The organism is Nonomuraea sp. NPDC003804 (assembly GCF_040610675.1).
Taxonomy (GTDB): domain Bacteria; phylum Actinomycetota; class Actinomycetes; order Streptosporangiales; family Streptosporangiaceae; genus Nonomuraea.
Genome location: NZ_JBEXMT010000006.1, coordinates 112,579 through 169,431, shown reverse-complemented (window position 1 = coordinate 169,431; position 56,853 = coordinate 112,579). Strand labels below are relative to the sequence as shown.

The window sequence follows — 56,853 nt, the reverse complement described above, 5'->3', positions numbered from 1 at the left end:
GGCGAACAGCCGCGGCACGAACTCCTCGCCGGAGGCCACCGCGAACGTCACCGCGCCCTCGTGGACGGCCGCCTCGATGCCGAACCTCTCGCTGAGCGCGGTGATCGCCGTGTCGTCGTCGCCGGTGTGGATCTGCACCCTGTCCTTGCCGACACTGGCCTTCAGCGCCTCGGGGGAGTCGATGACGACGATCTCGCCGTGGTCGATGATGGCGATCCGGTCGCAGTACTCGGCCTCGTCCATGTAGTGCGTCGTCATGAAGATCGTGATGTCCTCCCTGTGACGCAGCTTGTTGATGTAGCCCCAGATGGCGGCCCGGGTCTGCGGGTCGAGGCCGACGGTCGGCTCGTCGAGGAAGAGCACGCGCGGCGAGTGCAGCAGGCCGCGGGCGATCTCCAGCCGGCGCTTCATGCCGCCGGAGAAGGTCATCACCTTGGCGTCCTTGCGGTCCCACAGCGCCACCATCTCCATGACCTGCTGGATGCGCCCGGCCACCAGCGGCTTGGGCACGCCGTACAGCTCGGCGTGGAAGCGGAGGTTCTGCTCGGCGGTCAGGTAGCCGTCCAGGGTGGGGTCCTGGAAGACCAGCCCGATGTTCTGGCGGACCTGGTCGCGCTCGCGCACCACGTCGTGGCCCGCCACCGTGGCGCTGCCGCCCGTCGGATTGACCAGCGTGCACAGCATGCTGATCGTGGTGGTCTTGCCGGCGCCGTTGGGGCCGAGGAAGCCGAACACCTCCCCGGACCGCACCTCGAAGTCGATGCCCTTGACGGCCTCGACCTTGCCGTAGGTCTTGGTCAGGTCTTTCACCGTGACCGCACTCATTCGCCCTCCGCCAGAATCTTGAAGATCGACCTGCGGGTCTGCCGGAGCAACTGCGAGGCCGCGGCGACCTGGCGGTCGTCGGCGGTCTGCGCCAGGTGCCCGAACGCCTCGCTGACCTGCGCCCACAGCAGCCGCAGCTGGTGCCGGTCCTCGGGCACCGAGCCCGCCACCTGCTCCCACGGCGCGAGCGTCGCCTCCCGCTCGCGCAGATGCCTGCGCCCCTGCTCGGTGAGCCGGTAGGTACGGCTGCCGCCCGCGTCCTCGCCGGCCAGCAGCCCCTCGTCCTCCAGTTGCTGGAGCGCGGGGTAGACCGAGCCGGGGCTCGGCCGCCACACGCCCCTGCTGCGCTGCTCGATGTCCTGGATCATCTGGTAGCCGTTCTTGGGCTCCTCGCCCAGCAGGCTGAGCAGGGCGGCGCGCACGTCGCCCTTGCGCACCCTCGGTGCGAAATCCGGCATGGTCGCACTCCAACTATCGAGATACCTAAACGATATATCTAGATATTTGGCGCAACAAGCGGTTTTCTGGAAGGGGGAGAGTGTTAATGTCCGCTAACCAAGGGTGTCGAAGGCGGCCAGCGCCATCCCGCGCAGCAGCGCGCGCATCGCCTCGGCGGGCAGCTCGCCGGCGCTGTGCGGCGTCGAGTTGAGCAAGCCGAACACGGCGTGGGTCGCCGCCCGCAGCCGCGGGGGCGGGCAGGCGGGGTGCAGCTCGGCCAGCACGGTCACCCACTCCTCGACGTAGAGCCGCTGCAGCCGCCTGATCTGGCGCCGGTGCGGTTCGGGCACGTTGCCCAGCTCCCTGTCGTGCACCGTGATGAGCGCGGGCTGCTCGAGCGCGAACGTGATCTGCACGTCCAGCAGCGCCTCAAGGGCGGTTCGCGGGTCGTGGGCGGTGGTGACCACGGCGGTCGCCGCCTCGCGCAGGCGCGTGCTGACGCCGGTGAGCATCTCCACCAGCAGCGCTTCCTTCCCGCTGAAGTGGCGGTAGAGCGCGGGACCCGACACGCCGACCGCGCCGCCGAGCTCCTCGATGGACACGCCGTGGTAGCCGCGGGCGGCGAACAGGGTCGCGGCGGCCTCCAGGATCTCGCCGCGGCGATTGCGGGTAGGAGTGCTCACATCTCGCATTCTAGACACAGACGTTAATGATGATTAACCTACGTGGCATGTTCAAGCGCAACGCCGAGGTCAACGAGCGGCTGGCGGCCGAGCTGCGCGAGCGCCTGGCCGAGGCCGCGAAGGGCGGGCCCGAGCGGTCGAGGCAGCGCCACGTCGAGCGCGGCAAGCTGCTACCACGCGACCGGGTCGACGGGCTGCTCGACCCCGGATCCCGCTTCCTGGAGCTGTCGCCGCTGGCCGCCAACGGCCTCTACGACGACCAGGCGCCCGCCGCGGGGATCATCACCGGCGTGGGCAGGGTGTCGGGACGCGAGTGCGTGATCGTGGCCAACGACGCCACCGTCAAGGGCGGCACGTACTACCCGATGACCGTCAAGAAGCACCTGCGCGCCCAGGAGGTGGCGCTGCAGAACCACCTGCCCTGCCTCTACCTGGTCGACTCCGGCGGCGCGTTCCTGCCCAGGCAGGACGAGGTCTTCCCCGACCGCGAGCACTTCGGGCGCATCTTCTACAACCAGGCCACCATGTCCGCGCGCGGCATCCCGCAGATCGCCGCCGTCCTCGGCTCCTGCACGGCGGGCGGCGCCTACGTGCCCGCCATGAGCGACGAGGCGGTCATCGTGCGCAACCAGGGCACGATCTTCCTCGGCGGGCCCCCGCTGGTGAAGGCCGCCACCGGCGAGGAGGTCACCGCCGAGGAACTGGGCGGCGGCGACCTGCACGCGCGCGTCAGCGGCGTCACCGACCACCTGGCCGAGGACGACGCCCACGCGCTGGCGATCGTCCGCGACATCGTCGCCACGCTCGCGCCCAAGGCCGCCCCGCCGTGGGAGCGCCGGGCGGCCGAGGAGCCGCACCTCGACCCGCAGGAGCTGTACGGCATCGTGCCCCCCGACACCCGCACGCCGTACGACGTGCGCGAGGTGGTGCGCAGGATCGTCGACGGCTCGCGCTTCCTGGAGTTCAAGGCCGAGTACGGCACGACACTGGTCACCGGCTTCGCCCACATCCACGGCCACCCCGTCGGGATCATCGCCAACAACGGCATCCTGTTCGCCGAGTCGGCGCTGAAGGGCGCCCACTTCATCGAGCTGTGCGACCGGCGGCGCGTCCCGCTGGTCTTCCTGCAGAACATCAGCGGCTTCATGGTCGGCAAGGCCTACGAGGCCGGCGGCATCGCCAAGCACGGCGCCAAGATGGTCACCGCGGTGGCCTGTGCCCGCGTGCCCAAGTTCACGGTGGTGATCGGCGGCTCGTTCGGCGCGGGCAACTACGCGATGGCGGGCAGGGCCTACTCGCCGCGCTTCCTGTGGATGTGGCCCAACGCCCGCATCTCGGTCATGGGCGGCGAGCAGGCCGCCAACGTGCTGACCACCGTCGGCACCGCGGACGCCGACGCCATCAGGGCCCAGTACGAGCACCAGGGCAACCCCTACTACTCCACGGCCAGGCTGTGGGACGACGGCGTGATCGACCCGATCGACACCCGTACTGTCCTGGGGCTGGGCCTGTCCGCGGCGGCCAACGCGCCGCTCGAACCCGTCGGCTACGGCGTCTTCCGGATGTGATGATGTTCAGCACCGTACTGATCGCCAACCGGGGCGAGATCGCCGTCCGGATCATCAGGACGCTCCGCGCCATGGGGGTCACCTCCGTGGCGGTCTACACCGAGTCCGACGCGTCGGCGCTCCATGTGCGCATGGCCGACCACGCCCTCCAGATCCCGAAATATCTGGACATGGAGGCGTTGGTGGCGGCGGCCAGGGCCACCGGCGCGCAGGCCGTCCACCCCGGCTACGGCTTCCTCGCCGAGAACGCCGCCTTCGCCCGCAGGTGCGCGGCCGAGGGGCTGGTCTTCATCGGGCCGCCCGCCGAGGCGATCGAGGCCATGGGCGACAAGATCCGCGCCAAGCGGACGGTGGCGGCGGCCGGGGTGCCGGTCGTGCCCGGCGGCACCGGCGCCGACCTCGAGACGTGGAGCGCCTTCCCCGCGCTGATCAAGCCGTCCGCGGGCGGCGGTGGCAAGGGCATGGTGCTGGTGCGCTCGGCGGCCGAGCTGCCCGACGCGCTCGCCTCGGCCCGCCGTACGGCCGAGGCCGCCTTCGGCGACGGCACCCTGCTGATCGAGCGCTACATCGAAAACCCCCGGCACATCGAGATCCAGGTGCTCGCCGACGCCCACGGAGGCACCGTCCACCTGGGCGAGCGCGAGTGCAGCCTGCAGCGCAGGCACCAGAAGATCATCGAGGAGGCGCCCTCGCCCTTCGTCACCGAGGCGATGCGCGAGGGCATGGGGGCGGCGGCCGTCGAGGCGGCCCGCGCGGTCGGCTACACCGGCGCGGGCACCGTCGAGTTCATCGTCGACGGCGTCTCCGGCGACTACCACTTCATGGAGATGAACACCCGCCTGCAGGTCGAGCACCCCGTCACCGAGCTGGTCACCGGCCTTGACCTGGTGGAGCTGCAGGTGCGGGTGGCCGCGGGCGAGCCGCTGCCGTTCGGCCAGGAGTCGGTACGGCTGCGCGGCCACGCCGTGGAGGCGCGCGTCTACGCCGAGGACCCCGCCCGCGGCTTCCTGCCGACCGGCGGCAGGGTCCTGGCGCTGCGCGAGCCCTCGACCGCGAGGGTCGACTCCAGCCTGGCCGAAGGCGTGGTCGTCGGCAGCGACTTCGACCCGATGCTGTCGAAGGTGGTCGCCTGGGGTGAGGACCGCAAGGCCGCCCTGCGGTCGCTGGACAGGGCGCTGGCCGAGACGTGCGTGCTGGGCGTGACGACCAACATCCCCTTCCTGCGGGCGCTGGCCGCCCACCCGGACGTCGTGGCGGGAAGGCTCGACACCGGCCTGGTCGAAAGGGTGCTGCCCGAGCTGGCGCTGAGCGCGGACGTGCCCGCCGACGCGCTGGCCGCCGCCGCGCTCGCCTTCCACACCACGCCGCCCGCCACCGACCCGTGGGAGATCGCCGACGGCTGGCGGATCGGCGATCCTGCCTGGACGACCTGGCGGCTGGAGTCGCGCGACGGGGTTCACCAGGTGGAGGTCCGCGGCCTGCCCGCCTCCGGCGCCGAGGTGCGCCTTTCGGACACCGGCGCCGGAGTGCGCCTTTCGGACACCGGCGCCGGAGTGCGCCTTTCGGACACCGGCGCCGGAGTGCGCCTTTCGGACACCGGCGCTGGAGCGCGCCTCTCGGGCACCGGCGCCGAGGCGCTCCTTCCGGGTGACGGCGTCGTGGCCGCCAGGGCGGTGACCGAGGGCGGGGAGCTGGCCGTCACGCTCGGCGGCCGCGCCCTCCGGTTCGTGATGGTCCGCGACGGCGACACCCTCTGGCTCGGGCGCGACGGCGCGGCCTGGACACTCACCAGGCACCGCATCGGCGACCCCGGCGACCGGCCGGGCGGCGCGGGCGGCGGCGACGGGGTCGTCCGCAGCCCCATGCCGGGCACCGTCCTGCTGGTCAAGGTGGCGCCGGGCGAGCAGGTCAGCGAGGGACAGCCGCTGGTCGTCGTCGAGGCCATGAAGATGGAGCACACCGTCACCGCCCCTGTCCAGGGCACCGTCACCGAGCTGCCGGTCAGGGCGGGCCAGCCCGTCGACATGGACGCGGTGCTGGCCGTCGTCTCTTCCGAGGAGTGAGCCGCATGCCGTATCGGCTGGACGGCCTGCCCGAGCGGGTCACCGTCTACGAGGTCGGGCCGCGCGACGGCCTGCAGAACGAGAAGGCCGTCATCCCCGTCGAGGTGAAGGCCGCCTTCATCGACAGGCTGGCCGACGCCGGCCACACCGTGATCGAGGCGACCAGCTTCGTCCACCCCAGGTGGGTGCCGCAGCTGGCCGACTCCGGCGAGCTGCTGGCCACGCTGCGGCGGCGGCCGGGCATCCGCTACCCGGTGCTGGTCCCCAACGAGCGCGGCCTTGACCGGGCGCTGGAGTGCGGCGTCGACGAGGTGGCCGTCTTCGCCAGTGCCACCGAGACCTTCGCCAACAAGAACCTCAACCGCGGCCTGGACAGCCAGTTCGAGATGTTCGAACCGGTTGTCGCCCGCGCCCTGGAGTCGGGGGTCAAGGTGCGCGCCTACGTCTCCATGGTCTTCGGCGACCCGTGGGAGGGGCCGACGCCGATCGAGCAGGTCGTGCGCGTCGGCACCAGGCTGCTCGACCTCGGCTGCCACGAGCTGTCCCTCGGCGACACCATCGGCGTGGGCACCCCCGGCCACGCCACCGCGCTCATCGAGGCCTTCCCCTCACCCGAACGGCTCGCCGTCCACTTCCACGACACCTACGGCCAGGCGCTGGCCAACACGCTCGCCGCGCTCAGGGCCGGCGTCACCGTCGTCGACGCCTCCACCGGAGGCATCGGCGGCTGCCCCTACGCCGAGTCCGCCACCGGCAACCTCGCCACCGAGGACCTGGTGTGGATGCTCAACGGGCTCGGCGTCGACACGGGACTCGACCTCGGCAAGCTCGTCGCCACCAGCGTCTGGCTCGCCGAACGGCTCGGCCGTCCCAGTCCGTCCCGGGTCGTCCAGGCCCTCTCGAAAGGCTGAAGAACCATGCTCACCGACGAGTACGAAGAGCTGCGCAAGACCGTCGAGGCCTTCGCGCGCGACGTGGTCGCCCCCGTGATCGGCGACTTCTACGAGCGCGAGGAGTTCCCCTACGACATCGTCCGCCAGATGGGCGCCATGGGCCTGTTCGGGCTGCCCATCCCTGAGGAGCACGGCGGCATGGGCGGCGACTACTTCGCGCTGTGCCTGACCCTGGAGGAGCTCGCCCGGGTCGACTCCAGCGTCGCCATCACACTGGAGGCCGCCGTCTCCCTCGGCGCCATGCCCATCTACCGCTTCGGCACGGCCGAGCAGAAGGCCCGGTGGCTGCCCGAGCTGACCTCGGGACGCGTGCTGGGCGCCTTCGGCCTGACCGAGCCGGGCGGCGGCAGCGACGTACCCGGCGGCATGCGGACCACGGCCGTGCTCGACGGCGACGAATGGGTGATCAACGGCACCAAGGCGTTCATCACCAACTCCGGCACCGACATCACCGGCGTCGTGGCCGTCGCCGCGCTGACCGGCGAGCGGGAGATCTCCACGATCCTGGTGCCGTCCGGCACCCCCGGGTTCACCGTCTCGAAGAAGTACTCCAAGGTCGGATGGAACGCCTCCGACACCCGCGAGCTGTCCTTCGCCGACTGCCGCGTGCCCGCCGCCAACCTGCTCGGCCAGCGGGGCAGGGGCTACGCGCAGTTCCTGCAGACCCTCGACGAGGGGCGCGTCGCCATCGCCGCGCTCAGCGTCGGCCTCGCGCAGGGCTGCGTGGACGAGTCGCTGCGCTACGTGCGCGACCGGCGCGCCTTCGGCCACCCGATCGGCCACTACCAGGCCATCCAGTTCAAGGTCGCCGACATGGAGGCACGCGCCCACACCGCCAGGCTGGCCTACTACCACGCCGCGTCGCTCATGGAGGCGGGCAGGTCGTTCAAGAAGGAGGCGGCCATCGCCAAGCTGGTCTCCTCCAACGCGGCCATGGACAACGCCCGCGACGCGACCCAGATCTTCGGCGGCTACGGCTTCATGAACGAGTTCCCCGTGGGCCGCTTCTACCGCGACGCGAAGATCCTGGAGATCGGCGAGGGCACCAGCGAGGTGCAGCGCATGCTGATCGCCAGGCAGCTCGGCCTGGCGGATCTCTGAGGTCCGATAGAGGACATATGCTCGTGTTCCCGGAGTTCCGGATTGGACGACCCAGCGGGAACGATCTATGGTCCACCTCATGACCTCAGACGATCTGCACATACGGAGGGCGGAGCCGAGCGACGCTGACGAGATCTTCGCGCTGGCCCGCGAGTTCGGGCTGACCTTCAGGCCCGAACGCGCGGCCTTCGACAAGGCCTTCCCGCAACTGCTCGCCAACCAGGACGCGCTGGTGCTCACCGCCGTCGTCGAGGGCCGCGTCCACGGCTACCTGCTCGGCTTCGTGCACCTCACCCTGTTCGCCAACGGGCCGGTCGCCTGGGTCGAGGAGGCGATGGTGCAGACCGGCTTCCGACGGCAGGGCATCGGGCGCGGCCTGCTGGAGGAGTTCGAGGTCTGGGCGCGCGAGCGCGAGGCGGGCTACGTCGCGCTCGCCACCCGCCGCGCCCCCGAGTTCTACCGGGCGCTGGGGTACGAGCAGTCGGCCAGCTTCTACCGCAAGGTGCTGCGCTGAGTTCCGTCTGCGGCTGATGGCATCCTGTTGGGCGTGAGCATCAACACGGTGAGCCCCCTGTTCGTCGGCCGCGCCGACGAACTGGCCGCGCTGCAGGCGGCGCTGGGCCGGGCCCGCGCCGGCATGTCGTCGACCGTCCTGATCGGTGGCGAGGCCGGCGTCGGCAAGACCAGGCTGATCAGGGAGTTCACCGAGCGTGTCACCGAGGCGCGGGTGCTGGTCGGCGGCTGCCTCGAGCTCGGCACCGACGGCCTGCCGTTCGCCCCCTTCACCGCCGTGCTGCGCAAGCTGGTGCGCGACCTCGGCCGCGACGCGATCGCCGCCATGGTGCCCGGCGGCTCCACCCGGGGCCTCGGCAGGCTGCTGCCCGAGTTCGGCGAGCCGGAGGGCGACGGGCCCGAGGCGCGCGCCAGGCTCTTCGAGCAGGTCCTCGGGCTGCTCGAGGGGCTGGCCGAGCGGGAGCCCACCGTGCTCATCGTGGAGGACACCCACTGGGCCGACCGCTCCACCCGCGACCTGCTGTCCTTCCTCGTCCGCTACCAGCGCTCCGACCTGCCCCTGCTGATCGTCGTCACCTACCGGGCCGACGACCTGCACCGCACCCACCCGCTGCGGCCGCTGCTGGCCGAGCTGGGCAGGGTCGAGTGGGTCGGCCGCCTCGAACTGCGCAGGCTGAGCCGCCGCGAGGTGATCGAGCAGGCCGTCGGCATCCTCGGCGGGCTGCCCGGCCGGCTCGACATCGACGACGTCTACTCCCGCAGCGAGGGCAACCCGCTGTTCGTCGAGGCGCTGCTGGCGGGCGACGGCCACGACAGCGTCCCCGACTCGCTGCGCGACCTGCTGCTGGCCAGCGTCGAACGGCTGCCCGACGACACCCAGGAGCTGCTGCGGGTGGCCAGCGCGGGCGGCGCGCGGATCGACCACGCGCTGCTGACCGCGGTCGCGGGGCTCGACGACGGGGCGCTGTCCAGGGCGCTGCGCCCGGCCGTCGCCGGAAACGTGCTGGTCGTCGACGGCGAGGGCTACGCCTTCAGACACGCGCTGATCCGCGAAGCCGTCCACGACGACCTGCTGCCGGGCGAGCGCACCCGCCTGCACACCCGCTACGCCAGGACCCTGGAGGACCACCCGGCGCTGCTGCCCGCCACCAGGGCGGCGATCGAGCTGGCCCACCACTGGCACGCCGCCCACGAGGTCAGGCCCGCGCTGCTCAGCGCATGGCGGGCGGCGGCCGCGGCGCGGAAGGCCACCGCCTACGACGAACAGCTCAGGATGCTCAGCAGGGTCATCGACCTGTGGGAGCAGGTGCCCGACGCCGCCGAACTCATCCAGACCTCCTACATCGACGTGCTGCGCGCCAAGATCATGGTCTCCCACCTGGCGGGCGAGTTCGAACGGGCCATCTCGCTGTCACGGGCGGCCCTGCGCCTCGTCGACGCCGAGACCGACCCGATCACCACCGCCAGACTGCTGCGCCACCGCGGCCTGGCCCGCTACGACCTCGGCCGCCGCGGATACGTCGACGACCTGCGCGAGGCGGCACGCCTGGTGCCCGCCTCGCCGCCGACGGCGTTGCGCGCCAAGATCCTCGAGGCGCTGGCCCGCATGCTCAACACGCCCGACCTGTGGGCGGAGAAGGTCGCCCACGCGGAGGAGGCGCTGCGCATCGCCCGCCAGATCGGCGACGCCACCACCGAGGCCCACGCGCTCATCACGCTGACCTGGGCCGACAGCCACAACGCCGAGGCCGACCAGCAGCTCGACGGCTACACCGAGGCCAGGCGGGTGGCCGGCACGGCCGGCGCCTACAACGCGCTGATGAGAGCCGCCATCTCCGAGTCCGACACGCTGGAGGGCTGGGGCCGGCACGAGGCGGCCACCGTGGTGGCCAGGCGGGGCATCGCCGGCGCCGAGGACTACGGCCTGGCCCGCACCTCGGGCGCATTCCTGGCGATCAACCTGGCCGAGCCGCTGGTCTCCCTGGGCCGCTGGGACGAAGCGCTGGAGGTCATCGAGCACGCGCTCGACCTGGCGCCGCCGCCGCCGTACCGGGCCAGCCTGCTGGGATTCACCCTCGACATCACACTCGCCCGCGGCGACACCGCACGGGCGCGGGCCCTGTTCGAGGAGGCCGCCGGGCTGCTGTCGGTGGGCTTCTACCGCGACCAGACCGTGCTGCCCAACCTCGGCAGGGAACTGGCGATCCAGCTGGCCGAGGGGCGGCAGGAGGCCGCGCTCGAGGTGATCGCGCGGGCGCTGCGCACCCAGGACCTGCCGGGCAACCCCCGCTACGCGTGGCCGTTCATGCTCACCGCCATCCAGGCCCTCACCACCCCACCACCCCACGGCCTGTCCGGCCACACCGGCTCGACCGGTGCCCCGGGGTCCGGCGTCCGGTACGGCGGTGCGGGGTCGGGCGGTGCTCCTGAGTCTGCGGCGCGGTATGGCGGTTTCGGGTCGGGCGGTGCTGTGGAGGGTGGCTCGCGGTACGGCGGCGCCGGGTCGGATGGCGCTTCTGAGTCGGCGGCGCGCTATGGTGCCGGGGCCAGTGGCGCGCCTGAGTCCGGTGCGCGCATCAGCGGTGGCAGGGCCGGCGAGGTACCGCACGCGGGGGAGCGGTATGGCGCCGCCGGGCGTGCTCCTGAGTTCGGGGCGGGGGTCGGCGGTACCGAGGCGGCCGGCTCTGGGGGGCGGTATGGCGGTGAGGTTGCCGAGGGGCCTGTGCCGTCCGCCGACGAGTTGCTGGCGTCGTTGCTGGAGATCGCGGCCGAGGTCGACGCGAAGGGCGACCTCCAGCGGGCCTGGCGGCTGACCTTCGAGGCGTCGCTGACGCGTGAGCTGACGGTGTGGGACGCGGCGGCGCAGGTGTGGGGGGCGCTGGGCCAGCCGTACCGGCAGGCCATGGCGCTGCTCGGCGCGGCGCGCGCCGCCGTCGCCGACCCCGCCACCAACCCGGCGGGTGCCACGGGCACCCGTGCGGGCGGATTCGTGGGTGGCCACTCAAGCGGCCTGTCAGGCGGCCACGCGGGTGGTCTCTCAGGCAGCCACGCCGGCGGTCCGGCGGGGGGCCAGGCGGGAGGTCTCTCGGACGGCCACGCCGCCGGTCCGGCGAGCAGTCTCGCAGGTGATCGCCCGGGCGATCTTTCGGGTGGCCACGCCGGCGGTCCGGCGGGCGGCCACGTGGGTGGTCATGCGGGAGGCCTCGCGGGCGCGAGGGAGGCGGCGGCCGAGCGGCTGTCGGCGGCCCGGCCGCTGGCCGAACGCCTGCTCGCCGCACCGCTGGTGGCCGAGATCGACTCGCTGGCCAGACGCGCCCGCGTCTCGCTGACAGGGGAGGAACCGGTCGAGGACAACCGGCTGGGGCTGACCGCCAGGGAGTTCGAGGTGCTGAAGCTGGTCACGGACGGGCAGAGCAACAAGGAGATCGCCGGCGAGCTGTTCATCTCGGTGAAGACGGTCAGCGTCCACGTCTCCAACATCCTGGCGAAGCTGGGCGCCTCGTCCCGCGGGGAGGCGGCGGCCACCGCGCACCGCCTCCACCTGTTCGACACCCTCGCCTCCTGACCGCTCCCTGCCAGGCGTCGCCGTTTCCCGGTCTGTGTCCTGCTGCGGGAGCGGGGACGGTTCTATCGGTCTCCGGACCGTGTCGAAGGGCGTCCTCGTTCGGTGTTCGCGAAGGTGGGTGACGCCATGGGTTTCTGGCTCGGCTCTTCGGGCGTGGAGGTTCTCTCGTTCCTCGGTGTCGTGCCGGGGGAGGCGCTCGTACGTGGCCAGTATCCGCGACGGCGCCCTCGTCGCGGCGTCGCCTCAGGCAAGGGGAGAGCCGGTTTGTCCTTCTGGTCGTGTTTCTGGCAGACAGCAGCACCGCTCTCCAAAAGCGGGTGTCGCATGGTCGAATCATGCCGGGGGCACTCTTCTCCACCAGGCGTTTTCAGCCTCCGACCTGATTTCTCGACCGCAGGCCTTTGCTTGGTGGGCCTTGATATAGCAACCGAGGGCGCCCCGTATCAGCCATAGGACCATGATCAGGGGACATATTCGGCATGATCTTGATGGTATTCCCCAGGTCGCCCAAGGATTTGCCAGCATCCCTGTAGCAACTGAGCGATCGCCCTGACGGGCAAGATCGTATACCACCCCTGGCCATCTTGACCTCGACAGAACGCTCATGGGGCCGATGTCGGCTACCTACGGCAAGCCATGGAGTCGCTATACAGCGACGGTTGGGACCCGGAGGAAGTCACCGCAGGTTCGTCGTTTTGGGGTTTGCCTGGGGGTGGTAGTCGCGGGGTGGGGTCGATGGTCAGCTCGCGCAGGAGCTCCCAAGTTACGGCGTTGGCGATGCGGACGTGCAGGTCATCGGCCAGGAGGATGATGTGGGTTCGGGCGCGGGTTCGTCCGCCGACGTGGTGCCTCCGACCGTTCACACGCAGGGTGACCGCTCCCAGAAGGGTCGGTACGGTCTTTACGCACTCGGGCGTGGATATCGCTTCGCGACTGCGGGGCGGAACCCTTCACGCTTGCCAGCTGGCTCCGGACTGAACAGCGCCGGTAACACGGGACAGGCCCCGATGGATTTCTGTGGGGAGGGAATGTCCATGGGGTTTTATGTACGAACGAGTCTCAAGGCTGGACCGTTCCGGTTCACCTTGTCCTCAGCCGGCTTCGGGGTGTCAGCAGGCGTCCCAGGGTTCAGGGTTGGCATGGGCCCGCGCGGCAACTACGTGCGCATGGGCGCGGGCACCATCTCCTACCGCACCACCCTGCCCCGCCCGGCCGCTCACCAGGCCATCCCACAGCCTCACCTGCCGCCCGCTCCCCCCGGACCCGGCATCACTATGCATGACGTCACCGGCGCTGCGATCCAGAACCTTGTAGCCACTGATGCCAGCGACATCGTCCGGCAACTCCAGGCCGCCGCCCGCCGCTGGCCTCTCTGGCCCTTCGCCTTGGCCGTGTTCGTCCTCATCGGCCTCACAATCGGCGGCTGGGGACTGCTCATCATCCTGATCAGCGCACCCGCCGTCATCTGGCTTGCCTTCCGCGACCGCGCGGCCAGATCGGTGGTCGTGATGTACGACGTCAATGACGAGGCGGCCCAGCGCTTCGCCCACATCGTTCAGGCCATCACCGCGCTCCAGAATGCCCGCCGTCTCTGGCACATCGCGGCGGCAGGCGCGGTCACCACGACCTATCAGTACAAGGTCAACAGCGGCGCCTCCAAGTTGCTGCAACGCCACCCGGCCGCCCTGACGCTGACCGGCCCCCGCTGCCTGGTCACCAACGTTGCGGTCCCGACGCTCACCGCCGGGCGGCGCTCCGTCCACTTCCTCCCCGACCGGGTGCTGCTTCAAGAGGGCAAGCACTTCGCCGACATCCCCTATCAGCACCTCCACGTCACCACCTCCACCACCCGCTTCATCGAGACAGGCCCCCTGCCAGCGGACGGGCATGTCGTCGACAGCACATGGCGATACGTCAACGTGAAAGGCGGTCCCGACCGGCGCTTCAAGAACAATGCCCAGCTCCCGGTCCTGCTCTACGGCAGGCTGGTCCTACAGAGCACGACCGGCCTCAACCTTGTCTGGGACGCCTCCCAGCACCCACCGATCGCCGCCGTGGGACGAGCGCTCAGGCTCGCCGCCGCAGCCCAGGCACCGGGCATACGTCCGTGACACCGATGGTGCAGCGAGGTAATCCCAGCGACTTCACGCGATTGTCCCGCGTCAAGAAGGTGGCAGGGTTTCTGGGCGGGGCAAGTTGGGGGGGTCGTCGGGTCGGCCTGACCGAGGTAGACCCCGATCGGCCGGTTCATGGCGATGCCCTCGTACGGGCGCTGGGTGTTGAAGTCGGCGCGGTAGACATGGGCGTGCAGGGCGAGGGTGGGACCGTCGCGGATCTCCTCGCGATAGAGCCGCTCGTATTTGAGCGAGCCGAAGGCGCGTTCCCGCAGGCCGTTGGTGTGCGGAGAACGAGCCCCGCCTCAAGCCGGTCGAGTGCATTCGCCGACACTTCCACGCCGACGTCTCCCCACACCCCGACGAGCTGGAGCCGGTCAAGCCCGTCATGCCGTTCAGCATGGCCGACCCTTGCATCGTCGATCCCGTGGACATCATCTCCGATATCGACAAGCGTCCAAACCTTCTGGACCTCACGCCGAAGGAGTTCGAGGCGTTTATCCAGAACCTGTTCACCAAGATGGGCTTCGACACCAAGCTGTACGAAGCCAGTGGCGACGGCGGTGTCGATTGTGTCGCTTACGCCGCCCGCTCCGTAGCGAGCTCGAAGATCATTGTTCAAGCGAAGCTCTACGCCAAGACCGTACAACCCACGCATGTGCGCGACCTGTACGGGACCATGCAGCATGAGGGCGCCACTAATGGCATCATGATCACAACGTCCGGCTACGGACCTGACAGTTACAAGTTCGCCAGCGGCAAACCCCTTGAACTGATCGACGGTGCCGGACTACTGGCCCTCTGTCATGAACACAGCATTCCCGCTCGCATCCTGTCATGCGGGAAGTAACCCTGACATTCAGGGATATTCTCGATTTATCACTATAACCAGCTGGCGCACCGGCAACGAGAGGCAGCTCACCGATCTGGCGCGCGAGATCGCCTCACTGGTTAGCTCCTCAGACGGTGTTAATCGTGACGTCCGCACGAGAGCTTTCGTCTACCCTGTCGCGAGAGCATGTCTGCGGAAAGGAACCGGAGTGGCGAAAACGTTCGAGAGCGGCGACATTCCGCTGGCGGACCTACTCAATCAGGCACACCAAGGAATACTGCAACTGCCCGATTTCCAGCGTGGGTGGGTCTGGGACGACGACCACATCGTGAGTCTGCTGGCCTCGGTCTCTCGCTCGTTCCCGATCGGCGCCGTGATGACGCTGGAGACCGGAAACGCTGACGTGCGCTTCCAGCCCCGGCTACTCGAGGGAGTCCCGAGTTCTGCGACGGCGGACGAACCAAAGTACCTGCTGCTCGATGGGCAGCAGCGCACGACCTCGCTCTACCTAGCACTCCGGTCCGGAGCGCCGGTCCCGACCCGGGATACACGAAAGAAGGATGTTGAGCGTTGGTACTTCGCCGACATCGATGCGTGCATCGACCCGGACGCCGACCGGAATGACGCAATCCTGTCGCTACCGGCAGATAAGCGACGGGTAAGTGCTCGTGGCGACGTCCTGCTTGACGCCTCCGCGACCGAGATGCAGGTGAGGGCCGGTAAGGCGGGCCTCTTCCCGCTCGACATCGTGCTCAATCCGGCTGCCATCACCGATTGGCAGGTTGCCTTCTTAATGGCGGGACCGCCAGAGGAGCAGGTGAAGATCTGGAAGAGTTTCCAGGAGGCGCTGATCCTGCCGTTCCTGCATTACAGCGTTCCGCGGATCGCGCTTGATCAGAAGACGACCAAGGAGGCCGTCTGCCAGGTCTTCGAGAAGGTGAACACTGGCGGCGTCGAACTGACGGTCTTTGAGCTGCTGACGGCGACGTATGCCGCGGAGAACTTCCGGTTGCGCGACGACTGGAAGAGGCGGCAGGCGATCTGAGCGGACGAGCCGCTCCTCGCAGATCTGGACGCCACAACCTTCTTGCAGATCGTCACGCTGCTCTGGACTCGTAGCCGCTGGGAGGAGCGCACCCGGGACCGTGTTCGCAGTGACCGCGTCCCGGCGGTGTCGGCCAAGCGTCGCGACATGCTGTTGCTACCGCTGAGCGAGTACCGGCGCTGGGCCGATACCGTCACCCAGGCATTGCAGGGGGTAGTTCGGTTCCTGCAGCGTGAGCGCATCTTCCGTGCCCGCGACCTCCCGTACAGCACCCAGCTCGTTCCCTTAACGGCGATTCTCACATTGCTCGGCGAGGCCGCGTTCACGCCGGAGCCGACCGCGAAGTTGCGTCAGTGGTACTGGTGCGGGGTGTTCGGCGAGTTGTACGGCGGCACCACAGAAACCCGCTTCGCCAACGACCTGCAGGACGTGCTCGCGTGGGTTCAGGACGACGGCGAGGAACCGCGCACGGTGCGCGAGTCGCAGTTCCAGGCTGAACGACTGCTGGGCTTGCGCACTCGCAACAGTGCCGCCTACAAGGGTCTCTACGCGCTCGTGATGAAGCGGGGCGGTCGCGATTTCCGCACCGGCGAGACGATCGATGCGAAGGCGTACGCGGCCGACTCGATCGACATCCGTCACATCTTCCCGCAGAAATGGTGCGCAGCGAACGGCATTGACAGCGCGTACGCCAACTGCATCGTCAACAAGACCGCCATCGACGGGCAGACCTGGGGATACATGGGCGCGAGTGCGCCGAGCAAGTACCTGGTCGCGATCGAGACCGGTGTGCCAGTGAGCCCACAGGATCTGGACGCCATCTGCAACAGCCACGACATCGACCCGGTCGCGCTCCGTCAGGACGACTTCGGCGCCGTCTTCGACGCACGCTACGAACGGCTGATCCGTCAGATCGAGGATGCGACCGGCCGACCGGTGAACCGGGGTGACGGCCAGGACAGCCCCTTCTCCGTACAACGCGGCGCGGCCGCGCTGGCACGCGGTATCGAATCGCTTATCAAAGCCGGGGAGAGCAAGGTCGTCGAGTTCAAGTCGACCGGCCGCAAGAACCTAGACACCGGGCAGAAAGATCAGGCAATGGAGTGGGCGGTCATCAAGACGATCGCCGGCTTCATGAACGGTCACGGGGGGACGCTGCTCGTCGGCGTTCAGGACGATGGGTCGGTGCTAGGCCTGGAAGAGGATCTGACTGTCTTCTCCAAGAAGAACACCGACGGCTGGGAGCAATGGCTAACCGGCCTGCTCATTCAGGCCTTCGGCAAGGCTGTGACGGCCAACGTGACCGTCGCGTTCGGCATCATCAACGAACGCACGGTTGCCCGTATCAACGTCGCGCCTGCCTCAGCGCCGGTGTACGCGACACGGATGAAGACGGGGGCGAAGGGAGCGGTCTTCCTCGTCCGGCTCAACAATACGACGCACGAGCTCGACGGGCCCGAGGCCTCCAAGTACCAGCACGACCGGTGGTTCAAATAGTCGCGACCGAAACGATACGTCGGGAGGCGTCGCCGTCCAGGCAGACGAGCGGTCCATCCGCTTCGTCTGGCGTTTGGACCAGTAGCCTCCGACTGACATATTCCACCACGTCAAGGCCGCCGCCAGCTGAGCCGACTGCGACAGCACTACTCTTGCGAAGACACCCGCACCTGAAGAGCGGGAACGCCTTGCGCAGCTCTCACCACGAACATCGCCCTGACCAGGCCAAACGGTAGTCAAATAATGGGCGACGGGAGATTCCGTGTCTTACGTGAGATAACGACCCAACGCCAGGTGTACGGCAAACTGACCTCAGACCCAGCCGCGGACCGACTCCGACTCGACACCTGGGCCAAGAAGCAGACCGGTGGGCTCATCTCCGCCATGCCCCTCCAGATGACCGACCGCGTGCTCCTTGTCCTAGCCATGGCATTGACCGTTTGCACCACGTGGCTACGGCCGTTCACCGACGGGCATCGACGTGTTCGAGACCTGCCCGCGGGCCCGAAGTGAGATCCGTGTCTTACGCCGCAGCACCCGCATACTCGACCGGGCGATGGTCACCGATACCCCCGCCGGCCCGCTGACCTTGCTTCGAGTCACGGGTACAGGTGGAATCGACGTCTATCTCGTTCTGGGTGACTACTCGATGAAACCCGGCCACGTCCTCACCGCCGGTATCGACGTACTGGCCGGGCGCCACCCCGCCACCCCCGGCCAGCCTTCTGTGTGCGGGCAGCCCAGGCCCGGGATGACTGTCCGCCACGTCCGCGACCACGCCCCTGACGACGTACTGAACGTCAGAGTCCGCGCTTCACCGTCAGCGCCACGCACGACCTACTGGATCTGCCCGAGGTCTTCGGCCTGGCAACGGTGACCGACCCGACCCGCGGGCACTTCCCCGGCATCAGCGCCCCACCCCTCGCTGTCACCCAGGCCCAGCAGAACGCCGTCACCACCTTTCAAGCCACCGGCTTCGAGTCCGCCGCGATAGCCGCCTTCGGTGCCGTCGCAGGCGGAATGGCCCCACCGCCCTACTGAGTCGACCTCCTCTTCAGCCATCTCTTCGGATCCTCGCGGCTGACCGCCGAAGCCACCTCATCATGACCGCCGGCTGGGTCGCCGAACCCGGAATCTGGTCCGAGCAAACCGTTGACTGGGCGCCGCACCATGGAGGAAGCCATGACATCCAATGTCGGTACTCCGGTAGGAGGCCCCATGGCCGCGTACTCATGCAGGCGTGCCGATAGCCGCGCGGCTATCCATCTATGCACGCCCGTACGGCCGAAAATCGCTTGCCTGGCATGGCAGGGCTCAGAGAATGTGGTGCCCATGAGGCTCTGACGGACAGCACCCCGCTACCTCGAGATGCCACGGCGCCGACCCATGCCGTGATGCCGCATGCCCAAACCCCTGTTCAGCGAAGAGAGCGTCTTTGTCTCAACAACACTCCCGGCAGGAGTTCCTGTCGCCGTCCACTCCGGCCACGGGGTCGGCCACCGTCACGGTGTTCGCTTCCTCCACAAGCTGGATCGAGTCCGATGCCGTCGCGCAATGCCATCAGGTGGCTGCCCTCGACGGCATGATGCACGTCGCCGCCATGCCGGACCTGCACCCCGGCAAGGGTGCCCCCATCGGCGCCGCCATGGCGTCGGCCATCTTGTACCCGTTCCTGGTGGGCTCCGACATCGGTTGCGGCATCGCCGTGTTCCCCGTCAAGCTCAAGCGCGCCGTACCCGAGAAGCTCGCCGCCCGGTTCCCCGATCTCGATCGCGCGCTGCATCCTGAAGGAGATGCCGACGATCCCGCCTGGGCCGTCGTGAAGGGTGGCATACCCGCTGGTTACGTCGAGGGGCTTGGAACGGTCGGCCGGGGCAACCACTTCGTCGAGCTGGCGCGGATCGGGGCCGTCTTCGAGCCGGGCCATGCGAGCCGTCTCGGCCTCGCCGCCGGTGACCTGGTTCTCATCGTCCACAGCGGTTCCCGGGGGCTCGGCGAACGGATCCTGCGGGAGCACACTGCGTTCCACGGCGCGGGTCCCGCCCCTGATCCCGGCGCCTACCTGGCGATGCATGACGAGGCCGTACGATGGGGGTCGCTCAACCGGCGGCTACTGGCCGCCCGGGTCGCCCACGCGCTGGGGACAGAGCCAACCGAGCCGATCCTCGACCAGTGCCACAACCTTGTCGAGCTCCGCGACGGGATCTACCTGCACCGCAAGGGAGCGGCGCCGGGTGACGGCCGCGACGTGCTCATCGCCGGTACGCGCGGCACCCCGTCCTACCTCGTGGCCGCCCACGCCGGGCCGGACGCCGGCCACTCCGTGGCGCACGGCGCGGGCCGCAAGATGTCGCGCGCGGACGCCCTGCGCCGCGGGCGGGCCAAGCACACGATCGAAGAGCTGCGCCGCACACCGATGGGGTCGCTGGTGGTATGCGGCGACCGCCAGCTCCTGTTCGAGGAGGCACCAACGGCCTACAAGCGCATCGAGCAAGTGATCGCCGATCTTGTCGACCACGAGCTGGCCACGCCTGTGGCCACCACGATTCCTCTGGTCACCTACAAGACACCCGACCTCGGGGCGGCGCCCCAGAGGGACCACCGGGACCATCGCCGCAAGCGAGGCCGGCCGTGAGCGTCCACCTGCTCCTGTCGGCCGGGCGTGGCCCGCAGGAGTGCGCCTGGGCGCTGGCTCAACTGCTGCACCGCCTGGAAGGCGACGCCACCCGGCAGGACCTGGAAACGCATCGGGCCCACACTGTTCCCGGTGACCGGCCCGGCACCTACCGATCGGTTCTCATCCGAATCGCAGGAGACGCCGCCGAGGCGTTCGCCGCCTCGTGGACCGGAACCCTGTGCTGGCAGGCCCCCAGCCCCTACCGGGCCAACACCGGCCGGAAGAACTGGTACGTCATCGCCCAACCATGCCAGGTCGACACCCCACGCACGACGTTCGCGGAAGCAGATGTCGACGTCGTCGCCTGCCGCACCGGCGGCCCCGGCGGCCAACATCGCAACAAAGCCAGCACGGCCGTACGGGCGACCCACCGGCCCACAGGAATCGTCGTCGTGGTCGACACCGAGCGGCAGTTCAGCCTCAACCGCCGCATCGCCATGCGGCTGCTGCGACAGCGCATCGTGCACGGCGACGAGGCGACAGAGCGCGCTGTCACCACCGCCCGCTGGCGCATCCACGATGAGCTCGTACGCGGCAACCCCACCCGCATCGAACGTCCGGAAACGTCGAATCAGGACCTGGCGCCGTAGAAGCAGACGCGCCGACGACGGCGGCAGCCCACCCCGACCACGCCCACCGGCGAAAGAGAATCGCGTCCGACAACGGTCATGTCCACGGACGTGGTGTATGAGTTGATCTCCGCGTGATCCTGTTTCTGCAGGTTAAGCGGTCAGTGTCTGCGGGAGTGGATTCTGGACCGGTGTGTCGCCGGCGATGACGCGCAGGCGGGCTTTGGCCAGGATGTCCAGGCCCATGTAGCGGCGGGCCTCGGTCCATTCGTCGGTCTGCTCGGCCAGCACCGCGCCGACCAGGCGGATGATCGCGGCCCGGTCGGGGAAGATGCCGACCACGTCGGTGCGGCGGCGGATCTCCTTGTTCAGCCGCTCCTGGGGGTTGTTCGACCAGATCTGCCGCCAGGTCTCGCGGGGGAAGATGGCGAAAGCCAGCAGGTCTTCCCGAGCGGCGTCCAGATGCTCGCACGCGGCCGGATACTTGGCCTCCAGCGCCTCAATCACCCAGGCGTGCTGGGCGCGAACCTGCTCGGCGGTGGGCTGGTCGAAGATGGTGCGCACCAGCGTGGCCACCCACGGCTGCGCGCTCTTGGGCACGGTGGTGAGCAGGTTGCGCAGGCAGTGAAGCCGTGAGGAAATAACACAGCGATTCGATCTTTCGGGTTGGATGTCATGTTATGGCGATCTTGCCCGTTGTTCTCGATCAGCTGGCGTTGAAGTTCGAGGTGGTGTTGCCGCATCTGAACGAGCGGCAGCGGCGGTTGCTGCTGGCAGCCGAGGCCCGGTTACTGGGGCATGGCGGAGTTCGTGCGGTCGCTCGGGTCGCCGGGGTGAGCGAGTCCACCGTGCGGAAGGGGGTGTTCGAACTCGAGGACGGCGGGGATGTGCTGCCGGGCGGGCGGGTGCGTCGCGAGGGCGGTGGGCGCAAGAGTGCCGAGGAGTTGGATCCGCAGGTGTTATCGGCGCTGCTGGCGTTGGTCGAGCCGGATGAGCGGGGTGATCCGGAGTCGCCGCTGCGGTGGACAACCAAGTCGCTGCGGCACCTGGCCGACGAACTGACCCGGCAGGGGCACCGGGTATCGCCGCCGACGGTCGGGCGGCTGCTGCGAGAGGCTGGGTTCAGCCTGCAGGGCAACGCCAAGACCCTGGAAGGGAAGCAGCACCCGGACCGGGATGCGCAGTTCCGCTATATCAGCGAGCAGGTCAAGCAGCATCAGGCTGCGGGCGAGCCGGTGATCAGCGTCGATACCAAGAAACGCGAGCAGCTCGGCCGGCTTCCCAACCCGGGCCGTGAGTGGCGGCCGAAGGGCGACCCGATCGAGGTGGAGGACCACAGCTTCTTCTTCACTGGGCCGGACGTCGAGCAGGCCATCCCGTATGGGATCTACGACATCAGCGCGAACACCGGCTGGGTGAACGTCGGCATCGACCACGACACCTCAACGTTCGCGGTCGCCTCGATCCGCCGCTGGTGGCAGGCCCGCGGCCGCCTGGACTATCCGGACGCCTCCCGGCTATTGATCACCGCGGACGCGGGAGGCTCCAACAGCTACCGGTTCCGGGTCTGGAAGGCCGAGCTCGCCGCCCTGGCCGCGGAGACCGGTCTGGCGATCACTGTGTGTCATTTCCCGCCGGGCACCTCGAAATGGAACAAGATCGAGCACCGGCTGTTCTCCCATATCACGATGAACTGGCGTGGACGGCCGCTGACCAGCCACGAGGTCGTCGTCAACATCATCGCCTCAACGAGGACCCGCACCGGGCTGCGAGTCGAAGCCGAACTCGACACCGCCTCGTATCCGCTGGGCGTCACGGTGAGCAAGGCCCGGTTCGCCGAGCTGCCAATCCACGCCCACCCCACCCACGGCTCCTGGAATTACACGATCCACCCCGCCCTGGTCGCCGCCGACCGGCCACCCGTCGTCGGCACCGACCGCGCGCAGATCCACGCTGCCGCACTACGCGCGCTGGCCGACTCCCGGCTGACCGGCATGACCGAAGCCCAACTGGACGACCTGGCGCGCCGGCTCGCCCCCGCCCAGGCCGCTCGAGCCGAGCAGCGCACCTTCCACCAGCGCGGCGGCGAACGCCGGCGCACCAAGGGCGCCGGGTCCCACAGCCTGCTCTCCAACGCGGACCGGGTGCTGATCACAGTCGTCTACCTCCGCCAGATCTGCTCCCAGAAGGTCCTGTCGGACCTGCTCGAGGTCAGCGACTTCACGATCGGCTATTGGATCGCCGAGACTCGCAAGCTGCTCACCGAGCACCAGGTCACGGTCCCCGCCACCACCATGCGGTTCACCACCGCCGCACAGCTGCGCAGCTTCCTGGACAACGACGATGTCCCCGCCCAGCGGCCCCGGATCTCCGAAACGCTCTCGCACCCCACTCTGACCGGAATGAGCCGCGAAGAACTCCGCCTGATGATCGAGCGACTCACCCCGCTCCAAGCCGCCCGCCTCGAACGCCTCCGCTACCAGCGCCGCGGCGGTGAACGACTTCCCGGAGCCCGAGGCGGCATCTTCCAACAGAAGATCACCGACGCCGAGCGGATTCTCGCCGCCATCCTCTACCAGCGGAAAGCCTGCACACGGCAAGCCCTCAGCGAACTGTTCGAAGTCAGCCCCCGCACGATCGGCAACACCCTCATCGAGACCCGCCCACTCCTGGAACACGACGGCTACAACCCCGCACCCGCCCCAACTCGCCACCGGACCGCAGCCGCGCTCCTTGCCTCCATCTCGCCGTGTTGATTCTTAACGGCTTCAGTGGGTGCGGCAGCGCTGCCAGGCCGCGCCCGGCAGGGCGGCGCCGATCGCCTCCACCAGGCCGCGATGGGCATCGGAGATGACCAACTGCACCCCGGACAGACCGCGGGCGACCAGACCGCGCAGGAAGGCCGGCCAGCCGGCGCCGTCCTCGGCGCTGGTGACCTCCAACCCGAGGATCTCGCGCTGCCCGTTGGCGTTCACGGCGGTGGCCACCAGGGCGTGCACGTTGATCGTGCGCCCACCCTCGCGCACCTTCTGCGTCAACGAGTTGCTCGACCAGCTTGTCGACGCGTCGGGTGGAGACACCGAGCAGGTAGCTGGTGGCGACCACGCTGATCAGGGCCTGCTCGGCCCGCCGCCGGCGTTCCAGCAGCCACTCGGGGAAGTAGGAGCCCGACCGCAGTTTGGGGATCGCCAGCTCGATCGACCCCGCCCGAGTGTCCCACTCACGCCTGCGGTAGCCGTTGCGCGAGTTGACCCGGTCGCTGCTGCGCTCTGCATACGGCGCCCCGCACAGGCTGTCAGCCTCGGCCGACATCAACGCCTCGGCCATGGTCTTCACCATGGATCGCAACAGATCCGGATCACCGGTCTCGATCTGCTGCGCCAGCCAGTCGGCAGGGGTGACACTGTCGTTCGCGGCCATCGCTTGTCTCCTTCGATCTTGATGTCGCAATCACGAAGGATCACGCGATGGCCGTCCCTATTTCACGGCCGCCACGCTTGTGACCAGGTCAAACTCGTACACCACTTCCATGGATGCAACCGGTACTGCCGGCAGGCTCTGCAGCTTCTCGATGAGGCTGGGTTCCGATTGCAGCAGGCGCAGTAGCCGGCTGCGCCATTCGGCCTCGATCGTCGCCACCCGCGCGCTGTCGCCGCTCTCCAGGGCGTGCAGGAGCGTTATGCGGGAGACCTCCCACTCCTGTAGGAAGTCATCCTGCTCGTCGGCCTCCCGGCCGAGTATGTGCGCGATTCTCCCTTTCGCCTGCGCCCATGCATCGGAGATCATCAGAGTGACCAAGGTCGTGGCGCCTAGATGTGGCCAATGCGATCAGTTCGGCTTGCATGGTCTCCTCAGTTCTGCTCGTCACGCCCGTCCTGCCAGTCGCTGTCTTGGTCGTCGTGGAAGGGGGCCGACCCGTTGGTTCTTACCTCCGGAGGCACGTCGTCGTAGGCGGTTGTTGGGTCGGCCAAGCCGAACCTGCGCTCGATCTCCTCAGCCACATCGGGCTGGCCATATTGGCGGACCAGAAGGGCTATCTGGTGGGTGAAGAGATCTCTCTGCTCCCGCAAATCGAGGGCGCGGAGAAAGGTGGCCAGGGAGTCGGCTGGTGAAGCGCCGTTCGTGGACGGCTCCTCACCGTTGTGTCCGAAGAGTGGGCTCGCGTAGGCGGCCTGTTGGGGTATTTCCTTGTTGTTGGCTACCGATGACAGCGTGGCGAGCAGGCCTATGTCGTTCACCGTCTTCTCCACCTGGTCGTCGTTCTTGACGAGCCACCAGACGACGGCGCTGCCGGTGTCCTTGAGCACGTCCTCGCCGAGGTACTCGCGCTTGCTCTGCTCGTACTTGCGGTCGTGTTCCCAGACCACTCGGTCCTTGCGCACCATAGCGAGCTTGTCCAGGCGTTCCTGATCTTGTGTGGAGAGAGTGACCTGAACGGATTTGGCCATGGCCTGGACATATCCGGTGGCGTCGTCCTGCATCGTGCCCAGGACGCCGCCCAGCTCGTGCGCGACGAGCGCGGCACGTCCCGGCTCGCGGCGTTCGGTGATCGCTCTCGCGCGCCTAAGAATCGCGTCCACGGCCAACGCCGCCGGGTTGACGAGTGTGCTGTCCCACGATTGCTTGAGAGGGGACCAGAGAACCGTCGCGGAGAACAGGAAGTCGTAGTCTTCCTCCTGACTTGGCAGCGGAACCTGTTCCACCCGCTGTTCGCGGGGCTCGATCGGAGGCGGCGGCGGAGGCACGTAGAAGGCCTCCGGCTCTACAGGGTCGTGCTTCCCGCTCCGAACCCAGAGCCTGAACAGTAGGACCGCCATGGCCACGACTGTGACCCCGACGGCCGTGAGCCATATCCCCCTCGGAGCAAAAGCGATGAGGCCGGCCAGCAGGATGCCGCCGACGGTGAACGCATAGATCATGACCGTGTTCCGGCCCGAAATCATGGTCTTCTCCACTGATCAAGTGACCTGGATGCCTTGGACCGCGAAGATCTTTTGCAGAATGAGTTCGATGAAGGCGGCGTACTGCTCGCGGCTCTCCGTGATGGAGCGGGGCAGGGCGCGGGCTTCGCTGTAAAGACGTGCCAAGACGTCGCCGCGCTGCTCGCCTCCGGCGACTAGGACGCCGATGAGGACGTCACGGTAACGATCGTCCTGGAAGGCCATTTGGAGCCACTGGCGCAGCCCCGTCTTCCAGTCCATCTCGCCGCGTTCCTGGAAGGCGCGTCTCCATCCCTCGGTGAGCATCTTTCGTACTTCGGCTTCGGCGATCAGTGGCCGGTTGCGAGTGCCAGGAGCGGTGAACGCCGCCGGGTCGGCCAGTCCCAGGAAGAGATCAACGTCGCGCTCCCACTGCTTGCCAACCGTGGGAAGTTTGGTGAGCCGGGCGAGGAGTTGCCGGCGCATCCACGGGTCGCCGTCGACCATTCCCAGCAGCGCGCTACGGGCATCCGTGGTCCGGCTCTCTCGCCTGGCCAGGTGGTGGAGGCGCACGATGGCCTGATCGGGGTGCGTGACGGCGATGACCTCAGTACAAATGATGATGATCACCTGAGCCAACGCCTCAGGGATGTGGCTATCGGTCGCCCAGTCGTAGATCTGCCGGCGGAAGAATCTGCCGTGCTCTTCGACGCTCAGCGCGGATCGAAGGGCTCGGTCAGCTGCCAACTGCCTGTGGTAGGGCTTCGGCCCCTTAGTCCAGTGGGCCACTGAGTCGACCAGTGCCGGTAGGTGCATTGAGTGCAGGCACTGCTCGGCGAAGCGTATGACCAGCTCGTCGCGCTCTTTGGCATCCAGGTCCGGATGGTCGATCATCGTTGCGACCCACCGCTGTATGCCGTCACGCAGCCCCGGCATGTTGTGCCAGAAGTGGGTGCGGACGGCGGCGTCGTACCCCAGGTCCGTGAAACGCACGTGGCGGTCCGCATCCAGTTCGGCACCGATGTCGCGCAGGCTCTCGATGAGATCGGAACGTTCCAGGCTGTGGCGGTCGTCTGCATAGTCGACGGTTTCGAGCAACGCGGTGGCGGCGCTGTAGACATGGTCGACGTGGGCCCGATGCAGCATGGCCGTCGCCAGGAGCAATGCCCGCTGAGGGCCGAAGCGCAGCTTCGATACGACGGTGGCGACTTCAGGGCCACGACCGGTGGACGCGCGCTCTGCGGCCTTGTACCAGTCGGGGTAACCGGTGCCGGTCGCGTTCTCGTACGCCTTCCTGACGAAACCGGCAAACCTGGCGATCTCCAGTATGGGCCTGTCGGTGCTCAGAAAAGCGGGCTGCGGGCTGGTCGCGGCCCCGGGAACCCCTTCCAACCGTAAATGCCGGCGGAGGACCTCTAGGGTCGAGGGGCGGTCGATCCAGGAATGTAATGGCCCAAACTGCGGCCAGAGCGTCTCACTCCCTCTAGCGGGCAGCACGACCACCAGCAGAGCACCGTGCTGGTCAACGCGCTTGCGGAGGGAGGACAGATCGTCCTGGAGGGCCTGCCAGATCCGCTCGTCGGCCCGTGACAGATCTAGCCACACGCGATCGTCGTCGCCGATCAGGTCTGGCTCCACCCGGTACTTTCCGTTCTCGTCATCCCAGGACAGCTCATGGAACCGTTCGCCGCCTGAGGACAACTCGCGCAGCAGTACCTTTGCCGCGGTGCTTCTGCCGCTACCCGGCGCGCCGTCCAGGAGAAGTGTCCGATGTGTCCTCAGGATGTCGTACGCCTGTCCGTAGCCAGGAGGGTGAACAAAGCGCTGCCGGAGCCAATCCAGCTCCTTGATGGAGGCCAAGCGTGCTTTTCGGCTTCGATCTGCCGCGTCGGCGAAGAACGCCATGTAGTTAAGGTCGCCACCCCCCATGTGCATGGCCCCGCGATTGTCCGAGATGTAGGGAGGCACCGGGCCGGTCAACGCTCCTCCTCTTTGCGTCGTGAACCACCGAAGTCATGCCGGATTCCGCCCTGGTTGTCGCCCGCGATGTAGGTCGCTCCCGTCCCCGAGACATGTGGGGAGTTGTGGTAAAGGTTGCCATCGCCCATGTGAATCGACCCTTGATTTCCCTTGATGACGGTGCCGGCGTCGCCGGTGAACTCCCGGGCCTGGACGACGTTCCCGCGGAGCTCGCCAACCGAGTTGCGCACCTCGCCGACCTCCGATTCCTGAGCTGCGGTCCGATCCGCGGCCTTCAGCTCGGGCACTTTCGCGGCGAGAAGGTTCCCGATGCGCATGAGATTGGACTGGAGATCGTGCAGGTCCAACGGGACGGACTGGACGTCGGCGAGCCGCTTCAGCTCTCCGGGCAGGTCAGCCGGATTCAGCCGCTCAGCCTTCCGCCCATCCAGAACCGGAATGACCTCAATACCGCAGGCGAACGCTTCCAAGATCTCCTTGCGTACCCAGTCGTCTTCGTCGCTCAGTTGGGGATGCTTGGACCAGTTCTCACCGATGACAGCCAGCACGACGGAGCTGCGGCGTACCCCTCTGATCAGGTGGTCCTGATACACGGCTCCGGGCGGAATTGACTTGGAGGCGCGAAAGACGTGCGCGTCGCCGAAGCGGTGGGAGAGAGCCTGATCGAGCAGGGCAGCGATCTTCTCGCCATCCCCCGTGCGGTAGTTGATGAACACCTCGTTCGCCATTTGATGCCCCTTCGCTGGGTCCCTTTCTCTGGATCTACGGGTTGATGGTGTGCATGGCCACGCCGAGCTCGGGTGCCAGCTCCCGCACCGCCGGGTTCTTCGGGTGACGAGCCAGCGTTCGCGCGAGCGCGCGCATGTCCTGGGCGATGGTCGCGGAGCTGATTGCGGTGGCGCTGCCGAGTAGCTGTCCCGTCAGATGGCAGGCCTTCTCGATCTCGCCCGCCATCGCATGGGCGAGCGCGTGGCGCATGCCGTAGCGGACTTGTGTGCGCAATGCCTGAGGCGGTATCAGCGCCATCTGTCGGCCGATGGTCTCGGCCGCCGCTTGAGGACGGCCGAGGTCGTACAGGCACCAGCCCTTGATCATGCCGACAGGGTCGGGCAAGTTCGTCGTGCCGATGACGGGTGTATTCGATTGCTGCGGGTGTAGGGCGAGCAATGCTCGGGCCCTGTCGAGGCTGCGCATGCAAGCGTCGTAGTCACCGGCGAGGGCGTGCCCCTGGGCTTCACGCTGCGCCGCCAACCCGCGGATGCGAGGCGGTAGCCTGCTGGCCTGCGCCTGCCTGGCCAGCGCGACTGTCTGTCCGGCATCGTCGCGATAAAGCGTGACCAGAGCGCGGCGGACGTACCCGTACGCGGCCATATCACCATCGCCACCTGCGGCGGCGAGGTCGATCGCTCGCTGCGTCCACCACAATGCGGCCTCATCGTTTCCGACTTCCTGCATCATCCATCCGGTGTACTCCGCATACCGCGAGGCCAGCCGGAGGAGCCCTTCGTGAGTAGGCGGCCTCGTACGTGAGGACAGCTCCTGTAGCGAATGCGTCTGGGCAATGAGAGCCGGTAACAGCAGGCTCGGACCCGCTACCTGTCCGAACTGCCGGTAGTGGTCAAACAGCGCCCGGGACATGCCCAGCAGAGTGGTGTCGGCGGAGACGGTGATGCCAGGAAGGCCGATGCTTATACCGGCGATGGACGCGACGCCCATGGTCAGCATCTGCCGCCTGTCCAACGCCTGGAACGAGCTCTGGCCGTCACCGGACAACTGCATCACCCACACCTCCTCTCCGCTGTCACGTGCCTTGGTGGCCTCCGAATTGGTGGGCCGAATGGGAGCAAGGGCCGCGAGGTCACCCCCGGCGTCCAGCGTCGTGTCACACAGGCGCGCCAGTTCCCGGCTGGGCGCTTTCAGCCCTCGCTCGACCTTGCTCAACTGGCCCTTGCTGTAGTGGACGAGCTTGGACAGGCTTGTGAGCGTGAGACCGACGGCCAACCGTCGCCTGCGAAGCTCCCGGCCGAAGCTGAGTGGCTCCTGAACCACCTGGACCTCCCTCGCAGTCCGCTGCGCAGCCGAGAGTCACTGCTTGTAAGACTGCGTCGCCGATACCGGTCGAACAAGACCCACTGTGGTGTTTCCCGTTTCCACCTGCCGACCCCTACCTGACCGCTGCGGCGGACCTGAGGGCCTGGCATGTAGCACTTCAGACCAATCCGGGCGATTCGGCTGCTGTGGTCCGCGGGGCAAAGTCCAATGAACGAGCTCGTCACTCCGACGATGTGGAGCGCAGGGGTATAGGAATATAGGACGCGCTCTGGCGAGCGCCGGTGAATCCTATGCACGCGAATGCGTCCTGCCGCGCATAACGTTGGAAACCGGTGCGGCCAATGTCCGTGCCCAGAGCTTCTACCAGGCGTTGGGATATGCGGAGGAAGAGGTACGGCTGAGCAAGCTGGTATCGGCTGACGATCGGGCGGTGTCAGCGGTGTCCGGTTCGCTGCCTCCAGGCTCAGCCGGTTGCTCGATGGCGGGAGTTCGTCGTAGGTCTTGTGTTCCTGCAGAGTGGTAGAGGCAGCCGAGCATCCGGTTGAAGTGTTCCGCGCGCTGGAGTGCCGGTCGCCTTCGGCTCGCCGCCTGTCGTAGCAGGCTCTTGGCCTGGGTGCTCGCAGGGAGGAGAAGGCTCGCGAACACCGTGAATGGAAAATATTCGGCTAGGCGTGTGGGCGGATACCTGAAGTGGTCCCGCGGACGCAACCGGTCACCGCCGAAGACAAGATCGCGCTTGAGGGCATGGGCATTCCGTACAAGCATCCCGAGGCGTACTCGATCCGGGAGCAGGGGAGCGGGGCATTCCGGGGGCGTGGCAGGACCTGGCCCCCACGGGAGGCGGGGGTCAGCTCGTCAGTTGGGCCTCGAGGCGGTAGCCGTCGACGGTGACGTAGACCTGGTCGCCCGGCCTGGCGTTCAGGCGCATCAGGACCGGCTGCAGCGAGTCGAACACCGGCTGCTGGTCGCGCCAGACGAGCACGATCGCGTTGTCGCCGGGGCCCGTGACCGACAGCAGGGTGCCGGGCCGCATGCCGAGCTGGGCCGCGTACCCCTCTGGTACGGCCACGGGGCCGCCGCGCAGGTGCTCGGGGGTGACGTCGATGCGCTGCCAGCGCCGCGGGTCGGAGGCGGGGCTCGGCAGCGGAGGCGGGGGAGAGGAAGGCGTGCCCGCCAGCAGCGGGGGTGGTGTGCCGGCGCCGGCCAGCAGCGGCGAGCGTCCGCCCGAGAGCGCCGACAGGGTCGCCAGCGCGGCGCTGGGATCGATCGGGCCCTGCGGCGCGGGCGGGACGGGCTGTCCGCCCCTGTGGTGGTGGCCGTTGGCCCCCGGCGTACGGCGTGGCAGCGGCTGCTGCACGGCGGGCGCGGCCGCGGCCGTCTCGACGAGGGCTTCGGCGGGCAGCGCGTCGAGCCATGCCTTGGCCGAGTGCCGCCTGATGCCGAGTTCGCCGAGCAGTTCCTCCACGTCCGCGTCGGCGGGATGGGCGGCCAGCAGTCGCCTGGTGCGCGCCTGCAACCCGGCCAGGTCGCCGACGACGAGCCAGCCGTCCTGCAGGCGACGGTCGGGCATGAGCGTGACCAGTACCCGCCACAGCGGGCTGCGCAGGGTCGGCACGATGACGGGGTGCGCGGGGTCGGCACCGATCAGCTGGTCCTCGGTGGCGGCGGTGCCGAGCCACTCGGTGAGGCGGAACATGTGGCCCGTGACGGGCGCGGACTCCGAGGAGCGCAGCCAGTGCAACACGCGTTCCTCGGCGGTGCGCTGGGCCTGGGACAGTACTTCCCTGTCGACCAGCAGCTTGTGGGCGAGGGAGCGTAGGGTGTCGGGCTCGGCGGCGAACAGGCGGTTGACGGCGACCGCCAGCTCCAGACGGTCGAAGGAGCGGAACAGGCCGTCGACGACGCGGACCATCGGGTAGTCGTCGTCGGGGCTCCCCGCGGCCGGCGCGGCCAGCGGCGGTTTGGGGTAGGCCGAGCCCTGGGGCTGGGCGGCGAACGGCGAGGTCTGGTTCGGCGCGGCAGGCCGCGCGCCACCGGGCTGGCCGGCGGAGGGAGCGCCGGCGCCCTGCCCCGGAGCGCCGGGCTGGCCCGGGACTCCGCCGGGCCGGTCCGCGACTCCGCCCGGCTGGCCGGCGACTGCGCCGGGCTGGCCGGCGAAACCCGGCGCGCCGTTCGTCGGAGCCGCCGTGGCGCCGGGCTGGCCCGGGGCAGCACCCGGTTGACCGGCGGGACCCTGCGCGGCCGCGGCGCCACTTGGGGACGCGGCTCCTGGCTGGCCCTGAACAGCACCCGGCTGGCCCGCGAAACCCGGCGCGCCGCCTGCCGGGGCTGCCGCGCCAGGCTGACCCGGGGCAGCACCGGGTTGACCCGGGGCAGCGCCAGCCTGACCGGGAGCGTTCGGGGCCGCCGCACCGGGCTGGCCCGGCGCCCCTGGAGCGCCCGCCGTGCCCGGGGCACCGGCGACGGGTTGGGCGGGGAAGGAGCCGGGGGAAGGGTGTCCCGTGCCGGATTGGGCGGGGAAGGAACCGCTCGACGGAGGTCCCGCGACGGGCTGGGCGGGGAAGGTACCGCTCGACGGAGGTCCCGCGACGGGCTGGGCAGGAAAGGAGCCCGTGGAAGGGTGTCCGGTGCCGGGTTGAGCGGGGAAGGAGCCGCTCGACGGAGGTCCCGCGACCGGCTGGGCGGGGAAGGAGCCGGTGGAAGGGTGTCCCGTGCCGGGTTGGGCGGCGAACGAGCCGGTGGAGGTCTGGCCGGGCACGGCAGGGAAGGAGCCGGTCGACACGCCGCCGGCCGTCGGCCCGGAACCACCCGGACGCTGCGCCGCGGCGGCGGGATCCTGCGCGCCGGCCCCGTGCTGAAGCCCCTGCCCCTGCCCCTGCCCCTGAGCCTGACCCTGTCCATGCCCCTGACCCTGGGCGCCAGGCCGCTGGGGCAGCGGTGCGCCCGCGCCCCTGTCCTGCGGGGCGGCCTGGTGCGGTGCGAAGAAGCCGCCTTCAGGCGGCTGCGAGAGGCCCTGGGCGGGTTCGGCGCCGGGGCGTTGCGGGAGCGCTCCCGCGGGCCGTACGGCCGTGGCGTCGGAGGTCGCGGGGATCCTGCCGAGCACTTCCCTGAACACCGACTCCACCACGACCTCGGTCGAGGCGGACGAGGGTGGCGAGCCCAGGTCTCCCGTGCTCAGCCGGCGCAGCACGCGCCATCCGCCCAGGTCGGTGATGACCGTGCGGGCGGGCTCCGGCCAGCCGGGCAGGGTGGGGTCCACGTGATGCACGTGCAGCGCGGGAAGCACGTCGGCCAGCGGCAGATGGTCCCACCGGGAGGCGGCCAGGCGCGCCAGCCGTTCGCACATCCACTCGATGCCGGTGGTGCCGAGGGCCCGTGACAGCGAGAGCGAACCCCACCAGCCCGCGGGGAGGCGAGGGTCGGCCAGGGCTTCGGCGACCTGCTGAGGACGGCTCCAGCGCAGCGCTGGGACCAGGTCGCTCAGGCAGATCGATGACTCGACGTCCATCGGCGGACCGCATCCTCCCCAGAGAGTTGTGACGCGTGTGGCTAATGGTGCAGCCTACGCCGCAAGCTATCAATCGGTGTGAATAGGGTAAAGCTGGTTGGAACCCAAACCGTACCGGGGCCGACCCCCCACGATGGCCACGGCGTCGGCCCCGGCATCGCATCCCGCCTCGAGAGATGCCAGGTCACCGGCGCCGGCGAGCTTCGCCGTGAGGAATCCCGCGGCGAAGGCGTCTCCCGCTCCGGTGGAGTCGACCACGGCGCGTTCCCTGCCCTCGGTCGTGGCGGTCACACGTCCGTTCCTGGCGAGGATCGCGCCGCTCGCGCCGAGCTTGACCACCGCCGTGCCGTAGCGGTCGCTGAGCTGTTCGGCGGCGGGCTCGGGGGAGCCGGCGCCGGTCAGCAGGAGCGCCTCGTCCCTGTTGGGGATGACCAGCCCGGCCCGCGCGGTCTCGGCGAGGAAGCGTTCGACGCCGAACTCGCGCAGGAACCCGGTCGAGGCGGGGTCGACGCTGATGGACAGGCCCAGCGCCGCGGCTGACGTCATGGCGAGCCTGGCCAGTTCGAGTCCCGGCTCGGCGAACAGCGTGTAGCCGGAGATGTGCAGGTGGCGCACGCCGTCCAGCAGGTCGGGGGACCAGTCGTCGACGGAGATGTGGCCGCCGGCGCCGCGGTTGGTGAGCATGGAGCGCTCGCCCGTGACGTCGACCATCGCGATCACCACGGCGGTCGGGTGGTCGGGGTCGACGCGCACGTGCGGGCGCACGCCCACCTTGGCCAGCTCGGCCGTGTGCCATTCGCCGGTGTCGAAGCCCACCCTGGTCAGCAGGCGCGAGTCGGCCCCCAGGTGGGCGGCCCACGAGGCGGTGTTGGCGCCCGAGCCGCCGGGGCGCAGCACGATGTCGGCGGCGGTGTCGGTGCCCGTGCTGACCGGGGCGCTGTGGATGGCGACGACGTCGGTGACGACGTCGCCGATCACCAGGAGTCCCGCGCTCATCCCCGCGCCCAGGCGACCGCGATGTCGCCGGCGACGCGGACGTTGCCGCGGACGGCGGCGAGGTTGGCCTCCAGGGACGCGCCGCCGGTGCCGCGCACCAGGTACGACAGCAGGAACGGGGTGATGGCCTGGCCGGTCACGCCCTCACGCTCGGCGGCGGCCAGCGCCTCGGCCAGCACGCGGTCGTGCAGCTCCGGGTCGAGCTGCTCGGCCACCGGCACCGGGTTGGCGATGATCAGCGCGGTCTCGGGGCCGCCAAGAGCGTCCTGGCCGCGCATGATGGCGGCGGCCTGCTCGGCCGACTCGATCCGCCAGTCGACCGGCTCGCCCGAGCTGTGCAGGTAGAAGCCGGGGAAGGTGTCGGTGCGCAGGCCCGCGATGGTGACGCCGCGCGTCTCCAGCCGCTGCAGCGTGGCCGGCACGTCGAGGATCGACTTCACGCCCGCGCAGACGATGGTGATGCGGGTGCGGGCGAGCGTGTCCAGGTCGGCCGACTCGTCCTGGTCCTGCGTCCAGCCGCGGTGCACGCCGCCGAGACCGCCGGTGGCGAAGATCCGCACGCCCGCCCTGGCGGCCAGGAACGAGGTCGCCGACACGGTGGTCGCGCCGCTGGCCCCGAGGGCGGCGGCGACGGGCAGGTCGCGCTGGCCGAGCTTGCGCAGGCCGGGCTCGGTGGCGATGCGGATCAGCTCGTCCTCGTCCAGGCCGACCTTGGCCACCCCGTCCAGCACCGCGATCGTGGCGGGCACGGCGCCCGCCTTGCGGACGATCTCCTCCAGCTCCCTGGCGACCTCGAGGTTGCGCGGCTGGGGCAGGCCGTGGGAGATGATCGTGGACTCCAGGGCCACCACGGGCGCTCCGGCGGCCAGCGCCTCGGCGACCTCGGCGGACGGGCGGAGGATGGGGTCAGTCGTGCTGGGCATGGGGTGGTTCGTGCTCCTTGGACGTGCTGGTGCTGGTGTCTTCTGGAACGGGCCAAAGGCCGGGGATTGTTCCAAAAAGAGCAGGTTACCCCTGGTCAGATGAGCAGCGCCACGCCACCCAGCGAGAGCGTGACGATCATGGTGGTGGCGATGCCGCCGAGCAGCAGCGCCCTGCCGCCCCTGACCAGCCTGCGCACGTCGATGCCGGTGCCCAGGCCGAACAGCGCGGCGGCCAGTAGCAGGGCGCTGAGCCGGGGCGCCGCGCCGGTGACCGCCTCGGGCACCAGACCCGTGGCGCGCACCGCGACCATGGCCAGGAAGCCGAGCACGAACGCCGGGACCAGCGGCGTGGCCCTGCGCGGCGCCTCCGGGTCCGATCCCGTGCCCGTCCGCGTGCCGGGCGCGCCGGTCTCCTCGCGGCGCAGGCGCAGGGAGGTCAGCGCCACCAGCGGCGCGAGCAGCACGACCCTGGCCAGCTTCACCGTCACCGCCACGGTGAGAACGGCGGCGCCGCCGGCCGCGCCGATGGCGGCGACCTGGGCGACCTCGTGCACCGACGCGCCCGCCCACACGCCGAGCTGGTGGGAGTTCAGGCCGAGCCACGAGGCCAGCAGCGGCAGCAGCGCGATGAGCGCCGTGCCGTACAGGACGACCACGCTGAGCGCGCCGGCCACGTCGTCGTCATCGCTGACGCCGCGCTCGCCGCCCGTGGCCTCGTGCATGCCCGCCACCGCGGCGGCGCCGCAGATGGACACGCCGGTGGCGACCAGCAGTGACGTGCCCCGTGACAGCCCGAGCCACCGGCCGGCCAGCGGGGTGACGGTGAAGGTGATGCCGGTCGCCAGTGCGACGACGGCGAGCGGCTGCCAGCCGAGTGCCAGCACGTCCGGCACCGCGATCTGCAGGCCGAGCACCACGATCGCGGCGCGCAGGACGGTCCGCGAGACGAACCTGACGCCCGGCGCGAACACGGCGCCGACTCCCGTGGTGTTGGCCAGCGCCGCGCCGAGCACGACGGCCACGACGGCCGCGCTCACCGCGGGCACCAGGCTGTTCACCACCAGGGCGACGGCGACCGCGCCGGCGGTGAGGCCGAGTCCTGGCAGCAGCCCGCGCACGGCGGCGGAGGTGGCGGGAGCGTTGGCGGTGAGGGTCATGCCTCCAGTCTTCGGGCAGGTCGGGGCGGCCAGTAGACCGATCTTGACTGGGAGCCCATAGCCTGTGGCTATGAGTGAATTGCCCGATCTGGAGTCGTTGCGGCTTTTGGTCGACGCGGGCGAGCTCGGCAGCCTCGGCCAGGCGGCCAGGGCCGCGGGCATCGCGCAGCCCTCGGCCAGCAAGCGGATCGCCAGGCTCGAACGCCGGCTCGGCGTGCCGTTGCTCGAACGCACGCCCCGCGGGTCGGCGCTGACCGCCGAGGGCCGCATGGTCGCCGGCTGGGCGGCGCAGGTGCTGGCCGCCGCGCACGAGCTGATGCGCGCGGTCGAGGCCGTACGGCAGGGCGAGGCCGCGCAGCTGCACGTCGCGGCCAGCATGACGGTGGCGGAGTACCTGGTGCCGCGCTGGCTGGGCGAGCTGCAGAGCCGGGAGCCCGACATCCAGGTGGGGCTCGACGTGATGAACTCGGCCGACGTGGCGGCCAGGGTGCTCGCCGAGAAGGTGGAGCTGGGGTTCGTGGAGGGCCCGACGGTGCCCGACGGCCTGGCCAGCAGGGTCGTGGCCACCGACCGCCTGGTCGTGGTGGTCTCACCTGGGCACCCGTGGGCGCGCCGCCGTACGGTGCTGCGGGTGGCGGAGCTGGCGGCCACCCCGCTGGTGGTGCGCGAGCCCGGCTCGGGCACCAGGGAGACGCTGGACCTGGCCTTCGCCGGGCAGCACGTGGCCAGCCCGCGCCTGGAGCTGGGCTCCAACGCGGCGGTGAAGGGCGCGGCCCAGGCGGGTGCGGCGCCGGCGGTGCTGAGCGGGCACGCGGTCGAGGCCGAGGTGGCCACGGGACGGCTGGTGGAGGTGCCGCTGGCGGGGCTCAACCTGGTGCGCAACCTGCGGGCGGTGTGGCGCAGGGGCAGGTCGCTGACCGGGCCGGCCGCCACCCTGCTGGCCATCGCCTCCCGGCCGTGACACCTTGACGGTTCGCTACATATTCATCGACAAATAGGTCGTATGCCATATGACGTCGTGATCGCCGGCGCCGGCCACAACGGTCTGGTCGCCGCGGCCTACCTGGCCGCCGCGGGCCGCAGCGTGCTCGTCCTCGAACGCCAGGACCACGTGGGCGGCCTGGCCATCTCCACCAGGGCCTTCCCCGGCGTGGACGCCCGCCTGTCGCGCTACTCCTACCTGGTCAGCCTTCTCCCCACGAAGATCGTCAACGACCTGGGGCTCCGCCTCGACCTGCGCCGGCGTCGCTTCGCCTCCTACACGCCCGTCGGAGACGGCGGCCTCCTCGTCGACAACGCCGACGACGAACGCACGGCCGCGTCGTTCCGGCGCGTCACCGGCGGGGAGTCCGACTACCGGGCATGGCGGGAGTTCTACGCCATGACGGCCCGGGTCGCCGAGCGGCTGGCCCCCACCCTGCTCGAACCGCTGCGCCCCGCCGACCGGCTGCGCGAGGTGGTCGGCGACGAGGTGGCCTGGCGCGACCTGTTCGAGCGGCCGATCGGGCAGGTCGTCGACGAGCGCTTCGCCGACGACACCGTGCGCGGGGTGGTGCTGACCGACGCGCTCATCGGCACGTTCGCCGACCCGGCCGAGAACCTGCTGGCCAACAGGTGCTTCCTCTACCACGTCATCGGCGACGGCACGGGCGAGTGGAACGTGCCCGTCGGCGGGATGGGCGCGGTCACCGGCGCGCTGGAGGAGGCGGCGAGGAAGGCCGGCGCCACCATCACGACGGGCGCGGAGATCGTGGGGATCGACCCCTCGGGCGAGGTCACCTTCCGCGACGCCGGGGGCGAGCACACCGTCACCGGCGAACGGTTGCTGGTCAACCTGCCACCCGCCGTCCTCGACCGGCTGATGGGAGGCTCCCCGGCGGCGCCCGAGGGCGCCCAGCTCAAGATCAACATGGTGTTGAGCAGGCTGCCCCGGCTGAAGGACCCGGACGTGGACCCGCGCGAGGCCTTCAGCGGCACCTTCCACATCAACGAGAGCCGCGACCAGCTCGCGCGCGCCTACGCGCAGGCGGCCCGCGGCGAGGTGCCCGACCTGCCGCCCGCCGAGGTCTACTGCCACTCCCTCACCGATCCCTCCATCCTCGGCCCGGGGCTGCGCGCGCAGACGATGACGCAGACGATGACGTTGTTCGGCCTGCACATGCCCGCCAGGCTCTTCCCCCGCCACAAGGACGAGGCGGTCGCCGCGACCCTGCGCTCGATCGACTCGGTCCTCGCCGAGCCGCTGGAGGACTGCCTGCTCACCGGTCCGGACGGCGAGCCGTGCATCGAGGCCAAGACCCCGCACGACCTGGAGGTCGAGGCCGGGCTGCCCGGCGGCCACATCTTCCACCGCGACCTCGCCTGGCCTTACGGCGAGGCCGGCACCTGGGGCGTGGAGACCGAGCATCCGCGCATCCTGCTGTGCGGCGCGGGCGCCCGGCGCGGCGGCGGCGTCAGCGGCATCCCCGGGCACAACGCCGCGATGGCGCTGCTGCGGGGACCTTCATGACGTTCTCATGAAGCGGGTCTACCGTGGGTCACCATGAGTGATGGCGCGCGGTTGCTGGTGGTGGACGACGAGCCCGCCCTGCGGGAGGCGCTGCAGTCGAGCCTGGAGTTCGAGGGGTACCTGGTCGCCGCCGTCGCCGACGGCCAGGCCGCCCTCGACGAGCTGGGCCGGCAGAGCTACGACGCGGTGCTGCTCGACGTGATGATGCCGCGCGTCGACGGGCTGACCGCCTGCCGCAGGCTGCGCGCGGTCGGCAACCACGTGCCCGTGCTCATGCTCACCGCCAGGGACGCCGTCGGCGACCGCGTCTCGGGACTCGACGCGGGCGCCGACGACTACCTGGTCAAGCCCTTCGAGCTGGACGAACTCCTGGCCAGGGTGCGGGCGCTGCTGCGGCGCGGCTCGCTCGGCGGGCGCGGCGCGGGCGGCGCCACGCTGGCCTTCGGCGACCTGCGCATGGACCCGGCCACGCGCGAGGTCACCAGGGGCGGCCGCCGCCTCGACCTGACCAGGACCGAGTACCTGCTGCTCGAGCTGCTGCTCGCACACCCGCGCCAGGTGCTGACCAGGGAGCAGATCCTCACCGAGGTGTGGGGCTTCGACTTCGAGCCGACCTCGAACTCGCTGGACGTCTACGTGATGTACCTGCGCCGCAAGCTGGAGGCCGAGGGCGAGCCCCGGCTGATCCACACCGTCCGCGGGGTGGGCTACGTGCTGCGGGCCGCCGCGTGAGACGGCGCAGCCTGCGCTCGCGACTGACACTGCTGGTGACGCTGGCGGTGGCGGTCGCGGTCGCGGTCTCTGCGGTCGGCTGCTACCTCATCGTCAAGCACGAGCTGTACGTGCAGATGGACCGCACCTTCGACGAGCAGCGCATGAAGCCGCCCGAGGCCAAGCGGTACGACGTCGAGTGGCTGCTCAAGCACTGCCAGCCGACGGCCCAGAGCACCGGGCACTACGGCCGGCCGCCCCAGTCGACCATGGTCGTCTACGCCGACGGGCGGCCCAACTGCTACGTCGGCCCCGGCCTGACCGTCACCCCCACGGTGCGGCGGATCGCGGCCCAGGGCGGCTCGGACATCTACAACGGCACCACCGAGCAGGGCAGGCCGGTCCGCGTCTTCGTCGAGAGCCCCGTGCCAGGAATGGCGATCATGGACAGCCGGCCGCTCGGCGAGCTCCTGGGCACACTGCGCACCCTGACGTTCCTGCTGGCCAGCGTCGCCGCCATCGGCGTGCTCGGGGCGGCCTGCGCCGGCCTGCTCGTCTCCCGTACGGCCCTGCGCCCCGTCGGCCGCCTCACCGAGGCCGTCGAGCACATCGCCAGGACCGAGGACCTCAACACCACCATCCCGGTCAACGGCACCGACGAGATCGCCAGGCTCAGCCGGTCCTTCAACGCCATGACCGGCGCCCTGGCCGGCTCCCGCGAGCGCCAGCAGCAACTGGTCGCCGACGCCGGCCACGAGCTGCGCACCCCGCTCACCAGCCTGCGCACCAACATCGACCTGCTGCTGCGCAGCGAGCACACCGGCAGGGCCATCGACCCCAAGGCCAAGCAGCGCCTGCTGGTCAACCTCAAGGCGCAGTTCGAGGAGCTGACCACACTGGTCGGCGACCTGCTGCAGCTGGCCAGGGGCCAGTCCGACCACGAGCCGCACGTCGAGCACGCCTTCCACGACGTCGTCGGGGCCGCCGCCGCCCGTGCCGGGCTGCGCGGCGCGGACGTCACCACCGACCTCGACCCCTGGTACGTCGTGGGCCACCCCTCCTCGCTCGAACGCGCCGTCATGAACCTGCTCGACAACGCCGCCAAGTTCAGCCCGGGCGGCAAGGTCGAGGTGGAACTGCACGGCGGCGAGCTGACGGTCCGCGACCACGGGCCCGGCATCCCGGCCGAGGAGCTGCCGCACGTCTTCGAACGCTTCTGGCGCTCCCCGTCGGCGCGCGGCCTGCCCGGCTCGGGGCTGGGGCTGGCCATCGTGGCGCAGGCCGTCCAGGAGGCGGGAGGACAGGTACGGCTCGACAACGCCCCCGGCGGCGGCGTGATCGCGCGTGTCGACCTGCCAGGATCGCCGGTTCTCACTCACCCTTAAGAGCGGCCTCAGTCACGTTCAAGACGCTGTCGCGACCGTGGACCCATGAGCACTGCACTCAGGACGCGCCTGGTCGAGGTGGTCGTCCCGGTCCACAACGAGCAGCGGGCGTTGCCGGATTGCGTCGCCAGGCTGCACGAGCACCTCACCACGTCCTTCCCCTACGGCTTCCGCATCACGATCGCCGACAACGCCGGCTCCGACGGCACCTGGCGCATCGCCCAGGAGCTGGCCGCGCGCTACCCGGGGGTGCGGGCCGTACGGGTGGAGGAGAAGGGGCGCGGCAGGGCGCTGCGCGCCGTGTGGGCCGGCAGCGACGCCGACGGATGCCCGGAGGCGGCGGTGGTCCGGGCTGGGAGCTCGGCGACGAGCTGACCGCCTACCTGGAGGCGCACCAGCACGGCGCCACCTGGCTGGTCGCCGTCGGCAGCGCGGGGCAGGCGTCGTGGCTCATCCTGAGGACCGGCAAGCCGGTGATCGCGATGGGCGGCTTCACCGGGACGGCCACCAGGGACTGTACCGGTGCGCCCCGTGACCTCCGGGTGAGCTCGCGCTGCCCCGGCGACCTCGGGCGCCGCCCGCGCCGCGGCATCGGCTAGTCTTGGCCGGTGCGACGTGCGGACGGTGCCCGAGGCAGCAGGGCGGACCAGGCTGACCAGCGCAGGGCCGAGCTGCTGGAGGCCACGCGCAAGGTCGTTCTCGAACGCGGCCTGGCCAACACGAGGGTCGCCGACATCGCCAAGGCGGTCAACGTCAGCGGCGGGCTCATCCACTACCACTTCGCCACCAAGGACGAGCTGATCACCGCCATGCTGCGGGCCACGCTCGACATCGAGAGCGCCCGGCTCGACCAGCTGGTCACCGGTGAGGGCAGCGCCGTCGAACGCCTCGACAGGGTGCTGCGCTTCTACATCCCGCAGTCGCGCTCCGACCAGAGCTGGCTGCTGTGGATCGACGCCTGGAACACCGCGCTCAGGGAGCCGGCCGTCCGCAAGATCGTGCTGGAGCTGGAGACGACGTGGCTGCGCGCCCTGGAGCAGGTGATCTCCGAAGGGGCCGACACGGGCGAGTTCAGCTGCGAGGACCCGGCGGGCGCGGCCGAACGCATCGACGCGATGCTCGACGGGCTGATCATCCGCTACACGCTCCACCCGAACGTCCTGTCGCGGCCCCGGCTGCTGGAGCACGCGCACATGGCCGCCGCCCGCGAGGTCGGCATCTCGCCCGACGCGTTCGCCCGCTCCTCGTGAGCGGCGGGCTCCCGGGGCGACGGGGCCTTCGCGAGCGGTGGCGCCGCTCGTTCAGGTTCGATCACCAGGGGGCGTTGCTGCACCAGCGGGAGCTGAAATAGGTGTCCGGCGAGTCACCGTCCGACCCGCCGTCGTTGTCCGCCCACCAGTCCCATATGTACATCCCGGAGTTGGCGTCCCGCCAGTAGCCGCCGACGTAGTGGTTGCCCGTGTTGTGGGAGTGACCGCGGGCATCGGTCATGGGATCTCCGCCGGGGCTGTCGTTGATCCGGATCCACCTCCACTCGCACCGGGTGTCCGCCTGCGCCGACGTGGTCCCACCCGCGACCATGACGCCGGCCAGCAACACGGCCGCGGAGCCGAGGGCGCTCCATCGTTTGAGTGTCCGCTTCATTTCTCTCCCCTTGGGTGAGGCGTTCAGGAAACGTGCGGTGTCGGGTCCGCCCATGGCGATCGACCCGCTCAGTATCCTGACAAGCTGTTGTGGAAGTCTTTACCGCAGCGTGCAAGATTCCTTGGCGATGAGCGCACGTCGCCCGGACGAAGGGCGACACCGTCGGCGCGGCTTGATCCCACACCGTGGGAGGCCGTCGCTGCTACTCCGGACCGCCGGTACGCGTTGCCGCACCCAGGTCGCCGGCGTGTGCCGCATGACGGTATTCCGAAGGGGACACGCCGTACGCGGAACGGAACGCGCGGCTGAAGTCGGCCGGAGTGGCGAAACCTCCGCGCCGGGCGATGGCGCTGATGGGCAGGACGCGCAGCGAGGCGTCGCCGAGGTCCGCGCGACACCGTTCGAGGCGTCGCCGGCGGATCCGGCCCATGACGGTCTCGCCCTGCTGCTGGAAGAGAAGTTGCAGGTAGCGGACCGATATGTGGTGCTGGGCCGCGATGGCGGCGGGCGTCAGGGCCCGATCGGCGAGGTTGTGCTCGATGAAGGCGTGAATGCGCAGCAGCAGAGACCGCTGGCGCGTCTCCGGCGGGAGGGCGTCGTCGGCGTCCAGGGCTTGGGCGAACAACGCGGACACCAGGTCGACCGCGACCATCCCCAGCCGAGGTCCGTCGGACGGCCGGTACGCGTCGGTTCCTCTCGCCAGCTGTCCGAGGAAATGGGTCAGCAGTGCGCCGAAACCCTCCCTCATCGACAGCTTGCGGACGACCAGGGTGTCGAGCGATTTCCCTGGGAGGTGCAGTAACGCCTTGGGGATCTCCAGCCCTATTCCCGCGTGCCGGCCGGGGACGTCACCGGCCTGGAACTCGGCGGGCCGCGAGGTGTCGAAAATGCATAAATCGTATGGGCCGTATTCGATCTCGTGATGGCTGCGAGTGGTCCTGAGAGGGCCTTTCGTGGGCAGCGACAAGTGCACACCCTCGGGGTCGGACTGGCGGATCAGCCGCGGGGTCCGGCGAAAGCGCATCGGCTTGAAGGCCGTCAGCCAGACGGAGACGGCGCCGAGATCCAGCAGACGCTGAGCGGCCCAGAAGTCCTTCCGGTGATCGCTCTGCATGTCCAGGGGTGCGTGCGTCCGGTTGACGAGGTCGTGCCAGTGATCGAACCGATCCGCCGCGGGCACATCGTCACTCCGGAACACCGTCTCGGACAACATCTCCATCTCCTCCACGTCTGGTCAGGACCGTACCGCCGAACCCCACGCTGCCCGCAGGCTCAGCGCGTCCGGAGCGCCCCACTGATGAGCTCCACCATCACATTTCCGGTAGAGCCGGTCGAGGGTCCCGTCGGCCGGTCCCGGCGCCATGCCGTCCGTAGCAGGGCCGGCGGTGAAGGCGCGGGAATCCGGGAGCGCGACAGCCGGGGGGAATCCGGAGCGGGACAGCCGGGGAGAATCCGGAGCGGGACAGCAGGGGAGAGCGGTCAGGGGCGGCGGCCGGTGAAGCAGAGGAAGGCCGTCTGCGGGTCGGCGCCGGCCGGTGGCTCGATCTCCTCGCGGAAGGCGTCGGTCGCCTGGAGCGCGGCATAGTGCGGGCGCAGCGCCTCATGGGTCCTGACGACGGCCTCGAGGTCCAGCCGCTCGTCCCCGCCGACGGCACGGGCCAGGTCCCAGGTGTGCACCAGCAGTTCGAGCGCGCCCACCACGTCGGCCGCCCGCTCCACGGGGACGGGGCCGATCGGGCTGAACGGCAGCGGCGTGGCGGCCAGCTCAGGGTCGGTCAGTACGGCCCGCAGACCGGCCCTGGCCTCGGCGTACGCGGCGGCGAGATCGGCGTGCGGCTCGACCGGCGGCGCCTCACCCATGCCTGAGACCCGCACCCCGTGAGAGGGCCGGGGCGGAACGCCGCGCACGGCCGCGACGATGCCGCGATGCCCGTTGACGACGTGGGCCACGACGTCGCGGGCGGTCCATCCCGCGCAGGGACTCGCCCGGTCCCATCGGTCGGCCGGGGTCGCCTCGATGCGGGCCAGGAAGCCCGCCGCGAGGCGGTCGACGCGGTCGGCGACATCGGACATGACTGCTCCGTTCATCGGTGTTCGTGAAAGATCCGGCAGAGGGCTTCATCGGTGTTCGTGGGAGATCCGGCAGAGGGCTTCATCGGTGTTCGTGGGAGATCCGGTCGAGGGCGCGGTCGCGCCGTGCGGCGTCCGGGTGCAGGCCGTGCGGCGTCCGGGAGAGGAGCGCGCCCCGGCTCAGAGTGAGTCGAGGAGGTCTTCCAGGCCGCGGATGACCGCCGAACGCCAGCCGCCGCCCATGATCCTGCGGGCCCGCTGCTGGAGCGGGTTGTCCGGGTCGAAGCCGTCGTGGCGCAGGAAGAGCCGGGTGCCCGTGCCCTCCGGCTCCAGCGTCCAGGTGACCGTCCAGTCGGTGTCGTCGGCCGGATCGGCGTCCCGCCATCGGAGGCGGAGCATCCGCTCGGGCTCGAAGGCCAGCACCTCGGCCAGGACCGTGCCCGAGAACCCGGTGGAAGGCATGGGTACGGCCCGCATGACGTAACGGTGGCCGACCTCGAGCCGGAAGTCGCCGGGCATCAGCCACCGGGCCAGCAGGTCCGGTTCGGTCAGCGCCCGCCACACCTTGGCAGGGGGATGCGGCAGGAACTGGTCGAGGTGAAGGGCGGTGAGATCGTCGTCGCTCATGGCTCTTCGTCCTCGAGCCGGTCGAGCAGGTCGCGCAGCCCGGTCAGCTTCTCGCGCCAGAACCTCTCGAAGGGCGTGAGCCACTCCTGCACGTCGAGCAGCGGAACCGCCTCCAGCTGGTACAGCCGTTGCCGCCCTGCTTTCCGCTCGGTGACCAGTCCCGCCTCGCGCAGCACCCGCAGGTGTTCGGAGAAGCTCGGCCGGGACATCTCGAAGCGCCCGGCCAGCGCCTGCACCGGTCGCGGGCCCTCCTCCCTGAGCAGCCGCAGCACCTCGCGGCGCACGGGGCTGGACAGGGCCGCGAAGACCTGGTCCTCGGTGGTCCGTTCGGCGATCACGGCAGGTCGGCGGCCGGAGGGAGCGGCGCGGGGATCGGCGACGCGGTGGCGAGGGTGAACCCGGTCCGGGCCCCCTTCGTGATGTGCATGCGCCCACTATAGGTAGGAAATTTCCTACGTGTCACGTCTTCTGTGACCGGTGATGCGGAGAAGGAGGTTCGGCGAGGTCGCTGCTGCCCGTACGCCCGGATGACGGGCCTGTCCTCCGACGGCCGGGCGAGCGCCGGGAACGCGCCCGGAGCGCGAGGACCACGGCCAGGCCGAGGGCCACGAGGAGGGTCGCGACGGCGAAGGTCCAGTGAGTCCCGCGGGCCACCTTCGCCGACGCCGCCGTCGTGACCTCGCTCGTCCCTGAGGCGAAGGCGAAGATCGCGCCCATGACCGACGCGCCGGTGATGAGGCCCAGGTTCCGGGACAGGTTCACCATGCCCGACACCAGGCCCCGCTGGTGCGGGGAGACGTCCTTCATGACCGCGGTGTTGTTGGCCGCCTGGAACAGCGCGTAGCCGGCGGTGACGGTGACCAGCGGCAGGACGTATCCGAGGACACCGGCGGCCACGGGCATCAAGGAGAGCGCCGCCGTGCCGCCGATGACGCCGCCGAGCCCGACGATCACCATGGCCTCGGGCCCGAAGCGATCGGTGGCGCGGCCCGCCGGGACGCCGGCGAGGGCGGCGACCGCCGGACCGGCCGACATCGCCAGTCCCACGGAGGCCGGGTCCAGCCCGAGCGCCCGGGACAGGTGGAAGGGCCCGACGACGAGGGTGGTCATCATGACGGTCGAGACCAGCGCGCTGGTCGTCAGGCCGGCGGCCAGGACGGGATCGCGGAACATCGAGAGCGTCAGCAGCGGGGAGGCGGCCCTGCGCTCGATGATGACGAACAGGCCGAGGGCCGCCCCGGAGACGGCGAGCAAGCCGATGGCCGGCGGGCCGAACGCCGTGGCTTCGATCGTCATGGCCAGCGCGTAGGCGCCCAGGGCGAGGGCCAGCAACGCCGTACCCGCGGTGTCGAACCGCCCGCGCGCGGCGCCCGTCGCGGGTGCGGAACCGGACGGCAGCCGCAGCGTCAGCGCGAACGCGAGAAGGCCCAGCGGCACGCCGATGAGGAAGACCGCCCGCCAGCCGGACACCGCGATGAGGACGCCACCCAGGGAGGGCCCCAGCGCGGTGCCGACCGCCGACATCGTCCCCAGCAGCCCCATGACGCTGCCGGTGCGTTCCTTGGGCACGCTCTCGCCGACGAAGGCCATCGTCAGCGCCATCATGCACGCGGCGCCGGCTCCTTGGAGCGCCCGGGCGGCGACCAGGAGGGGAAGGTTCGGGGCCAGACCGCACAGCAGCGTCGCGAGCGTGAACACGGCGATGCCGCCGAGCAGGAGACGGCGCCGGCCGGCGATGTCGCCGAGCCGGCCGGCGCCCACGATCAGGGTCGTGACGGCCAGCAGATAGGCGATCACGACCCACTGGACCTCGTTGAAGGCGGCGTCGAAAGCCGCGGCCATGGCCGGCAGGCCGACGTTGGCGATGCTGGTGCTCAGCGAGGGCAGGAGCATGGACAGCGACAGCGCGGCCAGCGTCCAGCCCAGTGGTGGCCGGCGCGCCGGCGATGCCCGCCGCGGTTCGGCGCCCGCGGGTGTCGGTCCTCTCAAGACAAAGCCTCTTCCTGGAGTGGGAGGGGGTCGTCTTGGACGGTAGGCCCCCTCTCGGGCCTGGCGGAAGGCGCACAGATGGAAAGTCATATGTGCATGCGACGCCATATATGGGCGGCCTGTGAGATCGTGTGCGCATGGCACGGCCCGATCTGAACCTCCTGGTCACCCTCGACGTCCTGCTCGAGGAGGGGAGCGTGACGCGAGCGGGAGAACGGCTGGCGCTCAGTCCTTCCGCCATGAGCCGCGCGCTCGCGCGGTTGCGAAGAGCCACCGGTGACCCGCTGCTCGTGCGGGCCGGGCGCGGGCTGGTGCCCACGCCGCGCGCCCTGGAACTGCGTGACCGGGTGCGCGGCCTGGTCCAGGACGCCGAAGAGGTGCTGCGGCCGGCCAGGACGCTCGAACTGGCGACGCTGGAGCGGACTTTCGTGTTGCGCAGCAGCGACGGGTTCGTGGAGCGGTTCGGACCCGCGTTGGTGGCCAAGGTCGGCACCGAGGCTCCTGGCGTGCGGCTGCGGTTCGTGCGGAAGACCGGCAAGGACACCGGTCCCTTGCGGGACGGCGGTGCCGACCTGGAGACGGGCGTCGTCGAACACGATCCGCCCCCGGACGTGCTGACCACGCCCCTGTTCATCGACCGGTTCATCGGGGTGGTGCGGAGCGAGCACCCGCTGCGCGCCGGGAAGGTCACGACGGCCCGGTACGCCTCCGCGCGGCACGTGCACGTCTCGCGGCGTGGCCTGACCGAGGGGCTCGTGGACGAGGCGCTTCGCCCGACAGGCCGTCACCGGCAGGTCGTCACGGTCGTGGACGGCTTCAGCGCCGCCCTGGCGCTGGCGAAGGCCTCGGACCTGGTCGCCACGGTCCCGGCGCGTCACACCGCGAACATGCGGCGCGGGATGTACTCCTTCGAGCTGCCCTTCCAGGCTCCCGAGGTGACGGTGTCGTTGCTGTGGCACGTCCGGCTCGACGCGGACCCGGCGCACCGGTGGCTGCGCACCTGCGTGCTCGAGGTGTGCCGGCACGAGAGCGGACCGGAAGGGCCGGACGAGGAGCCCGGCCACCCGGGTCCTTCCCGACGGCTCCGCACCGACGCGGTGGACTGACCGCGATCAAACGGAGGCGAGGCGGCGGAGCTCCCGGGGGGACACGCACAAGCGCCTCCCCGTCGTGGGAGGCGCTTGGCGGACAGGTCAGTACTCGGTCGTGAGGCGTACGCCGCTGAAGTCGGAGACGCCGTGCAGGCTGATGAAGTTGTCGGTGCCCGGCGCGAGGTCGGTCACCGTCAGCGTCTCGCTGTTGTCAGGGTTCGTGGACCGGCTCTGGTGGGCTTGCGTCGTGGCCCATGCGCTCTTGTTGAAATAGAGGTCGGCGTTGCCGCTGCCGCCACTCGCGGTGATCTTGAGCTGTGTCACCCCTTCGGGGATCCTGATGTAGAAGTAGGCGTAGTCGCCCTTGACCGCCGTGATGTCGGCGCGGGTGCAGTCACGGCCCATGGCTCTGGTGTCGGGGGCGCTACAGGGCGTGGACGGATCCTGCTCGCCGCCGCAGGCGCCCGCGGCGCACTCGGTGAGCCAGGCGTCGAAGCCGGCGTCGTGGTCCAGGGACTTCAGGAACGTGCGGGCGGTGTCCCACTCGCCCTTGCGGTAGTGCCCCAGCAAGGTCGTCACCTCGGCCGGGTTCTTCTCGAACATGTAGCGCACCGCGAGGTAGCCCCACGGGTAGACGCGGGTCTGGCCGTCGCCGTACGCCGTGTCGAACAGCGTGCTCAGCCGGTAGGTGCGCTTGCCCGCCTCGGCGGCGGCGTTGGCGTTGTCGAGCTCGCGGTAGGAGTACGAGACGTACTCCGCCACCCCCTCGACCCACCAGACCGTCGGCGTCTTCATGCCTTCGCCGAAGTCGCCGAACATGTCGAACCGGCCGTCGAGGTAGTGGGTGTACTCGTGGTTGAGGTTCCAGATCTCGAAGTCGGGACGCGCCCACTCGGCCTCGTAGGCGATGAACCTGGGCTGGTTGCCTGCCGCGGCCGGGTCGCCCTCGAGGTACATGCCGCCGTTGTTGGTGTCGATGCCGTAGATCACGCCGGCGTAGGTCTGGTAGTCGGTGGAGGAGTTGAAGACGACCACCTCGAGGCTGGTGTTGTTGTCGTCCGCGACCGGCCCGGAGTCCTTGACGAGGTTGTGGAAGAAGGCGTCCTGGCTCTGGAGGCTGGTGCAGGCTCCGGCGAGCTGTTCGGGGGTGATCTCCTGGCCCAGGATGCGCAACGACGAGCCGCAGGTGTGGGCGACCGGCAGCACTGCTTCCTTCACCCGCTTCTGCAGGTCACAGACTCCGTAGTCGCCGCAGTGGGCCTTGTCGTAGGCGTCGGCCATCTCGGCCAGGCCCACCCACAGCCGCGCGGTCGGCCCCGAGATCGAGGTCCGCCCGAGCAGCGAGATCACCTTCGGCTTGGCCGCGTCCAGCAGCGTGGCGTGCTGGAGGAAGCGGCCGAGTTCCCGGCCCGCGTTCGCGGTGAGGAACGCGGACTCCGTGCCGAGCAGATCCAGGTGCTCGGCGGCGAAGTCGTGCAGGGCGTCCAGCACGCTGGTGTCGGCCTGCACGGCCGTGACGAACTCCGGCACCTGGTGGCCGCGGAACAGCACGGTGAAGACCGAGTTGACCGCGTTGCGCATCCACCACAGCTCGTTGTAGGAGCTGTCGTAGGCCTTGAGGAAGCGCTTCACGACCGGCAGGAAGGCGGCGTTCTGCTGGGCGCTGTCGATCAGGACGATCGACTCGCTGAGCGTCTCGCCGTTGGCTTCGGTGACGTCGCCCGAGTGGCTGTTGGCGAAGAACGCCTCGAGCGCGGGTCTGATCGCGTTCTTGAGCGCGTCGCCGTAGGGGCCGACGTCGTCGGGGTGGTACCACTGCACGAAGTAGCCCGCACGGAGGTAGAGCACGAGCTGCGCGGTCGACGTGCTGTTGTCACCGGGGTAGCCGGTGGCGTTGGCGCGGTAGGCGTTGGCGACCGTGACCATCTGGGACTCGGCGAAGGCGCCGCGCGCGTCGCCGCCGGTCAGGGTGAACAGGGTGTTGACGCACCTGGTGTCCGCCGCTTTGATCGCCGCCACCAGCGCGTCGCCGGTCTTGCCGGTGAACTCCGAGATCACGCACTCGGCGGCGGCTTTCCTGCTCAGCGACGGCCGCTTGTCGGTCTTCAGCGTGTGGGGGGCGTCGTAGTCGCGGCGGGCCTCGTCGACGGACGCGGGCAGCGGGGGCCGCTCGTCGACCGGCAGCGGCTTGGCCTGCCGATGGTCAGGTTCGCCGCCGAAGTCACGTACGGGCGGGGGGTCCGTTCGGTCCGCCGTCGCGACGGCGCGGGCCGGGGTGGGGGTGTGAGTCGCCGCGATCGCGGTGGCCGGCATGCTCTGCGCCGTCAACGTGATCAAGGCAGCGAGGACTAATGGGGTGGCGATCCGCATCACCGCTCCTGGGGGGATTGGGGGTTGGTCCGTAGGGGTGCTGTTCGGGCCAACTTCACGGTGTGATATGTAAAATGTCACATTGGGTATGTCATGGCAAGAGTCAATTTATGAACGTTCATACCCCCAGGTCACAGCGGCCGACCGGCGTCCTGGACCCCGCCGCTCCGCCGCCACCGGAGCGGCGGTCAGCTGAGACCGCTCCGGTAGGCGAAGACGACGGCCTGCACCCTGTCGCGCAGCTCGAGCTTCTGCAGGATCCGGCCCAGATGGGTCTTCACGGTCGCCTCCGCGACGTGGAGCTCCCTGGCGATCTCGGTGTTGGACAGGCCGCGCGCCACTTCGGCGAGCACCTCGCGTTCGCGCCTGGTCAGCAGCCGCAGCCGTTCCTGCCGGGTCGCTTCGGCACCAGTGGGCAGCCGGTGGGCGAACGTCTCCAGCAGGCGGCGGGTCACGCGCGGCGACACCACGGCCTCCCCGGCGGCGACGTCGCGGATGGCGGCCAGCAGCTGTTCCGGCCTGGCGTTCTTGAGCAGGAATCCGGACGCCCCCGCCCGCAGCCCGGCGAAGGCGTACTCGTCGAGGTCGAAGGTGGTCAGGATGAGGACGCGGGCGGGCAGGCGGTCGGCGGCGATCCGGCGGGTGGCCTCGATGCCGTCGCAGCCCGGCATGCGCACGTCCATCAGCACGACGTCGGGCCGCAGCCGCCGCGCCAGCCGTACGGCCTCGGCGCCGTCGGCGGCCTCGCCGATCACCTCCATGTCGTCCTGCGTGCCCAGGACCATGGTGAAGGCCATGCGCAGCAGCGGCTCGTCGTCGGCGAGCAGGACGCGGATCGTCACGGCGCCGCCGTGCCGAGGTCGAGGGTGGCGCGGACCTGCCAGCCACGGCCCGGCAGCGGCCCTGCCGCCACCGTCCCGCCGTAGGCGCAGGCCCGCTCGCGCATGCCGATGATCCCGTGGCCGGCCGCCCGTACGGGAGCACGGCCGGAAGCAGTGCCGGAAGCAGGGCCGGAAGCAGGGCCGGAAGCAGGGCCGGAAGCAGAACTGGAAGTACGGCTGAAAGCACGGCTGGAGGCACGGCCATGAGCGGGGCCGCCGGTGTGGCCGTCGTCGGTGACCTCCACCGTGACGGAGGTGGGCGAGCAGTCCACCACCACCTCGGCGCGCGTGCCCGGCGGCGCGTGTTTGAGCGTGTTGGTCAGCGCCTCCTGGACCAGCCGGAAAACGGTCAGCTGGGCCCCAGGGGAGACGAGAGCCGGGTCGCCGCGCAGGTCGAGCCGGGTGGGCAGCCCGGCGGCGCGCATCTGCCCGGCCAGGTGGTCGAGCTGGGCGATGCCCGGCATCGGGTCAGCGGGCGGCGCCTCCTCGCCTCCGCGGCCGGCCAGGCCTCCGTCGCCGGTCCCGCCTCTGCGGCCGGTCTCGCCTCCGTGGCCCGCCTCGCCTCCGTGGCCGGCCTCGGCGGCGCGCAGGATGCCGAGCGTGCGCCGCATGTCGGTCAGCGCCTGCCGTCCGGTCTCCGCGATCTGGCGTACGGCGGCCGCTGCCGTGGCGGGCGCGCCTTCCTGCGCGTACGCGGCGGCGTCGGCCAGCGCGACCATGACCGACAGGTTGTGGGTGACGACGTCGTGGATCTCACGCGCGATGCGGGCGCGCTCGTCGGCCACGCGCTCGCGGGCCAGCCGCGCCGCGCGCTCTGCCCGGATCCGCGCGTTCACGCCGGCGATGGTGACGGCGGCGGCGACGGCCGTCAGGAAGACCGCCGAGGGCAGGAAGCTGCCGTACGGCGCGGCCCACCGTACCGAGGCCAGCACGACGCCGGCCTCCAGCACCAGCCACGCGGCCAGGGTGTGCCGCCAGGTGGAGCGCGCGGCCACGGTGTACACGGCGACCAGCAGCGCCACGTCCGTCACCAGCTGGACACCGGCCAGCCACTGGGCGAAGGCCGCCGCGCAGACGGCGCAGAACACGCTCACCGGTGCCCTCCTCCGCCATACGAGCGGCAGCGCCAGCGCCACGTGCAGGAGCAGCGGCCCGGCCGGGTCCCGGTAGACGGCGGCGTTGAGACCCGCTCCGGCGAGGAAGACGGCGCCCGCCACCGCCACGTCGAACAGCAGTGGCCGATTCATGGTCGCACCCTAGCGGCCGCGGGGAGCGGCCCGCGTCATACCGCAGTCGTACTTTCCCAGGTCAGCACCGGTGCTCGGGAGCCGGGACGACCCCACCGCGGGCTGATGTGCGGTGATCGCCGCCGCATCTAGCGTCGTGGCATGCGCACAAGACACATGGGCCTGGCGATCCTGCTGGCCGGGATGACGCTGACGGCGGCGCCGCCGGCTCAGGCGGACGTCCGGCAGATCACCTGGCACCGCTGCCAGAACGGCCAGGACGACGAGGCCGGCAAGCAGCTCGACGAGGCGGGCGCCCAGTGCGGTGAGCTCGCTGTCCCGCTCGACCACCGCCGTCCCGGCGGCCGGACCATCACGATCGCCATGTCCCGCTTCAAGGCCACCGATCCCGCGCGCAGGCGCGGCACGCTGCTGTACAACCCCGGCGGGCCGGGCGTGCCCGCGCTCTCCCTGGTGCTGCGGGTCAGGCAGGTGGCGCCCGCTGTCGCGGCGCGCTACGACCTGATCGGGATGGATCCGCGCTTCGTCGGCCGTAGCGGCCCGCTGAACTGCGGCTGGAGCACCGTGGCCGTCGGCTCGGCCGGTCCGGACCGGCGTGGCTTCGAGCACGGAGCGGCGCTGGCCAGGCAGATGGCGGGGCGCTGTGCCGTCCACGCGGACCTGCTGCCGTACGCCTCCACCCGCAACACGGCCAGGGACATGGACGCGATCAGGGCCGCGCTGGGCGAGGAGCGCATCTCCTACCTCGGCTCCTCGTACGGCACCTACCTCGGCGCGGTGTACCTGCAGCTGTTCCCCAGGCGCGCGGACCGCTTCGTGCTCGACAGCGCCGTGGACACCGACCTGTTCGGGCCCGACCTGAGCCGGACGCAGGGGCCCGCCGTCAACGCGGCCCTGCGCGCCTGGGCGGCGTGGGCGGCCCGCCACGACCGGCGCTATCACCTGGGCGCCACCACGGCCGCCGTCCTGGTCGCGGTGGACGAGATCGTCACGGCCGCCGACCGCGCCCCGCTGCGGATCGGCCGGCACCAGGCCGACGCCCGGGTGCTGCCGCTGATCCTGTTCGCCGTCACCGCGGGGGACGACGACGCCTCCTACGGCGCCTTCGCCGCCGACGTCCGCGTCCTGAGCCAGGCCGCGCGCGGTCGCCAGGTCACTCCGACGCCCGTGCTGGAGCAGGTGCTGGCCGGCCTGGCGGCGCCGGACGCCGACGGGTCGGCGAGCGCGCAGACCGCGATCATGTGCGCCGACCGGGCGGCCTCGCGTGATCCTGAGACGTACTACCGCGACATCCAGGCCCATCGCCGTGACGAGCCGGTCTTCGGGGCGCTCACCCGCAACCTGACGCCGTGCTCGTTCTGGCCTGCCGCGCCCGCCGAACCGCCGGTCAGGGTCGCCAATGACGTGCCCGTTCTGATGGTCGGCGCCACCGGCGATCCCGGCGCCCCGTACGCGGGACAGCTTGTCACCCATCGGGCGCTGAGCGGCTCCCGGCTGGTCACGGTGCGCGGCGCCGTCCGCCACACGGTGTACGGCGGGCTCTTCGCGCCCAGGAACGCGTGCGTGGACGAGACGGTCAACCGCTATCTGGCCGACGGGGTGTTCCCGGCCAAGGACATGACCTGCTCCGAGCCACATTCCGCCAGGTAGGCGGTGGTGAGGAGGTGCAGACGGGCGGACAGCGGCCGTGCGTGACCGGCATGAACCGCGGCGAGGTGAGGAAACCCCGTTTACAATTTGTAGTCATCTCGTTACGGTATGTAAGTCAATGATCCTCTGGCGGAAGGCAGGACATGGCGTTCAGGACGCTCATCACCCTCGCGGCCGCGGCGGCGTTCGCCGTCACCCCCCTCACCCCCGTCTCGGCGGGTACGGTGACCGCCGCCCAGTGCGGCTACATACCGAGGACGCTCACCGACGACCCGGCCTACGAGCACTGCGCGACCGACACCAACGTGTGGATCCGCGTCGACCGGCTCTTCCGTGGCGACTACGAGCGCTGCGTGGGTCCCGGCCGGACCAAGCTCGACAAGGACGCGGTCGGCGCGTGGTACATCGGCCAGCTGTGCTCCCACCCCGGCGACACGCGCGGGGTGAGCTGACCGGCGTTCGCCGGTGGCCGAGGGCGGGCGGATCGAGGCGCCGTCCGCCCGAGGGTCAGGCGGGAAGGGCGGCCAGCAGGTAGGCCAGGCGGGCCGCGGCGCTGTCGACGTCGTCGACCGTGCCGAGCCGGTAGCCCCAGGAGGTGACGAAGGCGCCCTCGGGCGAGCAGGTGACGGTCTCGGCCAGGGTGAGCGAGAAGCGGTTGACCACGGAGACGAATGCCGGGTCGCTGGCCAGTGCGAGGCTCTGCACGCGCAGGTCGGCGTGGGTGCCGGCCGCCCTGGCGAATACCTCGAGGCACAGCATGGTGTCCAGCATCGTGCATCACCTCCGCATCAACTGGCGCTAGAGTTGCACGATCTTGGTCCGAAATGCAAGCAATTGTCGCGACAAATGTGCGGATTGTTTGACTTATCCGTTAAGGATGCGCATGATCAGCGCGCGGCCCGCCTCGTCGAACTCCGCCACCTTGCAGTAGTCCTCGAACAGGCGGCCGTAGAAGCCGATCTCATGGAGCTCGGTGAGCCGCACCTCCTTGGTGCGCGTCGGCACCAGCACGATCTCGTCGTCGAACATCCAGAAGCCGGTGATCGGCGCCGACGGCATCTCGTGCTCGAAGGGGATGATGCCGAGCCGCACGTTGGGCAGCGTGCTGACCGCGAGCAACCGGTCGTACTGACCGCGCATCACGTGGTCGGGGGCCATCCTGGTGCGCAGCGCCCCCTCCGTCATGACGAAGCGGAACGTGCGCGAGGGGTCGTAGAGGATCTCCTGCCGCTGCATGCGCACGCGGACGGAGACGTCGACCGCCTCGCTGGTCTGGAAGGCGTGCTTGAGGCGGAGCAGCACGTTGCGGGCGTACTCGGCGGTCTGCAGCAGGCCCAGGACGATGCCGCCCTCGAAGACCCGCATCGCCGTGGCCTTCGACTCCATCTCGCGGATGTCCTCCTGGATGGAGGCCATGCCGCCGCGGTCCTGCTGGCCCCAGTCGGCCTGGCGCACGCCGAGGGAGACGGCCAGCGCGAGCAGCTCGTCGATGCCGTCGGCCGGCGCGCCGACGGCCTCCGCCCAGGCCAGGACGTCCTCCTCGGTGGCCGTCTGGCGGGCGTTCTCCAGTCGCGAGACCTTGGAGGCCTGCCACTGCAGCCGGGCTGCCAGGTCCTTGCCGGACAGCTTGGCCGTCTCGCGTAATTGCCGCAATCGCAGCCCGAGGTCGATGCGCGCCTGCTGGAACGTCGTCACGCCGACAGAGAGTAGCCCCGGGCTCGGCTGTCGAACCAGGGGCAGTTTCGCAATCGTGATCAAGCGGTCAGAGCACGCGGCGGGCGATGTCGACCAGCAGCTCGCGCGGCACTTCCACCGCCCCTTCGCCGTCGAGGACGTCCCTGAGGTCGGCCAGCGCCTCCGGATCGGTGACCTGCAGGCCCTGGACGACGATGGTGCCGCGGTCGGTCTCGTAGAGGGTGGGGCAGGCGCCGCCCTCCGACGTGGATCCGAGGAACCGCATGCGCATGATGATCCTTCCCCGAACTGCTCGACAATTGCGCGCAATTGTAGGGGTTGGATGTCTGTTTAGACCGAAAAATCGTCGTATTTGGTCTTAAGTGGTGGTCGGCGGGTCTCCTCTCCGCGGGCCGGTCGGGACGCCTACCGCGACATCCAGCTCTGCGCCTGCGAACACGACGCCTACCGCGACATCCAGCTCTGCGCGCCGGCGAACAGGTCGAGCGCCGTCTGATGCAGGAGGTCGCCGATGTCCTTGGGCGCCCTGCCCGCGCAGGCGCGCGCGTGCGTGCTCTCCAGGACGATGCCGAGCTTGAAACAGGCCATGACCACGTACCAGTCGACCGCCGACAGATCCCGCTCGGACAGCTCGGCGTAGCAGGCGATCAGCTCCTCGGGCGCGGGCAGTCCGGGCACCTGCTCGCGCGCCGACGGCAGGGTGGCCACCAGCCAGCCGAGAGGCGAGCGCGACCGCCGCCTCCAGCCCCATCCGCTGCCTGATCACCGGATCGGAGGCATGGGGCTCGGGCAGGCCGAGTGTCGGGTTGACGCCGTCGACCGGCTCCATCAGGTAGAAGACCGGCTCGCGCGCCGTCTGCGCGGCCACCAGTCGCGGGGCGGGCACGTCCGTGCCGCGCAGCGCCGCCAGCACCCGCGCCTCACGGCGCAGCGCCTCGTTGCTCTTCGCCCGCGCGTGCTGCGGCGGCCTGCGCAGCACGTACGGCACGCCGCCGCGCTCGAAGCG

General features: G+C 70.1%; 51 protein-coding genes and 3 pseudogenes (2 of these 54 cut by a window edge). 24 read left to right on the top strand and 30 right to left on the bottom strand.

Going from position 1 to position 56,853, the window contains the following annotated elements:
- The 3 genes from ABZX22_RS10405 to ABZX22_RS10395 all read right to left on the bottom strand — a co-directional run.
- Positions 1–825: the 5' portion of an ATP-binding cassette domain-containing protein gene (locus ABZX22_RS10405; RefSeq protein WP_354907352.1), read on the bottom strand. 141 nt of this gene lie to the left of the window's left edge; the window shows 825 of its 966 coding nt (coding positions 1–825); it begins with the start codon at positions 823–825; its stop codon lies off the left edge, out of view.
- Positions 822–1,283, bottom strand: coding sequence for a PadR family transcriptional regulator (locus tag ABZX22_RS10400; RefSeq protein WP_354907351.1), 462 nt, complete (start codon positions 1,281–1,283; stop codon positions 822–824). The genes ABZX22_RS10405 and ABZX22_RS10400 overlap by 4 nt, the downstream gene beginning before the upstream one ends.
- A gap of 93 nt (positions 1,284–1,376) precedes the next feature.
- Entirely contained in the window at positions 1,377–1,955 is a 579-nt protein-coding gene (locus ABZX22_RS10395) for a TetR/AcrR family transcriptional regulator (protein ID WP_354907513.1), read from the bottom strand.
- Between the two features lie 38 nt (positions 1,956–1,993).
- On the opposite strand from ABZX22_RS10395, the gene ABZX22_RS10390 reads away from it, so the two are divergent.
- The 7 genes from ABZX22_RS10390 to ABZX22_RS10360 all read left to right on the top strand — a co-directional run bounded on the left by ABZX22_RS10390 (position 1,994) and on the right by ABZX22_RS10360 (position 13,820).
- Complete coding sequence (locus tag ABZX22_RS10390; RefSeq protein ID WP_354907350.1) at positions 1,994–3,514, top strand: carboxyl transferase domain-containing protein; 1,521 nt, start codon at positions 1,994–1,996, stop codon at positions 3,512–3,514.
- 2 nt (positions 3,515–3,516) lie between these two features.
- Positions 3,517–5,577: a biotin carboxylase N-terminal domain-containing protein gene (locus tag ABZX22_RS10385; protein WP_354907511.1), complete on the top strand. Its 2,061-nt coding sequence runs from the start codon at positions 3,517–3,519 to the stop codon at positions 5,575–5,577.
- A 5-nt stretch (positions 5,578–5,582) separates the two neighbouring features.
- Positions 5,583–6,488, top strand: a complete 906-nt coding sequence (locus ABZX22_RS10380; RefSeq protein ID WP_354907348.1) for a hydroxymethylglutaryl-CoA lyase — start codon at positions 5,583–5,585, stop codon at positions 6,486–6,488.
- Between the two features lie 6 nt (positions 6,489–6,494).
- Positions 6,495–7,631 carry an acyl-CoA dehydrogenase family protein gene (locus ABZX22_RS10375; protein ID WP_354907347.1) on the top strand — a complete coding sequence of 379 codons (1,137 nt, stop codon included), beginning with the start codon at positions 6,495–6,497 and terminating at the stop codon, positions 7,629–7,631.
- A gap of 79 nt (positions 7,632–7,710) precedes the next feature.
- Positions 7,711–8,145, top strand: coding sequence for a GNAT family N-acetyltransferase (locus tag ABZX22_RS10370; RefSeq protein WP_354907346.1), 435 nt, complete (start codon positions 7,711–7,713; stop codon positions 8,143–8,145).
- 33 nt (positions 8,146–8,178) lie between these two features.
- Positions 8,179–11,709, top strand: coding sequence for an AAA family ATPase (locus tag ABZX22_RS10365; RefSeq protein WP_354907345.1), 3,531 nt, complete (start codon positions 8,179–8,181; stop codon positions 11,707–11,709).
- Positions 11,710–12,716: 1,007 nt separating this feature from the next.
- A complete protein-coding gene (locus tag ABZX22_RS10360; protein ID WP_354907510.1) occupies positions 12,717–13,820 on the top strand; it encodes a DUF4236 domain-containing protein in 1,104 nt (367 codons plus the stop codon).
- A 146-nt stretch (positions 13,821–13,966) separates the two neighbouring features.
- On the opposite strand, the pseudogene ABZX22_RS10355 reads toward ABZX22_RS10360, so the two are convergent.
- Positions 13,967–14,107 (bottom strand): annotated as a pseudogene (locus ABZX22_RS10355) (integrase core domain-containing protein); the annotation flags it as partial.
- 143 nt (positions 14,108–14,250) lie between these two features.
- Between ABZX22_RS10355 and ABZX22_RS10350 the strand changes: the two are divergent.
- From ABZX22_RS10350 to ABZX22_RS10340, 3 genes are all read left to right on the top strand, one after another.
- Positions 14,251–14,673 carry a restriction endonuclease gene (locus ABZX22_RS10350; protein WP_354907344.1) on the top strand — a complete coding sequence of 141 codons (423 nt, stop codon included), beginning with the start codon at positions 14,251–14,253 and terminating at the stop codon, positions 14,671–14,673.
- Between the two features lie 190 nt (positions 14,674–14,863).
- Complete coding sequence (locus ABZX22_RS10345; protein WP_354907343.1) at positions 14,864–15,700, top strand: DUF262 domain-containing protein; 837 nt, start codon at positions 14,864–14,866, stop codon at positions 15,698–15,700.
- Between the two features lie 42 nt (positions 15,701–15,742).
- The gene (locus ABZX22_RS10340; protein ID WP_354907341.1) at positions 15,743–17,197 is read left to right on the top strand and encodes an RNA-binding domain-containing protein; all 1,455 of its coding nucleotides are present in this window, start codon (positions 15,743–15,745) and stop codon (positions 17,195–17,197) included.
- A gap of 837 nt (positions 17,198–18,034) precedes the next feature.
- On the opposite strand, the gene ABZX22_RS10335 is transcribed toward ABZX22_RS10340, so the two are convergent.
- Positions 18,035–18,259: a hypothetical protein gene (locus ABZX22_RS10335; RefSeq protein ID WP_354907340.1), complete on the bottom strand. Its 225-nt coding sequence runs from the start codon at positions 18,257–18,259 to the stop codon at positions 18,035–18,037.
- Between the two features lie 373 nt (positions 18,260–18,632).
- Here ABZX22_RS10335 and ABZX22_RS10330 point away from each other — a divergent pair, with 373 nt between their 5' ends.
- On the top strand, positions 18,633–19,832 hold the full coding sequence (locus ABZX22_RS10330) for an RNA ligase RtcB family protein (RefSeq protein ID WP_354907338.1): 1,200 nt from the start codon (positions 18,633–18,635) through the stop codon (positions 19,830–19,832).
- Positions 19,829–20,464, top strand: coding sequence for a peptide chain release factor H (prfH, locus tag ABZX22_RS10325; RefSeq protein WP_354907337.1), 636 nt, complete (start codon positions 19,829–19,831; stop codon positions 20,462–20,464). The genes ABZX22_RS10330 and prfH overlap by 4 nt, the downstream gene beginning before the upstream one ends.
- Positions 20,465–20,596: 132 nt before the next feature.
- Here the strand turns inward: prfH and ABZX22_RS10320 are convergent, their stop codons facing one another.
- Positions 20,597–21,115: a transposase gene (locus tag ABZX22_RS10320; RefSeq protein ID WP_354907508.1), complete on the bottom strand. Its 519-nt coding sequence runs from the start codon at positions 21,113–21,115 to the stop codon at positions 20,597–20,599.
- Between the two features lie 8 nt (positions 21,116–21,123).
- Between ABZX22_RS10320 and ABZX22_RS10315 the strand changes: the two genes are divergently transcribed.
- Complete coding sequence (locus tag ABZX22_RS10315; protein WP_354907335.1) at positions 21,124–23,199, top strand: ISAzo13 family transposase; 2,076 nt, start codon at positions 21,124–21,126, stop codon at positions 23,197–23,199.
- 15 nt (positions 23,200–23,214) lie between these two features.
- On the opposite strand, the pseudogene ABZX22_RS10310 reads toward ABZX22_RS10315, so the two are convergent.
- From ABZX22_RS10310 to ABZX22_RS10285, 6 genes and pseudogenes are all read right to left on the bottom strand, one after another.
- Positions 23,215–23,863 (bottom strand): annotated as a pseudogene (locus tag ABZX22_RS10310) (transposase); the annotation flags it as partial.
- Positions 23,864–23,920: 57 nt separating this feature from the next.
- The gene (locus tag ABZX22_RS10305) at positions 23,921–24,229 is read right to left on the bottom strand and encodes a hypothetical protein (RefSeq protein ID WP_354907334.1); all 309 of its coding nucleotides are present in this window, start codon (positions 24,227–24,229) and stop codon (positions 23,921–23,923) included.
- A gap of 65 nt (positions 24,230–24,294) precedes the next feature.
- Positions 24,295–25,398, bottom strand: coding sequence for a hypothetical protein (locus tag ABZX22_RS10300; protein WP_354907333.1), 1,104 nt, complete (start codon positions 25,396–25,398; stop codon positions 24,295–24,297).
- A 3-nt stretch (positions 25,399–25,401) separates the two neighbouring features.
- Positions 25,402–27,342: a hypothetical protein gene (locus ABZX22_RS10295; protein WP_354907332.1), complete on the bottom strand. Its 1,941-nt coding sequence runs from the start codon at positions 27,340–27,342 to the stop codon at positions 25,402–25,404.
- A complete protein-coding gene (locus tag ABZX22_RS10290; protein ID WP_354907331.1) occupies positions 27,339–28,070 on the bottom strand; it encodes a toll/interleukin-1 receptor domain-containing protein in 732 nt (243 codons plus the stop codon). Before ABZX22_RS10290 ends, ABZX22_RS10295 begins: the two co-directional genes overlap by 4 nt.
- Before the next feature lie 34 nt (positions 28,071–28,104).
- On the bottom strand, positions 28,105–29,391 hold the full coding sequence (locus ABZX22_RS10285) for a helix-turn-helix transcriptional regulator (protein WP_354907330.1): 1,287 nt from the start codon (positions 29,389–29,391) through the stop codon (positions 28,105–28,107).
- Between the two features lie 259 nt (positions 29,392–29,650).
- On the opposite strand from ABZX22_RS10285, the gene ABZX22_RS10280 reads away from it, so the two are divergent.
- A complete protein-coding gene (locus tag ABZX22_RS10280; RefSeq protein ID WP_354907506.1) occupies positions 29,651–29,917 on the top strand; it encodes a GNAT family N-acetyltransferase in 267 nt (88 codons plus the stop codon).
- A gap of 324 nt (positions 29,918–30,241) precedes the next feature.
- Here ABZX22_RS10280 and ABZX22_RS10275 read toward each other — a convergent pair whose 3' ends face one another.
- The 4 genes from ABZX22_RS10275 to ABZX22_RS10260 form a co-directional block, all read right to left on the bottom strand.
- Entirely contained in the window at positions 30,242–32,902 is a 2,661-nt protein-coding gene (locus tag ABZX22_RS10275) for a hypothetical protein (protein WP_354907329.1), read from the bottom strand.
- 69 nt (positions 32,903–32,971) lie between these two features.
- On the bottom strand, positions 32,972–33,898 hold the full coding sequence (locus tag ABZX22_RS10270; protein WP_354907327.1) for a sugar kinase: 927 nt from the start codon (positions 33,896–33,898) through the stop codon (positions 32,972–32,974).
- A complete protein-coding gene (locus tag ABZX22_RS10265) occupies positions 33,895–34,821 on the bottom strand; it encodes a pseudouridine-5'-phosphate glycosidase (protein WP_354907326.1) in 927 nt (308 codons plus the stop codon). Before ABZX22_RS10265 ends, ABZX22_RS10270 begins: the two co-directional genes overlap by 4 nt.
- Before the next feature lie 95 nt (positions 34,822–34,916).
- Positions 34,917–35,978 carry a putative sulfate exporter family transporter gene (locus ABZX22_RS10260; protein ID WP_354907325.1) on the bottom strand — a complete coding sequence of 354 codons (1,062 nt, stop codon included), beginning with the start codon at positions 35,976–35,978 and terminating at the stop codon, positions 34,917–34,919.
- A 70-nt stretch (positions 35,979–36,048) separates the two neighbouring features.
- On the opposite strand from ABZX22_RS10260, the gene ABZX22_RS10255 reads away from it, so the two are divergent.
- Genes ABZX22_RS10255 through ABZX22_RS10225 form a run of 7 tightly spaced genes read left to right on the top strand, consistent with a single transcriptional unit; the run spans position 36,049 to position 41,833 of the window.
- On the top strand, positions 36,049–36,939 hold the full coding sequence (locus tag ABZX22_RS10255; RefSeq protein WP_354907324.1) for a LysR family transcriptional regulator: 891 nt from the start codon (positions 36,049–36,051) through the stop codon (positions 36,937–36,939).
- 42 nt (positions 36,940–36,981) lie between these two features.
- A complete protein-coding gene (locus tag ABZX22_RS10250; RefSeq protein ID WP_354907322.1) occupies positions 36,982–38,487 on the top strand; it encodes an NAD(P)/FAD-dependent oxidoreductase in 1,506 nt (501 codons plus the stop codon).
- A gap of 33 nt (positions 38,488–38,520) precedes the next feature.
- On the top strand, positions 38,521–39,219 hold the full coding sequence (locus ABZX22_RS10245) for a response regulator transcription factor (RefSeq protein WP_354907321.1): 699 nt from the start codon (positions 38,521–38,523) through the stop codon (positions 39,217–39,219).
- The gene (locus tag ABZX22_RS10240) at positions 39,216–40,583 is read left to right on the top strand and encodes a HAMP domain-containing sensor histidine kinase (protein WP_354907320.1); all 1,368 of its coding nucleotides are present in this window, start codon (positions 39,216–39,218) and stop codon (positions 40,581–40,583) included. Before ABZX22_RS10245 ends, ABZX22_RS10240 begins: the two co-directional genes overlap by 4 nt.
- 45 nt (positions 40,584–40,628) lie before the next feature.
- Entirely contained in the window at positions 40,629–40,958 is a 330-nt protein-coding gene (locus tag ABZX22_RS10235) for a glycosyltransferase (RefSeq protein WP_354907319.1), read from the top strand.
- Positions 40,910–41,182 carry a hypothetical protein gene (locus ABZX22_RS10230; RefSeq protein ID WP_354907318.1) on the top strand — a complete coding sequence of 91 codons (273 nt, stop codon included), beginning with the start codon at positions 40,910–40,912 and terminating at the stop codon, positions 41,180–41,182. The genes ABZX22_RS10235 and ABZX22_RS10230 overlap by 49 nt, the downstream gene beginning before the upstream one ends.
- A gap of 9 nt (positions 41,183–41,191) precedes the next feature.
- Positions 41,192–41,833, top strand: coding sequence for a TetR/AcrR family transcriptional regulator (locus ABZX22_RS10225; RefSeq protein ID WP_354907316.1), 642 nt, complete (start codon positions 41,192–41,194; stop codon positions 41,831–41,833).
- Between the two features lie 61 nt (positions 41,834–41,894).
- Here ABZX22_RS10225 and ABZX22_RS10220 read toward each other — a convergent pair whose 3' ends face one another.
- The 6 genes from ABZX22_RS10220 to ABZX22_RS10195 form a co-directional block, all read right to left on the bottom strand.
- The gene (locus ABZX22_RS10220; RefSeq protein ID WP_354907315.1) at positions 41,895–42,227 is read right to left on the bottom strand and encodes a hypothetical protein; all 333 of its coding nucleotides are present in this window, start codon (positions 42,225–42,227) and stop codon (positions 41,895–41,897) included.
- 202 nt (positions 42,228–42,429) lie between these two features.
- Positions 42,430–43,440, bottom strand: a complete 1,011-nt coding sequence (locus ABZX22_RS10215; RefSeq protein ID WP_354907314.1) for a helix-turn-helix domain-containing protein — start codon at positions 43,438–43,440, stop codon at positions 42,430–42,432.
- A gap of 266 nt (positions 43,441–43,706) precedes the next feature.
- Positions 43,707–44,300 (bottom strand): TIGR03086 family metal-binding protein, encoded by a 594-nt coding sequence (locus ABZX22_RS10210; protein WP_354907313.1) that lies wholly within the window; start codon positions 44,298–44,300, stop codon positions 43,707–43,709.
- Between the two features lie 177 nt (positions 44,301–44,477).
- Positions 44,478–44,924: an SRPBCC domain-containing protein gene (locus ABZX22_RS10205; protein ID WP_354907311.1), complete on the bottom strand. Its 447-nt coding sequence runs from the start codon at positions 44,922–44,924 to the stop codon at positions 44,478–44,480.
- Positions 44,921–45,262 carry a metalloregulator ArsR/SmtB family transcription factor gene (locus ABZX22_RS10200; protein WP_354907310.1) on the bottom strand — a complete coding sequence of 114 codons (342 nt, stop codon included), beginning with the start codon at positions 45,260–45,262 and terminating at the stop codon, positions 44,921–44,923. The genes ABZX22_RS10205 and ABZX22_RS10200 overlap by 4 nt, the downstream gene beginning before the upstream one ends.
- Before the next feature lie 121 nt (positions 45,263–45,383).
- Complete coding sequence (locus tag ABZX22_RS10195; protein WP_354907309.1) at positions 45,384–46,913, bottom strand: MFS transporter; 1,530 nt, start codon at positions 46,911–46,913, stop codon at positions 45,384–45,386.
- A 137-nt stretch (positions 46,914–47,050) separates the two neighbouring features.
- On the opposite strand from ABZX22_RS10195, the gene ABZX22_RS10190 reads away from it, so the two are divergent.
- Positions 47,051–48,019 (top strand): LysR family transcriptional regulator, encoded by a 969-nt coding sequence (locus tag ABZX22_RS10190; protein ID WP_354907307.1) that lies wholly within the window; start codon positions 47,051–47,053, stop codon positions 48,017–48,019.
- A gap of 87 nt (positions 48,020–48,106) precedes the next feature.
- Here ABZX22_RS10190 and ABZX22_RS10185 read toward each other — a convergent pair whose 3' ends face one another.
- From ABZX22_RS10185 to ABZX22_RS10175, 3 genes are all read right to left on the bottom strand, one after another.
- A complete protein-coding gene (locus ABZX22_RS10185) occupies positions 48,107–50,374 on the bottom strand; it encodes a M9 family metallopeptidase (protein WP_354907306.1) in 2,268 nt (755 codons plus the stop codon).
- A gap of 188 nt (positions 50,375–50,562) precedes the next feature.
- Positions 50,563–51,216: a response regulator transcription factor gene (locus ABZX22_RS10180; RefSeq protein WP_354907305.1), complete on the bottom strand. Its 654-nt coding sequence runs from the start codon at positions 51,214–51,216 to the stop codon at positions 50,563–50,565.
- Complete coding sequence (locus tag ABZX22_RS10175; RefSeq protein WP_354907304.1) at positions 51,213–52,502, bottom strand: histidine kinase; 1,290 nt, start codon at positions 52,500–52,502, stop codon at positions 51,213–51,215. The genes ABZX22_RS10180 and ABZX22_RS10175 overlap by 4 nt, the downstream gene beginning before the upstream one ends.
- Positions 52,503–52,643: 141 nt before the next feature.
- On the opposite strand from ABZX22_RS10175, the gene ABZX22_RS10170 reads away from it, so the two are divergent.
- On the top strand, positions 52,644–54,152 hold the full coding sequence (locus tag ABZX22_RS10170; protein ID WP_354907303.1) for an alpha/beta fold hydrolase: 1,509 nt from the start codon (positions 52,644–52,646) through the stop codon (positions 54,150–54,152).
- A gap of 143 nt (positions 54,153–54,295) precedes the next feature.
- Positions 54,296–54,604 (top strand): DUF6355 family natural product biosynthesis protein, encoded by a 309-nt coding sequence (locus ABZX22_RS10165; RefSeq protein WP_354907302.1) that lies wholly within the window; start codon positions 54,296–54,298, stop codon positions 54,602–54,604.
- Between the two features lie 55 nt (positions 54,605–54,659).
- On the opposite strand, the gene ABZX22_RS10160 is transcribed toward ABZX22_RS10165, so the two are convergent.
- The 5 genes and pseudogenes from ABZX22_RS10160 to ABZX22_RS10140 form a co-directional block, all read right to left on the bottom strand.
- Positions 54,660–54,923: a hypothetical protein gene (locus ABZX22_RS10160; protein ID WP_354907301.1), complete on the bottom strand. Its 264-nt coding sequence runs from the start codon at positions 54,921–54,923 to the stop codon at positions 54,660–54,662.
- A gap of 93 nt (positions 54,924–55,016) precedes the next feature.
- On the bottom strand, positions 55,017–55,847 hold the full coding sequence (locus ABZX22_RS10155) for a helix-turn-helix transcriptional regulator (protein ID WP_354907300.1): 831 nt from the start codon (positions 55,845–55,847) through the stop codon (positions 55,017–55,019).
- Positions 55,848–55,914: 67 nt separating this feature from the next.
- Entirely contained in the window at positions 55,915–56,118 is a 204-nt protein-coding gene (locus tag ABZX22_RS10150) for a hypothetical protein (RefSeq protein WP_354907299.1), read from the bottom strand.
- Between the two features lie 173 nt (positions 56,119–56,291).
- Positions 56,292–56,555: a hypothetical protein gene (locus ABZX22_RS10145; RefSeq protein WP_354907514.1), complete on the bottom strand. Its 264-nt coding sequence runs from the start codon at positions 56,553–56,555 to the stop codon at positions 56,292–56,294.
- 7 nt (positions 56,556–56,562) lie between these two features.
- Positions 56,563–56,853, bottom strand: a pseudogene (locus tag ABZX22_RS10140) (phosphotransferase); its annotated part runs 6 nt beyond the window's last position; the annotation flags it as partial.

Excerpts from the sequence above, each read along its gene's own strand:
- ABZX22_RS10400 (WP_354907351.1), bottom strand. The coding sequence starts at position 1,283 with ATGCCGGATTTCGCACCGAGGGTGCGCAAGGGCGACGTGCGCGCCGCC.
- ABZX22_RS10395 (WP_354907513.1), bottom strand. The coding sequence starts at position 1,955 with ATGCGAGATGTGAGCACTCCTACCCGCAATCGCCGCGGCGAGATCCTG.
- ABZX22_RS10390 (WP_354907350.1), top strand. The coding sequence starts at position 1,994 with ATGTTCAAGCGCAACGCCGAGGTCAACGAGCGGCTGGCGGCCGAGCTG.
- ABZX22_RS10385 (WP_354907511.1), top strand. The coding sequence starts at position 3,517 with ATGTTCAGCACCGTACTGATCGCCAACCGGGGCGAGATCGCCGTCCGG.
- ABZX22_RS10380 (WP_354907348.1), top strand. The coding sequence starts at position 5,583 with ATGCCGTATCGGCTGGACGGCCTGCCCGAGCGGGTCACCGTCTACGAG.
- ABZX22_RS10375 (WP_354907347.1), top strand. The coding sequence starts at position 6,495 with ATGCTCACCGACGAGTACGAAGAGCTGCGCAAGACCGTCGAGGCCTTC.
- ABZX22_RS10370 (WP_354907346.1), top strand. The coding sequence starts at position 7,711 with ATGACCTCAGACGATCTGCACATACGGAGGGCGGAGCCGAGCGACGCT.
- ABZX22_RS10360 (WP_354907510.1), top strand. The coding sequence starts at position 12,717 with ATGGATTTCTGTGGGGAGGGAATGTCCATGGGGTTTTATGTACGAACG.
- ABZX22_RS10335 (WP_354907340.1), bottom strand. The coding sequence starts at position 18,259 with ATGGCTGAAGAGGAGGTCGACTCAGTAGGGCGGTGGGGCCATTCCGCC.
- ABZX22_RS10315 (WP_354907335.1), top strand. The coding sequence starts at position 21,124 with ATGGCGATCTTGCCCGTTGTTCTCGATCAGCTGGCGTTGAAGTTCGAG.
- ABZX22_RS10305 (WP_354907334.1), bottom strand. The coding sequence starts at position 24,229 with ATGATCTCCGATGCATGGGCGCAGGCGAAAGGGAGAATCGCGCACATA.
- ABZX22_RS10290 (WP_354907331.1), bottom strand. The coding sequence starts at position 28,070 with ATGGCGAACGAGGTGTTCATCAACTACCGCACGGGGGATGGCGAGAAG.
- ABZX22_RS10275 (WP_354907329.1), bottom strand. The coding sequence starts at position 32,902 with ATGGACGTCGAGTCATCGATCTGCCTGAGCGACCTGGTCCCAGCGCTG.
- ABZX22_RS10270 (WP_354907327.1), bottom strand. The coding sequence starts at position 33,898 with ATGAGCGCGGGACTCCTGGTGATCGGCGACGTCGTCACCGACGTCGTC.
- ABZX22_RS10265 (WP_354907326.1), bottom strand. The coding sequence starts at position 34,821 with ATGCCCAGCACGACTGACCCCATCCTCCGCCCGTCCGCCGAGGTCGCC.
- ABZX22_RS10260 (WP_354907325.1), bottom strand. The coding sequence starts at position 35,978 with ATGACCCTCACCGCCAACGCTCCCGCCACCTCCGCCGCCGTGCGCGGG.
- ABZX22_RS10255 (WP_354907324.1), top strand. The coding sequence starts at position 36,049 with ATGAGTGAATTGCCCGATCTGGAGTCGTTGCGGCTTTTGGTCGACGCG.
- ABZX22_RS10250 (WP_354907322.1), top strand. The coding sequence starts at position 36,982 with ATGCCATATGACGTCGTGATCGCCGGCGCCGGCCACAACGGTCTGGTC.
- ABZX22_RS10245 (WP_354907321.1), top strand. The coding sequence starts at position 38,521 with ATGAGTGATGGCGCGCGGTTGCTGGTGGTGGACGACGAGCCCGCCCTG.
- ABZX22_RS10235 (WP_354907319.1), top strand. The coding sequence starts at position 40,629 with ATGAGCACTGCACTCAGGACGCGCCTGGTCGAGGTGGTCGTCCCGGTC.
- ABZX22_RS10230 (WP_354907318.1), top strand. The coding sequence starts at position 40,910 with ATGCCCGGAGGCGGCGGTGGTCCGGGCTGGGAGCTCGGCGACGAGCTG.
- ABZX22_RS10220 (WP_354907315.1), bottom strand. The coding sequence starts at position 42,227 with ATGAAGCGGACACTCAAACGATGGAGCGCCCTCGGCTCCGCGGCCGTG.
- ABZX22_RS10215 (WP_354907314.1), bottom strand. The coding sequence starts at position 43,440 with ATGTTGTCCGAGACGGTGTTCCGGAGTGACGATGTGCCCGCGGCGGAT.
- ABZX22_RS10210 (WP_354907313.1), bottom strand. The coding sequence starts at position 44,300 with ATGTCCGATGTCGCCGACCGCGTCGACCGCCTCGCGGCGGGCTTCCTG.
- ABZX22_RS10205 (WP_354907311.1), bottom strand. The coding sequence starts at position 44,924 with ATGAGCGACGACGATCTCACCGCCCTTCACCTCGACCAGTTCCTGCCG.
- ABZX22_RS10190 (WP_354907307.1), top strand. The coding sequence starts at position 47,051 with ATGGCACGGCCCGATCTGAACCTCCTGGTCACCCTCGACGTCCTGCTC.
- ABZX22_RS10185 (WP_354907306.1), bottom strand. The coding sequence starts at position 50,374 with ATGCGGATCGCCACCCCATTAGTCCTCGCTGCCTTGATCACGTTGACG.
- ABZX22_RS10175 (WP_354907304.1), bottom strand. The coding sequence starts at position 52,502 with ATGAATCGGCCACTGCTGTTCGACGTGGCGGTGGCGGGCGCCGTCTTC.
- ABZX22_RS10170 (WP_354907303.1), top strand. The coding sequence starts at position 52,644 with ATGCGCACAAGACACATGGGCCTGGCGATCCTGCTGGCCGGGATGACG.
- ABZX22_RS10165 (WP_354907302.1), top strand. The coding sequence starts at position 54,296 with ATGGCGTTCAGGACGCTCATCACCCTCGCGGCCGCGGCGGCGTTCGCC.
- ABZX22_RS10160 (WP_354907301.1), bottom strand. The coding sequence starts at position 54,923 with ATGCTGGACACCATGCTGTGCCTCGAGGTATTCGCCAGGGCGGCCGGC.
- ABZX22_RS10150 (WP_354907299.1), bottom strand. The coding sequence starts at position 56,118 with ATGCGCATGCGGTTCCTCGGATCCACGTCGGAGGGCGGCGCCTGCCCC.